Origin of the sequence: Streptomyces sp. NPDC047525 (genome assembly GCF_040643025.1) — a bacterium.
GTDB classification, from domain to species: Bacteria; Actinomycetota; Actinomycetes; order Streptomycetales; family Streptomycetaceae; genus Streptomyces; species Streptomyces durmitorensis.
This window is the reverse complement of sequence record NZ_JBEYTL010000004.1, coordinates 226,753-284,423: the sequence shown is the minus strand read 5'-3', so window position 1 is coordinate 284,423 and position 57,671 is coordinate 226,753. Positions and strand designations below refer to the sequence as shown.

The window sequence follows — 57,671 nt, the reverse complement described above, 5'->3', positions numbered from 1 at the left end:
GCTCATCCCCAGCCCCCGGTCGTCGTCCCCGCCGCAGGGGCGGGGCCCGTGCTCGCCCGCAGATGGTCCGCCTGGCGCCACAGGTCCACCAGGGCGACTCCAGGAGGCACCGCCACGGCCGTCCAGCCCGCCTCGCGCAGCATCCGGACCCGCTCGTCGCCGGGGCCCGAGGGAGCGCCGCCGGGGCCCTGGGCCCAGGCCGTGCTGTCCAGGACGAAGGCGACCGCGGCTCCGCTGCGCTGGCGCATCTTGGCGGCCACCGTCGCCTGCTCCTCGTCGAGGTCGCCGAGGAAGGCGATCAGCAGGCCTTCGTTGCCCCCGCGCAGCACGTCGTACGCGGGTGAGAGCCCCGCGCCGTCCGAGTGGTCGATCACCGCGAGGGTGTCCATCATCAGTCCCGCCGCGTCCGCCGACTCCTGGCTGGCGCCCGCGAAACCGTCCGAGCCCTCGCCCGGCACCGAGTTTCCGGTGTCGGTCAACAGCCGTACCGAAAAGCCCCGTTCGAGCATGTGCACCAGAGCGGACGCCGTGCCCGACACCGCCCACTCGAAGGCCGAGTCGGGCCCCGCACCCCGGAAGGCGTGCGCCCGGGTGTCCAGGAGCACCGTGCAGCGGGCCCGCTGCGGCTGCTCCTCGCGGCGCACCATCAGCTCTCCGTAGCGAGCCGTGGAGCGCCAGTGGACGCGGCGCAGGTCGTCGCCGTGGCGGTAGCCCCGCGGGATCACGTCGTCCTCGCCCGCGAGGGCCAGCGAGCGGTGCCGCCCGTCGCCGTACCCCTTGGCCTCGCCGGTGAGGCGTACCGGAGGCAGCGCCTCCACGCGCGGGATGACCGTCAAGGTGTCGTACGTCGAGAAGGAGCGGGTCAGTTCGCACATCCCGAACGGGTCCGTCAGACGCAGCTGCAGCGGCCCCAGCGGATAGCGCCCCCGCAGATCCGAACGGACGCGGTAGGACACCTCACGGCGGCCTCCCGCCTCCACCCGGTCGAGCACGAACCGGGGCCGCGGCCCCAGGACGTAGGGCACCCGGTCCTGGAGCATGAGCAGGCCCGTGGGCAGCCGCGAGACGTTGTCCATCCGCAGATGGACGCGGGCCTCCGAACTGGCGGGCACGCGCGCGGGGGAGAGCCTGCGGCTTCCCGCGACGCGGTAGCGGGTGCGGTAGAGCACCGTCGCGCACACCAGCGGCAGGACGGCGAGCAGCAGCCCGACCCGGAGCAGATCACTCTGGCCCAGGACGTACGCGCAGACGGCGGCGGCGATCCCGGCCGCGAGGAACGAACGCCCGCGCGTGGTCAGTCCCGCGAGCGCGGTCCGCAGTCCGCCCTTGCCCTCCTCGGCCTGCGCCGGCTGCGGCCCCCCGGCCGCCATCACAGCCTCCGCGCGCCGGGCGGCTGCTGATTGAAGTAACCGCTGTTCGGCTGGACGGCGGCGGGTACGGGCGTGCGCTGGAGGATCTCCAGGACGACCGACTCGGCCGTACGCCGGTTCAACTGGGCCTGTGCCGTGGGCAGCAGCCGGTGCGCGAGCACCGCCACGGCGAGGGCCTGGACGTCGTCCGGCAGGGCGAACTCCCGGCCGCTGAGCGCCGCGGACGCCTTGGCCGCCCGCAGCAGGTGCAGCGTCGCGCGCGGGGAGGCCCCGAGTCTCAGGTCCGGGTGGTTGCGGGTGGCCCCGACCAGTTCCACGGCGTACCGCCGCACGGCGTCGGCGACGTGGACCGTGCGGACCGCGTCGATGAGCTTCACGATGTCGTGCGCGTGCGCCACCGGCTGGAGGTCGTCGAGCGGCGAGACGCCGCCGTGCACGTCCAGCATCTGCAGCTCGGCCTCCGGGTTCGGATAGCCGATCGAGACGCGCGCCATGAAGCGGTCGCGCTGCGCCTCGGGCAGGGGATAGGTCCCCTCCATCTCGACGGGGTTCTGCGTCGCCACCACCATGAAGGGGCTCGGCAGCTCATAGGTCTGCCCGTCGATGGTGACCTGGCGCTCCTCCATGGACTCCAGGAGCGCGGACTGCGTCTTGGGAGACGCGCGGTTGATCTCGTCGCCGATCACGATCTGCGCGAAGATCGCGCCGGGCTTGAACTCGAAGTCCCGGCGCTGCTGGTCGAAAATGGACACACCAGTGATGTCCGACGGCAGCAGGTCAGGCGTGAACTGGATGCGCCGCACCGAGCAGTCGATGGACCGCGCCAGTGCCTTGGCGAGCATGGTCTTGCCCACGCCCGGTACATCCTCGATCAGCAAGTGCCCCTCGGCGAGGAGCACGGTCAGCGAAAGCCGTACGACCTCTGGCTTGCCCTCGATCACACCCTCCACCGACCTGCGGACACGCTCCGCTGTGGCGGTCAGATCTGTGAGGCTCGCTCGATCGTCATAGGTCGTCACCCGGCCCTCCTCGGACACGTTCTCCGGGCCGACGCTGTGTGTGCGGCCCGGCCCACCCCGAATCACGGACACCGCGCCTGAATGGTTCAGCGCGATGCCCACCCCGCATTCTTGTTGGGCATACCGGGTTGTGTCACTCGCCCGCGGATAACTGGCGGCGGTATGTCGGCTCTTGCGGCCTTTTGAGCGCCTAGCCGGTCCGGAAAGGTCCGGTCAGGGCCGGTCACTCAGGGTCGATCTCCCGCAGCAGACCCGTGGTGACATCGAAGACGAATCCCCGCACATCGTCGGTGTGCAGAAGGAACGGCGAGGTCCGCACGCGCTGCATCGACTGCCGTACGTCCTGATCGACGTCGCGGAAGGCCTCCACCGCCCAGGCGGGCCGCTGGCCGACCTCGAGCTCGAGCTCGTGCCGGAACTCCTCGGTGAGGCTCTCCAGGCCGCAGCTGGTGTGGTGGATCAGTACGACACTGCGTGTGCCGAGAGCGCGCTGGCTGATCGTCAGGGAACGGATGACGTCGTCGGTGACGACGCCGCCCGCGTTGCGGATGGTGTGGCAGTCGCCCAGTTCGAGGCCGAGCGCGTCGTGGAGGTCGAGGCGGGCGTCCATGCAGGCGACGACGGCCACGCCCAGGACGGGGCGTGCGTCCATGCCGGGGTCGGTGAAGCCGGAGGCGTACCGGTGGTTCGCCTCGACGAGACGGTCCGTGACCGTGCCGGCGGTGGCTATGTCTGCGGGGACGCCGGGGGTACGGCCCGTAGGAGATGCGGAAGTCGACATGACTATGACGGTAGTCGGCACTGATCGCTCGGGCCCGCTGTGAGAAGGGACAAAGAACGTCAATGACTCTTGTTGTGAGGCAACCCACAGGAGTGGCCCGCGTGCGGCCGAACGGGTGACGGAGCCCGATCCGCGGCTCCCGTGACGACCCGTCCGCGACGCGCAGGCCAGTTGATTGACCGGGCGACACGGTGGACTAAAGTGACGCGAAGTGGGAGCCGTGACCCTGCTCCCCGCTGGACTGTTCACCCGGGGATTCCCTGAATCCCCCCACGTGCGCGGCGCGTACGTACGGCTCGGCCTCCTCCCGCTCCCGGTCGGCTGACGCCACTTCCCCGGCGCCAGCAGGCCGTTCCCCTTCCCGAGCGGGCGGGGACCCGGCCGTGCGCACGGCCACCGCGCCGGATCTGAGAGGGCCCTTTGAGCCAGACCCGACACGTCCCGGTGATGCTCCAGCGATGCCTGGACCTGTTGGCCCCCGCGCTGGCCCAGCCGGGCGCGGTCGTCGTCGACTGCACCCTCGGGCTCGGCGGCCACAGCGAGGCGCTCCTGTCCACCTTCCCGTCGGCCCGCCTCATCGGCCTGGACCGCGACAAGGAAGCGCTGCGGCTCTCCGGGGAGCGGCTCGCCCCCTTCGGCGACCGGGCCGAACTGGTGCACGCGGTCTACGACGAACTCCCCGACGTGCTCGACCGGCTCGGCATCGCGAAGGTCCAGGGCGTCCTGTTCGACCTCGGCGTCTCCTCCATGCAACTCGACGAGGCGGACCGAGGGTTCGCCTACGCCCAGGACGCGCCCCTGGACATGCGCATGGACCAGACGACCGGCGTCAGCGCGGCCGAGGTCCTCAACACGTACGCACCGGGCGAGTTGGTGCGGATCCTGCGTCAGTACGGCGAGGAGAAGCAGGCCAAGCGGATCGTGGGCGCCGTCGTGCGCGAACGCGAGAAGGAGCCGTTCAGCAACAGCGCGCGGCTCGTCGAGCTGATCCGCGACTCCCTGCCGCAGGCCGCCAAGCGCACCGGCGGCAATCCCGCCAAGCGCACCTTCCAGGCCCTGCGCATCGAGGTCAACGGCGAGCTGAGCGTCCTGGAGGCCGCCATCCCGGCAGCCGTGAAGACGCTCGCCGTCGGCGGCCGCATCGCCGTCCTCTCGTACCACTCGCTGGAGGACCGCCTGGTCAAGCAGGTCTTCGCGGCCGGCGCCGCGACGACAGCGCCGCCCGGCCTGCCCGTCGTCCCCGAGCGCTACCAGCCCCGGCTCAAGCTGCTCACGCGCGGCGCGGAACTGCCCACCGAGGAAGAAGTCGCCGAGAACCGCCGGGCCGCCCCGGCACGGCTGCGGGGTGCGCAGCGCATCCGCGAGGAGACTCTGTGAAGTGCTCCCGCCAGGAGGACGTGTGAACGGCGTCCCTGAGGAGGCCCCATGAGCAAGAAGCCCGAGCTGCGCGGGAGGGCCGCCAGGCTCGCGCGGCTCCTTCCGTCGGGGCCGAGCCAGGCCGCGCGCACGCCTTTCGTGCTGCTGGTCGTGCTGCTGCTCGGCGGCGGTCTGATCACCCTGCTCATCCTGAACTCCTCGCTCAACGAAGGCTCGTTCCAGCTGAGCGAGCTGAAGAAGGAGACGACGGAGCTCACCGACCAGGAGCAGGAGCTCCAGCGGGACGTGGACGCCTACGCCGCTCCCGACGCCCTCCAGCGCCGGGCCCGTGAGCTCGGCATGGTGCCGGGCGGCGACCCGGCCTTCCTGAACCCGGACGGCACCGTGCGCGGCGTTCCCGGCGCCGCCGAGCAGTCCGCGCTGCAGACCGACCCGCGCCCGCAGGAGGTCGCGTCTCCGGCGCCCTCGGTCTCGATCCCGGTGTCGGCCCCGCCCCCGGCGCCGCAGGCCTCCCCGGCGCCCGCCGCCACACCCGCCGTTCCTTCAGAAGCCCCGCCCACGCCCACCCTCTCCGCGAAGCCCGGCCCCACGACCTCCGGCAGGTGACGTAAGTGACGGACCGCCAACCCCCGCGACGCAGGGTCCCGGGCCCCGCGCGGCCCTCGCGCCCCGCACGCCCCGGCCAGCAGCGCCGCACAGGAGGGGGGGCCGGGCCCGCCCGCCGCCCGCGCCCGGCCGCCTCCAAGGCCCGCACCATCCGGCTCGGCAGCCCGCGGCCCCGCCTTCGCATGGTGAGCCTCGGTCTGACCCTGGTGATGCTGGCCTTTGTCGTACGCCTCCTCCAGGTGCAGGCGGTCGACGCGAGCGTGTACACCACCAAGGCCGAGAAGAACCGCTACTTCAGCCACATCCTGGCCGCCGAGCGCGGCGGCATCACCGACCGCAGCGGCGTCGAGCTGGCCGCCAGCGTGGACGCGTACGACATCACGGCCGACCCCACGATGTTCACGGCGAAGGAGATGGGCATCAAGGACGCGCCCGAACAGGCCGCGGCCCTCCTCGCCCCGATCCTCGACAAGGACGTCGACCGGCTCACCGAGCAGCTCAAGACCCCCAAGACGCGCTACGTCCTGCTCGCCCGTCGGCAGACCCCGCAGGTCTGGAAGCAGATCAAGGACCTGCGCGGCGCGCTCGCCGACAAGCAGCGTGCCGACGAGAAGAGCGCCAACGTCCTCGCGGGCGTCTTCCAGGACCCCAGCAGCAAGCGCGTGTACCCGAACGACACCCTGGGCGCCGGGATACTGGGCTGGGTCAACGCCGAGGGCAAGGGCGCGGGCGGCCTGGAGCAGCAGCTCGACAAGGAGCTCGCGGGCAAGGACGGCAAGATCAGGTATGCCCAGTCCGGCGGCCACCAGGTGCCGACCGCGGGCAGCACGGAGACGCCCGCCGTGCCCGGCTCGGACGTCGAGCTCACCATCGACCGCGACATCCAGTGGGCCGCGCAGAACGCCATCACCGAGCAGGTGGAGAAGTCCAGGGCGGACCGCGGCTACGTGATAGTGCAGGACAACAAGACCGGCGAGATCCTCGCGATGGCCAACTCCCCGGGCTTCGACCCGAACGACCTCTCGCAGGCCGACGGCACGGCCCTGGGCAACGCCTCGCTCCAGGACGCCTTCGAGCCGGGATCGACCGCCAAGGTCATGTCCATGGCCGCCGTCCTGGAGGAGAACGCGGCCACGCCCGGCACCCACGTGACGGTCCCCAACCGGCTGCACCGCGGCGACCGGCTCTTCAAGGACGACATCGACCACCCGACCTGGCACCTCACGCTCAACGGCGTGCTCGCCAAGTCCAGCAACATCGGCACGATCCTGGCCACCGGCGAGCTGGGCAAGACCCAGCGGGAGGCCAACCGGTCGCTCTACTCGTACCTGCGCAAGTTCGGCATCGGCAGGGAGACCGGGCTCGGCTTCCCCGGCGAGACGTCCGGCATCTTCGCGCCCGCCGACAAGTGGTCCACCTCGCAGCAGTACACGATCCCGTTCGGCCAGGGCTTCTCGATCAACGCGATGCAGGCGGCCTCCGTCTACTCGACCATCGCCAACGACGGCGTGCGCATCGAGCCCACGCTGGTGCGCGGCACCAAGGGGCCCGACGGCCGCTTCACACCCGCGCCCAAGCCCAAGAAGACCCGTGTGGTGAGCGAGAAGACCGCCAAGACGGTGTCGCACATGCTTGAGTCGGTCGTCGACGACGAAGAGGGCACCGGCACCAAGGCCCGCATCCCCGGCTACCGGATCGCGGGCAAGACCGGTACGGCCAACCGGGTCGACCCGGAAACCGGCCGGTACAAGGGCTACACCTCGTCGTTCGCCGGGTTCGCGCCCGCCGACAAGCCGCGCGTCACCGTCTACTGCGCGATCCAGAACGCCACCAAGGGCAGCTACTTCGGCGGCCAGATCTGCGGCCCCATCTACAAGGAAGTCATGCAGTTCGCCCTCAAGACGCTCCAGGTCCCGCCCACAGGCAAGGGCGCGGCCAGGCTCCCCGTCACCTTCGAACCCTGAGCCCTACCAGGACAAACCCGTGACAACGATCACCCCGCGGCCGGGGAACCAGCCCCCGCCACACCGCCCGCTTCGCCCAACAGCCGGTGCGCCCGGTACGCTCACCGCCGTGCCACACGCCGATCAGTCCCAAACCACCCAGAAGGGCGTTCCCGTGACATATCCGGGACCGCCGCGGCCGGTCCAGGTCTCCGCGACGCCGCTCGCCAGGATCGCCGATCAGCTGGGCGTCGCCGCCCCGGGCACGGGGGAGGTCAGCGGCATCACGCACGACTCCCGCGCGGTCCGGCCCGGCGACATCTACGCCGCGCTGCCCGGCGCCCGGCTGCACGGCGCCGACTTCGTCGCCCAGGCCGCCGACCTCGGCGCCGCCGCGATCCTCACCGACCCGACGGGCGCCGACCGCGCGGCCGTCACGGGCCTGCCGGTCCTGGTCGTCGCCGACCCGCGCGGCTCCATGGGGGAGCTCGCGGCCACGGTGTACGGCCATCCGGGGCGCGATCTGCTCCAGATCGGCATCACCGGTACGTCCGGCAAGACCACGACGGCCTACCTCGTCGAGGGCGGCCTCAAGGGCGTGAAGTCGACCGGCCTCATCGGCACGGTCGAGATGCGCATCGGCGACGAGCGGATCAAGTCCGAACGCACGACCCCCGAGGCGACCGACCTCCAGGCGCTGTTCGCGGTGATGCGCGAGCGCGGCGTCGAGGCCGTCGCCATGGAGGTCTCCTCCCATGCCCTCGTGCTCGGCCGGGTGGACGGCTGCATCTTCGACGTCGCCGTCTTCAACAACCTCAGCCCGGAGCACATGGAGTTCCACTCCGACATGGAGGACTACTTCCAGGCCAAGGCGCAGCTGTTCACCAAACAGCGCTCCCGGGTCGGAGTGGTCAACTTCGACGACGAGTACGGACGCCGGCTCATCACCGAGTCCGAGGTCCCCGTCACCACCTTCTCCGCCGAGGGGCACCCCGACGCCGACTGGCGCGCGGAAGACGTCGAGGTCACGCCGTTCGACTCCACGTTCGTCGTGGTCGGCCCGAACGGGGAGCGGATCACCGCGAAGTCCCCGCTGGCCGGACCGTTCAACGTCGCCAACACGCTCTCCGCGATCGTCTCGCTCGCCGTCGCCGGGATCGACCCCCAGCAGGCCGCCGACGGCGTCGCGGCGGTGCCGGGCGTCCCCGGCCGCCTGGAGCGCATCGACGCGGGCCAGCCCTACCTCGCGGTCGTCGACTACGCCCACAAGACGGACGCCGTCGAATCGGTCCTGCGCGCCCTGCGCAAGGTCACCGAGAACAAGCTGCACATCGTCCTCGGCTGCGGCGGCGACCGGGACAAGACCAAGCGGATGCCGATGGGCGCCGCGGCGGCCAGGCTCGCCGACACCGCCGTGCTGACCGCCGACAACCCCCGCGGCGAGGACCCCCTGGCGATCCTCGCCACGATGCTCGCGGGCGCCGCCGACGTGCCGTCCCACGAGCGCGGCGACGTCGCCGTGTTCGAGGACCGTGCCGCCGCCATCCGCGCCGCCGTCGCCCGGGCCCAGCCGGGCGACACGGTGCTCGTCGCGGGCAAGGGCCACGAGCAGGGGCAGGACATCGCCGGGGTGGTGCGCCCCTTCGACGACCGCCAGGTACTTCGCGAAGCTATCCAGCAAACCCAGGGATGAATCTGTGATCGCCCTCTCCCTCGCCGAGATCGCCACTGTCGTCGGCGGGCAGACGTACGACATACCGGATCCGTCCGTCCAGGTCACCGGACCGGTCGTCAGGGACTCCCGTGAAGTGGAGCCCGGCAGCCTCTTCGTCGCCTTCGCCGGCGAACGCGTCGACGGCCACGACTACGCGTCCGCGGTGGTCGAAGCGGGCGCCGCCGCCGTCCTGGCCTCGCGCCCCGTCGGCGTACCGGCCATCGTCGTGGACGACGTACAGGCGGCGCTCGGCGCCCTTGCGCGGCACGTCGTGGAGCGGCTCGGCGCGACGCTCGTCGCGCTCACCGGCTCCGTCGGCAAGACCAGCTCCAAGGACCTGCTCGCCCAGGTCCTGCGGAGCAAGGCGCCCACTGTCTTCACGCCGGGCTCGCTCAACAACGAGATCGGCCTGCCGCTCACCGCCCTCAGCGCCACCGACGAGACACAGTTCCTCGTCCTGGAGATGGGCGCGCGCGGCATCGGCCACATCCGCTACCTCACCGGCCTCACCCCGCCGAAGATCGGCCTCGTGCTCAACGTCGGAACTGCCCACATCGGTGAGTTCGGCGGACGCGAGCAGATCGCACAGGCGAAGGGTGAACTCGTCGAGAGCCTCCCCGCCGACGGCACCGCCGTCCTGAACGCCGACGACCCGCTGGTGCGCGCCATGGCTTCGCGCACGAAGGCGCGCGTCCTCTTCTTCGGAGAGCGCGCCGACGCCGACGTACGTGCCGAGAATGTCCGGCTCACGGAGATCGGACAGCCTGCCTTTACGCTGTACACACCCTCCGGGTGCAGCGACGTGACCTTGCGGCTGTACGGTGAGCACCACGTGTCGAACGCGCTTGCCGCGGCCGCCGTCGCCCATGAGCTGGGCATGTCCGCAGACGAGATCGCCCGCGCGCTCTCCGACGCGGGCACGCTGTCCCGCTGGCGGATGGAGGTCACCGAGCGCCCGGACGGCGTGACGGTCGTCAACGACGCCTACAACGCGAACCCCGAGTCCATGCGAGCCGCCCTGCGCGCGCTCGCGGCCATGGCCAAGGGACGTCGTACGTGGGCGGTGCTCGGTCACATGGCCGAGCTCGGTGACGAGGGGCTCGCCGAACACGACGCGGTCGGACGGCTCGCTGTCCGACTGAACGTGAGCAAGCTCGTGGCAGTCGGGGGCAGGGAAGCGTCCTGGCTCCAACTGGGCGCATACAACGAGGGTTCGTGGGGTGAGGAGTCGGTGCACGTGTCCGACGCACAGGCGGCGATCGACCTGCTGCGCAGCGAGCTGCGCCCGGGAGACGTCGTGCTGGTGAAGGCTTCCAGATCGGTCGGTCTCGAGCGGGTCGCCACGGCGCTGCTCGATGACTCCGCGTCGTCCGAGGGGCAGGTCGCCGGCCGATGAGGCAGATCCTCTTCGCGGGTGTGATCGGGCTCTTTCTGACCCTGGTCGGAACCCCGCTCCTTATCAAGTTCCTGGCCCGCAAGGGCTATGGCCAGTTCATCCGGGACGACGGCCCGCGCGAGCACCACAGCAAGCGCGGTACGCCGACCATGGGTGGCATCGCCTTCATCCTCGCCACGCTCATCGCGTACTTCCTCACGAAGATCATCACGGGGACGGAGACCACGCTCTCCGGTCTCCTCGTGCTCTTCCTGATGGCGGGCATGGGCCTCGTCGGGTTCCTCGACGACTACATCAAGATCGTCAAGCAGCGCTCGCTCGGCCTGCGCGCCAAGGCGAAGATGGCGGGCCAGCTGATCGTCGGCATCGGCTTCGCCGTGCTCGCGCTGAACTGGCCGGACAGCCGCAACCAGACCCCGGCCTCCACCAAGCTGTCGTTCGTCACGGACTTCGGCTGGTCGATCGGCCCGGTGCTCTTCGTGGTCTGGGCGCTGTTCATGATCCTCGCGATGTCGAACGGCGTGAACCTCACCGACGGCCTCGACGGCCTGGCCACCGGCGCCTCCGTGATGGTCTTCGGCGCGTACACCTTCATCGGTGTCTGGCAGTACCAGGAGTCCTGCGCCAACGCCGTCACGCTGACCAACCCGCAGGCGTGTTTCGAGGTCAGAGACCCACTCGACCTGGCCGTGGTGGCCTCCGCGCTGATGGGTGCCTGCTTCGGCTTCCTGTGGTGGAACACCTCGCCCGCCAAGATCTTCATGGGTGACACCGGCTCGCTGGCCCTCGGCGGCGCGCTCGCCGGACTCGCGATCTGCTCCCGCACGGAGCTGCTCATCGCGCTCCTCGGCGGCCTGTTCGTCCTGATCACCATGTCCGTCGTGATCCAGGTCGGCTCCTTCAAGATGACCGGCAAGCGGGTCTTCAAGATGGCGCCACTTCAGCACCACTTCGAACTCAAGGGGTGGTCCGAAGTCCTTGTGGTGGTCCGCTTCTGGATCATCCAGGGCATGTGCGTGATCGTCGGACTCGGCCTCTTCTACGCAGGATGGGCAGCCAAGAAGTGACCAGCTGGCAGGGGAAGAACGTCACCGTCGCCGGACTCGGCGTCTCCGGGATCCCGGCGGCCCGCGTGCTGCACGGCCTGGGCGCCGTCGTCACGGTCGTCAACGACGGCGACGACGAGCGCTCCCGTACGCACGCCGAGGAGCTGACGGCAGAGGGCATCACCGTCCGCCTCGGCGACGGGGCCACCCTGCCCGAAGGCACCGAACTCATCGTCACCACGCCCGGCTGGCAGCCGGACAAGCCGCTCTTCGCGGCCGCCGCGGCTGCCGGCGTCGAGGTGTGGGGCGACGTGGAGCTGGCCTGGCGCCTGCGCGGCCCCGATGCCGCGCCGTGGCTCGCGGTCACCGGCACGAACGGCAAGACGACGACCGTCCGGATGCTGGCCTCGATCCTGGAGGCGGCCGGTCTGCGGACCGCGGCCGTCGGCAACATCGGGGTCTCGCTGCTCGACGTCGTCACCGGCGACGAGACGTACGACGTGCTCGCCGTCGAGCTCTCCAGCTACCAGCTGCACTGGGCGCCCTCGCTGCGCGCCCACTCCGCGACCGTCCTGAACCTCGCCCCCGACCACCTGGACTGGCACGGCTCCATGGAGGCGTACGCCGCCGACAAGGGCCGCGTCTACGAGGGCAATCAGGTCGCCTGCGTCTACAACGTCGCGGACAAGGCCACCGAGGACCTGGTCCGCGGTGCCGACGTCGAAGAGGGCTGCCGCGCCATCGGTTTTACGCTGAACGCGCCCGCGCCCTCGCAACTGGGCGTCGTGGACGGCATTCTGGTCGACCGTGCCTTCGTGCCGGACCGCCAGAAGCAGGCGCAGGAGCTCGCAGAGATCTCCGACGTACGGCCGCCTGCCCCGCACAACATCGCCAACGCCCTGGCCGCGGCCGCTCTCGCGCGCGCCTACGGCGTGCCGCCGACGGCCGTGCGCGACGGTCTGCGCGCCTTCCGTCCCGACGCCCACCGCATCGAACACGTCGCCGACGTGGCCGAAGTGGCGTACGTCGACGACTCCAAGGCCACCAACACCCACGCCGCGGAAGCCTCGTTGGCCGCGTACGAATCGATCGTCTGGATCGCGGGCGGGCTCGCCAAGGGCGCCACCTTCGACGAGCTGGTCGCCAAGTCGGCGAAGCGGCTGCGGGCCGTCGTCCTGATCGGCGCCGACCGCGCGCTGATCCGCGAAGCCCTCGCGCGACACGCGCCCGAGGTCCCGGTCGTCGACCTCGACCGGACCGACACTGGGGCGATGTCCGAGGCGGTACGACAGGCTGCACGGCTCGCCGAGCCGGGGGACACCGTACTGATGGCCCCGGCCTGTGCGTCGATGGACATGTTCACCAACTACAACAAGCGTGGTGACGCGTTCGCGGACGCGGTCCGCGAACTCGGCGCGAGCGCCTGACGCGGGCCCCTTGGTCCGGGGGCGCCCGGCACCCTTAGGAGGGCACGTGGCAGCGTCGTGGTGGCCGTTCGGGGGTCTCGATGGCAGGCAGTAGCGGGCGCGCGCCCACGCGCCTCGCCAGGAGGCCCGCGCCGGTCCGTTCCGCGGGCGCACCCCGCCCGCCGCGGGAGAACGCGGTACGGCGGTTCTACACCCGTGCCAAGCGGGCCTGGGACCGGCCGCTGACCGCGTACTACCTCATCTTCGGCAGCAGCCTGCTGATCACCGTGCTCGGCCTGGTGATGGTCTACTCGGCGTCGATGATCCAGGCGCTGCAGCTCGACCTGCCCGCCGCGTACTTCTTCCGCAAGCAGTTCGTCGCCGCCGTACTGGGTTCGATCCTGCTGCTGGTGGCCATGCGCATGCCCATCAAGCTGCACCGGGCGCTCGCCTACCCCATTCTCGCCGTGACCGTCTTCCTGATGGTGCTCGTGCAGGTCCCCGGGATAGGGCGCAGCGTCAACGGAAACCAGAACTGGATCTATCTGGGCGGCCCGTTCCAGCTCCAGCCCAGCGAGTTCGCCAAGCTCGCCCTCGTCCTGTGGGGCGCGGACCTGCTCGCCCGCAAGCAGGACAAGCGCCTGCTCACCCAGTGGAAGCACATGCTGGTGCCGCTCGTGCCGGTCGCCTTCATGCTGCTCGGACTGATCATGCTGGGCGGCGACATGGGCACAGCGATCATTCTCACGGCGATCCTTTTCGGCCTGCTCTGGCTCGCGGGGGCGCCGACGCGGCTCTTCGCGGGGGTGCTCTCGATCGCGGCCCTGCTCGGCGTGATCCTCATCAAGACCAGCCCCAACCGCATGGCGAGGCTCGCCTGCATCGGTGCCACGGATCCCGGCCCCGGCGACCAGTGCTGGCAGGCCGTGCACGGGATCTACGCCCTGGCCTCCGGCGGATTCTTCGGTTCCGGCCTCGGCGCGAGTGTGGAAAAATGGGGTCAACTGCCGGAACCGCACACCGACTTCATCTTCGCCATCACGGGGGAGGAACTCGGCCTGGCAGGGACACTGTCGGTGCTCGCTCTGTTCGCGGCTCTAGGCTATGCGGGTATCCGCGTGGCCGGACGCACGGAGGACCCCTTCGTGAGGTATGCCGCGGGAGGCGTGACCACCTGGATCACGGCGCAGGCCGTGATCAACGTCGGTGCGGTGCTCGGTCTGCTGCCGATCGCCGGTGTCCCGCTCCCGCTGTTCTCCTACGGGGGCTCAGCCCTGCTGCCGACCATGTTCGCCATCGGACTCCTCATCGCCTTCGCGCGGGAGGACCCGGCGGCAAAGGCGGCCCTGGCCATGCGGCAACCTCGGGTGAGATGGAACACGATGAGACGGCGCGTCAAGGCGCGTTCGTCCGGAGAGCGGTGAATTTCGGTGCATGTCGTACTCGCCGGTGGGGGGACCGCCGGCCACATCGAGCCCGCGCTCGCCCTCGCGGACGCCCTGCGGAGGCAGGACCCGACCGTGGGCATCACGGCCCTGGGCACGGAGCGTGGACTCGAGACCCGGCTCGTACCGGAGCGGGGCTACGAACTCGCGCTGATCCCGGCCGTTCCGCTGCCGCGCAAGCCCACCCCTGAGCTGATCACCGTCCCGGGGCGGCTGCGCGGCACGATCAAGGCGGCCGAGCAGATCCTGGAGCGGACGAAGGCGGACTGCGTGGTCGGCTTCGGCGGCTATGTCGCGCTGCCGGGGTACCTCGCGGCCAAGCGGACCGGGACGCCGATCGTCGTGCACGAGGCCAACGCGCGTCCCGGCCTCGCCAACAAGATCGGTTCGCGGTACGCCCACGGAGTGGCCGTCGCCACGCCGGACAGCAAGCTGCGCAACTCCCGGTACATCGGCATCCCGCTGCGTCACACCATCGCCACGCTCGACCGGGCCCGGGTCCGCCCGGAGGCGCGCGCCGCCTTCGGCCTCGACCCGAACCTGCCGACGCTCCTGGTCTCCGGTGGCTCGCAGGGCGCCCGGCGGCTCAACGAGGTCGTCCAGCAGGTCGCTCCGGTGCTCCAGCGCGCCGGGATCCAGATCCTGCACGCGGTCGGCCCGAAGAACGAAATGCCGTACGTCGAGAACATGCCCGGTATGCCGCCCTACATCCCGGTACCGTACGTGGACCGGATGGACCTCGCGTACGCCGCGGCGGACATGATGCTCTGCCGCGCGGGCGCGATGACCGTCGCCGAACTCTCGGCCGTCGGGCTTCCGGCCGCCTACGTCCCGCTGCCCATCGGCAACGGCGAACAGCGGCTGAACGCCCAGCCGGTGGTCAAGGCGGGCGGTGGACTCCTGGTGGACGACGCCGAACTGACGCCCGAGTGGGTGCAGGGCAACGTGCTCCCGGTGCTCGCCGATCCGCACCGGCTGTACGAGATGTCCCGCGCCGCATCGGAGTTCGGCCGCAGGGATGCCGACGACCTGCTCGTCGGCATGGTGTACGAGGCGATCGCGTCGCGCCGCAACGGGTGAGCCGGCGCTAGACGGCAACAGCACAAGAAGGCAGGGGACCGTGGCCGGACCGACCACCGCCGAACGGCAGAAGCTCGACTCCGGCCCGCCCCGCCCACCGCGCTCCCGCCCGCGCATCCCGCGGCCGCGCACCCTGATCCTCTCGCTGATCGCGCTCGTGCTGCTCGGCGCGGGAGGCGTCTGGCTGTTCTACGGCTCGCAGTGGCTGCGCGTGGAGCGCGTGACGACGTCCGGCACCCGGATCCTGACGCCCGAAGAGGTGCGCGAAGCCGCCGCGGCGCCGGTGGGGGCGCCACTGATTTCGGTCGACACCGAGGCTCTTGAGGACCGGCTGCGCAAGAAACTGCGGCGTATCGACTCGGTCGACGTGGTCCGTTCCTGGCCGCACGGAATCGGTCTGAAAGTGACCGAACGCAAGCCGGTTCTGCTTATCGAAAAGGGCGGAAAGTTCGTCGAAGTGGACGCGAAGGGCGTGCGATTCGCCACGGTCGGACACGCGCCGAAGGGCGTTCCGCTCTTGGAATTGAGGCCGGATCAGGAGAACGCGGCGGCGAGCCTGCGCCGTTTCGACTCCCACCGCCTGCGCCGTGAGTCGGTACGGGTCGCGGGGGCGCTTCCGGCCGTCGTGGCCCGCGATACCCGGGTCGTCAAGGTCCGTTCGTACGACTCGATCTCGCTGGAGTTGAGCGGCGGACGCACCGTAGCGTGGGGCAGCAGCGAGAAGGGCCGGACGAAGGCAAGCACACTCACCGCGCTGATGAAAGCCGCCCCCAAGGCACGGCACTTCGATGTGAGTGTCCCCACCGCCCCTGCTTCATCGGCGAGTTGACGCATATCGTCGCAGGCCAGCACCCTGGTTCGGCAGCGCTACGGCTGATCACATAGGGTGAAAAGAAAAACGGGAGGTTCGGCGTGTTCGTTGAACGTGCGCCACTTGTCGACTTAGTGTCCTGTTCGGAAGAGTCCAAGGAACAGACACACTGGTAACCCTAAACTTCAGCGTTAGGGTTCGGGTCGGCGTTCGGACCGTCCCATTCGGCATCAGTCGTCGCGGCGCGATCCCGCGAGGCGGCGACACGTAACTCGAGGCGAGAGGCCTTCGACGTGGCAGCACCGCAGAACTACCTCGCAGTCATCAAAGTCATCGGTGTCGGCGGCGGTGGTGTCAATGCCATCAACCGGATGATCGAGGTCGGTCTCAAGGGCGTCGAGTTCATCGCCATCAACACCGACGCGCAAGCCCTGTTGATGAGCGACGCCGACGTCAAGCTCGACGTCGGCCGTGAACTCACCCGTGGCCTCGGCGCCGGAGCCAACCCGGCAGTCGGCCGCAAGGCGGCAGAAGACCACCGCGAGGAGATCGAGGAGGTCCTCAAGGGGGCCGACATGGTCTTCGTCACCGCCGGCGAAGGCGGTGGCACCGGCACGGGCGGCGCACCTGTCGTCGCCAACATCGCTCGCTCCCTGGGCGCCCTGACCATCGGCGTCGTCACCCGGCCGTTCACCTTCGAGGGCCGTCGTCGCGCCAATCAGGCCGAGGACGGGATCGCGGAGCTGCGCGAAGAGGTCGACACCCTCATCGTCATCCCCAACGACCGGCTCCTGTCCATCTCGGACCGGCAGGTCAGCGTTCTGGACGCCTTCAAGTCGGCGGACCAGGTCCTGCTCTCCGGTGTCCAGGGCATCACCGACCTCATCACGACCCCCGGTCTGATCAACCTCGACTTCGCCGACGTCAAGTCGGTCATGTCCGAGGCGGGTTCGGCCCTCATGGGCATCGGCTCGGCGCGCGGCGACGACCGCGCGGTGGCCGCCGCCGAGATGGCGATCTCCTCGCCCCTGCTCGAGGCGTCCATCGACGGAGCGCGGGGAGTCCTGCTCTCCATCTCCGGCGGCTCCGACCTCGGCCTCTTCGAGATCAACGAAGCGGCCCAACTGGTCAGCGAGGCGGCCCACCCCGAGGCCAACATCATCTTCGGCGCCGTCATTGACGACGCCCTGGGAGACGAGGTCCGGGTCACCGTCATCGCGGCGGGCTTCGACGGTGGCCAGCCACCGTCCAAGCGGGACACCGTCCTCGGCTCGGCGTCGTCGACCAAGCAGCGTGACGAGCAGCCGGCGGCCACGAGCCGTCCGGCCGAGTCCCGTTCGCCCTACGGCGGCCTCGGCAGCGTCACGTCGCACGACGAGCCCTCGTCCCCGGAGCCCGTCGAGGCGCCCGCGGTCAACGAAGCCCCGTCCGCGCCCGTGGCCCCGCCGCAGGTTCCGCCGGCCCGTCCGTACCAGGACAGCCAGGCCGAAGAGCTGGACGTGCCGGACTTCCTGAAGTGATAAGCCAGCACAGCACTGCGAGCGGCGCGCACTTCGCCTTCACCGACAGGTGGGGCGGGGTGAGCGCCGTTCCGTACGAAGAGCTCAACCTCGGCGGTGCGGTCGGCGACGACCCGCAGGCCGTGCGCACGAACCGCGGGCTCGCCGCCACGGCCCTTGGCATCGATCCGGCGCGGGTCGTCTGGATGAACCAGGTCCACGGCCCCGATGTCGTCGTGGTCGACGGACCCTGGGGCAGCGATGCCGAGATCCCGGCGGTCGACGCCGTGGTGACCGCTCGCCGGGGCCTCGCCCTGGCGGTCCTCACCGCGGACTGCACGCCCGTCCTGCTCGCCGACCCGGTCGCCAAGGTCGCGGCGGCGGCACACGCGGGGCGGCCGGGCATGCTGGCGGGGGTCGTCCCCGCCGCCGTCGAGGCGATGATGAAGCTGGGCGCCGACCCGGCCCGCGTCATCGCCCGCACCGGACCCGCCGTCTGCGGCCGCTGCTACGAAGTGCCGAAGGAGATGCGCGCCGATGCCGCCGCGATCGAGCCCGCGGCGTACGCCGAGACGAGCTGGGGCACTCCGGCGGTCGACGTGACCGCGGGGGTGCACGCCCAGCTGGAGCGGCTCGGGGTGCGCGACCGGGAGCAGTCGCCGGTGTGCACCCTGGAATCCGGTGACCACTTCTCGTACCGCCGCGACCGGACCACCGGTCGTCTCGCGGGCTATGTCTGGCTGGACTGATAGGGCATGACGGACCGTAAGTCTCAACTCACCGCAAATCTGGCGGAGGTCGAAGAGCGCATCGCCGCGGCGTGCGCGGCGGCCGGGCGCAAGCGGGAGGAGGTGACCCTGATCGTGGTCACCAAGACCTACCCCGCGAGCGATGTGCGGATCCTCTCGGAGCTCGGCGTGCGACACGTCGCCGAGAACCGCGACCAGGACGCGGCCCCCAAGGCCGCCGACTGCACGGATCTTCCCCTTGCTTGGCACTTTGTCGGTCAATTGCAGACCAACAAGGTCCGTTCTGTGGTCAGTTATGCCGATGTGGTCCAGTCCGTGGACCGCCCCAAGCTCGTGACGGCCCTCTCGGCGGGAGCCGTGCGCGCGGAGCGGGAACTCGGCTGCCTGATCCAGGTCGCCCTCGACGCCGAGGAGAACGGGCGGGGCGAGCGCGGGGGCGTGGGTCCCGGCGGAATCGAGGAGTTGGCCGGACTCGTGGCACAGGCTCCGGGGCTGCGGCTCGACGGTCTGATGACCGTGGCGCCGCTCACCGGTCCGTACGCGGGGCGGCAACAGGCGGCGTTCGAGCGGCTGATGGAATTCTCAACCCTTATGCGCGCGGCTCATCCTGCTGCGAACATGGTGTCGGCAGGGATGAGTGCGGACCTCGAACAGGCCGTGGCGGCCGGGGCGACACATGTGCGCGTCGGTACGGCGGTACTCGGAGTCCGACCCGGGCTCGGGTAACGTCGCCAAGAAGTCGGACCACAGCAGAAAATATGGTCATTCTCGCTGTTGGGCGGGGAGGCCTCGTGGATCGCGGGCAGTTGGTGACGACAGCCGATCCACCACAGAGCGGAGGACTCAGAGCATGGCCGGCGCGATGCGCAAGATGGCGGTCTACCTCGGCCTCGTGGAGGACGATGGGTACGACGGTCCGGGGTTCGACCCCGATGACGAGTTCGAACCCGAGCCGGAGCCCGAGCGGGACCGCAGGCGGCATGAACCGCCACACCAGTCGCACCAGTCCCGTCAGGCGCACGTGTCTGAAAGGGACGAATCGGTACGAGTGGTGCAGCCCCCCGCACAGCGTGAGCCGGTCGCCCATTCCGCTTCGCTAGCCGCGGAATCAGGACGTCCGGCGCGAATCGCCCCCGTGGCATCCATCACACCTGAACGCCAGAGCCTGGAGAAGAACGCACCGGTGATCATGCCCAAGGTTGTGTCCGAGCGGGAGCCCTACCGCATCACCACGCTGCACCCCCGGACCTACAACGAGGCCCGTACCATCGGGGAACACTTCCGCGAAGGCACTCCGGTGATCATGAATCTGACCGAGATGGACGACACGGATGCGAAGCGACTTGTCGACTTTGCCGCCGGTCTCGTCTTCGGCCTCCATGGCAGCATTGAGCGAGTGACGCAGAAGGTGTTCCTGTTGTCGCCTGCTAACGTCGATGTAACGGCGGAGGACAAGGCTCGCATCGCAGAGGGCGGGTTCTTCAACCAGAGCTGAGACGTAAGTGACGCAGTAACGCAGAACCGGCAAACGCAGCACGAGTAACAGGGGAGAGGGAACCGCGAACATGAGCGTGGTCTTGCAGGTGCTTTACATCGCGCTGATGTGCTTCCTCATCGTGTTGATCTTCCGGTTGGTCATGGACTACGTCTTCCAGTTCGCCCGCTCATGGCAACCCGGCAAGGCGATGGTGGTCGTTCTGGAGGCCACCTACACTGTCACTGATCCACCGCTCAAGCTTCTGCGGCGGTTCATTCCGCCGCTGCGTCTCGGGGGCGTGGCGCTCGACCTGTCCTTCTTCGTACTGATGATCATCGTCTACATCCTGATCACCGTCGTGAGCGGCTTGTGAACGATACGGTCTTGCCGAATGCCGACGACTACGTTGAGGTGAAGAGATGCCGTTGACCCCCGAGGACGTGCGGAACAAGCAGTTCACGACCGTCCGCCTCCGAGAAGGCTATGACGAGGACGAGGTCGATGCCTTCCTCGATGAGGTCGAAGCCGAACTGACTCGCTTGCTCCGCGAGAACGAAGACCTGCGCGCCAAACTGGCAGCAGCGACCCGCGCCGCTGCGCAGAACCAGCAGCAGGGCGGGATGCGCAAGCCTCCGGAACCGCAGGACCAGCGCGGTCCTGGCGCCCCTGTGCCCGCCGCAATATCGGGTCCGCAGCCGGTGCCGCCGCAGCAGCAGCACCCGCAGCAGCATCCGCAGCACCAGCAGATGGGCGGTCCGCCGCAGCTGCCCGGTGGCGCGCCGCAGCTGCCCGCAGGGCCCAGTGGGCACGGCCCGCAGGGTGGTCCGCAGGGCCCCGGCCCGATGGGCCAGGGCGGCCCGATGGGCGGCCCCATGGGTGGTCCCATGGGCGGCCACGGTCCGCAGATGCCCCAGCCCGGCCAGGGCCCCGGTGGCGACAGCGCCGCTCGCGTGCTCTCCCTTGCTCAGCAGACCGCTGACCAGGCGATCGCGGAGGCCCGTTCCGAGGCCAACAAGATCGTCGGCGAGGCTCGCTCGCGCGCCGAGGGCCTCGAGCGTGACGCCCGTGCCAAGGCCGACGCCCTGGAGCGGGACGCGCAGGAGAAGCACCGCGTGGCGATGGGCTCCCTGGAGTCCGCTCGCGCCACGCTGGAGCGCAAGGTCGAGGACCTGCGCGGCTTCGAGCGCGAGTACCGCACGCGTCTGAAGTCCTACCTGGAGTCGCAGCTCCGTCAGCTGGAGACCCAGGCCGACGACTCGCTGGCCCCGCCGCGGACCCCGGCGACGGCTTCCCTTCCGCCGTCCCCGGCGCCTTCCATGGCACCGGCCGGCGCGGGCGCCCCGTCGTACGGCGGTCAGCAGTCGATGGGCGGCAACCAGCCCACCGCAGGTCCGTCCTACGGCGGCCAGCAGCAGATGTCGCCGGCGATGACCCAGCCGATGGCGCCGGTGCGGCCGCAGGCCCCGCAGCCCATGCAGCAGGCCCCGTCGCCGATGCGTGGCTTCCTCATCGACGAGGACGACAACTGACGGCCGTTTCCACGCCTTAGGCGTCGGCAGCGTTCAGGGCGAGGCCCCCAGTTCTTCTGGGGGCCTCGCCCTTTTGCGTGCCCGCTCGCCTGAGGGTGCGGAGAGGGTGCAGAAACGTTCATCTGTGCGTGGGACGCAACGCCGAAGGCCCGGTCCCGCCAAGATCTTTGGAGGGACCGGGCCTTCGGTGACTCCCGGTGGTTACGCCTTGCGGAGGCGGAACGTCAGGGACAGGGACTCGTCCGTGAACGTCTCGCCGTACGCCTCGTCGGCCTCGCCCTGGGCGAAGTCCGTGGCGAGGACCTCGTCCCCGATGAGGTCGGCGTGGTCGGACAGGGCCGTGATCACGGCCGGGTCCGTGGAGGTCCAGCGCAGGGCGATCCGGTCCGCGACGTCCAGGCCGCTGTTCTTGCGGGCCTCCTGGATCAGGCGGATCGCGTCACGGGCGAGGCCCGCCCGGCGCAGCTCCTCGGTGATCTCCAGGTCGAGGGCGACCGTGGCACCGGAGTCGGACGCCACCGACCAGCCTTCGCGCGGGGTCTCCGTGATGATGACCTCGTCCGGGGCCAGCGTGATCTTCTCGCCGTCGACCTCGACCGACGCCGTGCCCTCGCGCAGGGCCAGGGACAGCGCGGCGGCGTCCGCGTCGGCGACGGCCTTGGCGACCGCCTGGACGCCCTTGCCGAACCGCTTGCCCAGGGCGCGGAAATTGGCCTTGGCGGTCGTGTCGACCAGTGAGCCGCCGACTTCGGAGAGCGACGCAAGGGAGGAGACGTTGAGCTCCTCGGTGATCTGGGCGTGCAGCTCCGGGTTGAGCGACTCGAAGCCGGTGGCCGCGACCAGGGCGCGGGACAGCGGCTGGCGGGTCTTGACGCCCGACTCAGCGCGTGTGGCGCGGCCCAGCTCCACCAGGCGACGCACGAGCACCATCTGCCGCGACAGGTCCGGGTCGATCGCCGACAGGTCGGCCTCGGGCCAGGACGTCAGGTGGACCGACTCCGGGGCGTCCGGGGTGACGGACACCACCAGGTCCTGCCAGACGCGCTCCGCGATGAACGGAGTCAGCGGGGCGATGAGGCGGGTGACCGTCTCCAGGACCTCGTGCAGGGTGCGCAGGGCCGCCTTGTCGCCCTGCCAGAAGCGGCGCCGGGAGCGGCGTACGTACCAGTTGGAGAGGTTGTCGACGAACGTGGACAGGAGCTTGCCCGCGCGCTGGGTGTCGTAGCCCTCCAGGGCCTGCGTGACCTGGTCGGTGAGCGCGTGCAGCTCGCTGAGCAGCCAGCGGTCCAGGAGCGGGCGCTCCGCGGGCGCCGGGTCGGCGTCGCTGGGGGCCCACTTCGATGTACGGGCGTACAGCGCCTGGAAGGCGACCGTGTTCCAGTACGTCAGGAGCGTCTTGCGGACGACCTCCTGGATCGTGCCGTGGCCCACGCGGCGTGCCGCCCACGGGGAGCCGCCGGCCGCCATGAACCAGCGCACGGCGTCGGCGCCGTGCTGGTCCATCAGCGGGATCGGGTCCAGGGTGTTGCCCAGGTGCTTGGACATCTTGCGGCCGTCCTCGGCGAGGATGTGGCCGAGGCAGACCACGTTCTCGTAGGACGACTTGTCGAAGACGAGCGTGCCGACCGCCATCAGCGTGTAGAACCAGCCGCGGGTCTGGTCGATGGCCTCCGAGATGAACTGCGCCGGGTACCGGCTCTCGAAGAGCTCCTTGTTCTTGTGCGGGTAGCCCCACTGCGCGAACGGCATCGAACCGGAGTCGTACCAGGCGTCGATGACCTCGGGGACGCGCGTCGCGGTCTCCTGGCAGGTCGGGCAGGGGAAGGTCACCGCGTCGATGTACGGGCGGTGCGGGTCGAGCTCCGACTGGTCGGTGCCCGTCAGGTCGGAGAGCTCGGCGCGCGAGCCCACGCACGTCAAGTGGCCTTCCTCGCAGCGCCAGATGGGCAGCGGGGTGCCCCAGTAGCGGTTGCGGGACAGGGCCCAGTCGACGTTGTTGGTCAGCCAGTCGCCGAAGCGGCCGTGCTTGACCGAGTCGGGGAACCAGTTGGTCTTCTCGTTCTCCTGGAGGAGGCGGTCCTTGATGGCCGTCGTGCGGATGTACCAGGACGGCTGCGCGTAGTAGAGGAGCGCGGTGTGGCAGCGCCAGCAGTGCGGATAGCTGTGCTCGTACGGGATGTGCTTGAACAGCAGACCGCGGTCCTGGAGGTCCTCGGTGAGCTTTTCGTCGGCCTTCTTGAAGAAGACACCGCCCACGAGCGGTACGTCCTCCTCGAAGGTGCCGTCGGGACGCACCGGGTTCACGACCGGGAGGCCGTACGCGCGGCAGACCTTGAGGTCGTCCTCACCGAAGGCGGGGGACTGGTGGACCAGACCGGTGCCGTCCTCGGTGGTCACGTAGTCGGCGTTGACCACGTAGTGGGCCGGAGCCGGGAACTCCACGAGCTCGAAGGGGCGCTGGTAGTTCCAGCGCTCCATCTCGGCGCCGGTGAAGGTCTTGCCGGTGACCTCCCAGCCCTCACCGAGGGCCTTCTCGACGAGCGGCTCGGCGACCACGAGCTTCTCTTCGCCGTTCGTCGCGACGACGTACGTGACGTCCGGGTGCGCGGCGACCGCGGTGTTCGAGACAAGGGTCCACGGAGTGGTCGTCCACACCAGGAGGGCCGCCTCGCCCGCGAGGGGGCCGGAGGTGAGCGGGAAGCGCACGAAGACGGAGGGGTCGACGACCGTTTCGTAGCCCTGTGCCAGCTCGTGGTCGGAGAGGCCGGTGCCGCAGCGCGGACACCAGGGGGCGACGCGGTGGTCCTGGACCAGGAGGTCCTTGTTGAAGATCTCCTTCAGGGACCACCAGACGGAGTCGACGTACTCGGGGTTCATGGTGCGGTACGCGTCGTCGAGGTCGACCCAGTAGCCCATGCGGGTCGTGAGGTCGGCGAAGGCGTCGGTGTGCCGGGTCACGGACTCGCGGCACTTGGCGTTGAACTCGGCGATGCCGTACGCCTCGATGTCCTTCTTGCCGTTGAACCCGAGCTCCTTCTCGACCGCGAGCTCGACCGGCAGGCCGTGGCAGTCCCAGCCGGCCTTGCGGGCGACGTGGTAGCCCCGCATGGTGCGGAAGCGCGGGAAGACGTCCTTGAAGACGCGGGCCTCGATGTGATGGGCGCCCGGCATGCCGTTGGCGGTGGGCGGGCCCTCGTAGAAGACCCACTCGGGGCGGCCCTCGGACTGCTCCAGGCTCTTGGTGAAGATCTTCTGCTCGCGCCAGAAGTCGAGCACGGCGTGCTCAAGGGCGGGCAGGTCGACCTGGGCGGGCACCTGGCGGTACTGCGGCTGCGTGTTCAACGCGCTTCCTCCGGCGGACGATTCCGTTCCGTCGGAGGGACGAGAGCCGCTTGTCGCGCTCCCGCGGTACCACCCTCCTTGGCCTTCCAGGCGTGTGTGACGCCCGGGAAAGCCCCCTCATTGGGGTCGCGATGCCGGGTCTACTGGCCTGCGGCGGGCCCGGGGGTCCACTGCCGGTGGTTCTTCCGGCGGCTCAGGGGTGATCTTCGCGTCGCGCCTGCCCCCGGGCTCACACCGTCCCCGGGTCGCTCTTGGCCGCTTACGCCGCTACTCGTCCCCATCCACGCTTCTCGCTCCGCCCAGTGTACGGGGCCGGGGTGTACGGGGCCGACCGGATTTCGGGCGGCCGTCTCAGGCGTGCTGAGGGACCTCGTCCCGGAGGGAGTCGCGGACCATCTTCCGCAGCTCCGGGCTGTCGGTGTGCCCGTGGACGGACACGGCGTGCTCGCTGGCGGCGCGGACCACTTCCTCCTCTTCGCCGGAGATGGCGAGGGTGCAGTTGGTCTCGCTGGGGAATTCGCGGCAGTCGGCTGTCTTGCGCATGACGCACCTTCTCTTGTCATGTCCCATTTTATGCCTGATTTCCGTCTCGAAGCGGCCTCGGAGCCGCCTTGGATCCCACGCCGCCTGGGCCGGGGGACTGACCCGAATGGCGACACGTGGAGGGTTCGGATCCTGGCCCGTCGTACCGGCCGGATTACCCGGCTGGGAGCTGGGCACAACGCATGCATGCTCGCCGCGCTGCACCCGTGGGGCGGGCGTATCGAGCGGCGTGCCCCGTTGCCGCGGGCCTTGAGTCGATTTATCGTCCCAGCACGATTGCGCGAGCAAGATCACAAAATGTGAAGGGGCCGCGGCCATGGTGGCGAAGAAGACCGCCGTACAGCATCCGGCGTCGGGCAGATCCACGGGCGCGGCCACACAGGGAGCAGGCGGAACGCACGGTTCCCACGGCACGCACGAGGCCGCGAAGCCCGTCGGCGAGAAGGCCGCGGCCAAGAAGACCGCAGCCAAGAAGACCACGAAGAAGGCGGCCGCCAAGAAGGCCGTCGCCAAGAAGGCGGTCGTCAAGGTCGCCGATGCCGGCAAGAAGACGGCAGCCGGGGAGGGCCCCGCCAAGGAGGCCGCCGCGGCCAAGAAGGCTCCCGCCGCCAAGAAGGCTCCGCCGGCGAAGAAGACAGCTGCCAAGAAGAGCACCGCCAAGAAGAGCACAGCCAAGAAGACGGCCGCGACAGCGGCCGAGGGTGCGGCTCAGGCCGCGGAGACGACGGGAGCCACGACAGTGGTCACGAAGAAGACTCCGGGCACGGCGACGGCAGCGAAGAAGCCGACGGCGGTGCCCAAGGCGCGTGTCGCCGCCGCGGAGCCCGGTGAGCTGGCGGTCCGGCCCGGCGAGGACCCCTGGACCCCGGACGAGGTCGAGGAGGCCCGCGCGGAGCTCCAGAGCGAGGCACTGCGGCTCGGAGCCGAGATCTCCTCCTCCGAGGACGCCCTCGCGGGCCTGATGCGTGACTCCGGGGACGGCGCGGGCGACGACGACGCGGACACCGGCACGAAGAACATCACGCGGGAACACGAGATGTCGCTGGCCGCCAATGCGCGCGAGATGCTCGAACAGACCGAGCGCGCCCTGGAGCGCCTCGACGCCGGGACGTACGGCATCTGCGAGAACTGCGGCAATCCCATCGGCAAGGCGCGGATGCAGGCCTTCCCCCGCGCGACCCTGTGCATGGACTGCAAGCAGAAGCAGGAGAGGCGCTACTGAAGACCGGAGCCACCGAACGCGGCCTGACCACCTGATGCCGTACGTGTGTGCCGTACCCTCGTCCCCAGTCAGGTACCTAGGTTGAGGGACTCACGTGGCAGAGGCGGAGCGCATCATCGGTACGCCGGACATCCCTGAGGCGGCTGGGACCGAGCCGGAGCAGTCCGCCTCGGGCTCCGGCGAGGCGACGGGGCAGAGCGAGCAAGGCGCCAAGGACGAGCAGACCTCGTCGGAGGAGCAGCGCCCCAAGGGCAAGCGCAAGATCCTCGTCCTGTTCGCGGTGGCCGTGCTGGCGTATGCCCTGGACCTCGTCAGCAAGATGATCGTCGTCGCGAAGCTCGAGCACCACGAGCCGATCGAGATCATCGGCGACTGGCTGCAGTTCAACGCCATCCGGAACGCGGGCGCCGCCTTCGGGATCGGCGAGGCCTTCACCGTGATCTTCACCTGCATCGCGGCGGCCGTGATCGTCGTGATCGCCCGCCTGGCCCGCAAGCTCTACAGCCTGCCGTGGGCGATCGCTCTCGGCATGCTGCTCGGCGGCGCCCTGGGCAACCTCACCGATCGGATCTTCCGCGCCCCCGGCGTGTTCGAGGGAGCGGTGGTCGACTTCATCGCGCCGAAGGGCTTCGCGGTGTTCAACCTCGCGGACTCGGCGATCGTGTGCGGCGGCTTCCTGATCGTGATTCTGTCCTTCCGCGGCCTCGACCCGGACGGGACCGTCCACAAGGACTGAGCGGGCCGCCCGGCGGGACGCGTGGTGCGGGAGTGTCGGTGGCCTCCTGCATACTCAATGGGTGAGCACGATTCCCGAGATCCGTACCCTGCCCGTGCCGGACGGCCTGGAGGGCGAGCGCGTAGACGCCGCCATCTCTCGCATGTTCGGTTTTTCCCGCACGAAGGCCGCCGAGCTGGCGGCGGCAGGCAAGGTGATGGTCGACGGCAGCGTGGTCGGCAAGTCCGAGCGTGTGCACGGCGGCGCCTGGCTGGAGGTGGAGATGCCGCAGGCGCCCGCTCCGGTGCAGATCGTCGCCGAGCCCGTCGAGGGCATGGAGATCATCCATGACGACGACGACATCCTCGTGATCGTCAAGCCGGTGGGCGTGGCCGCGCACCCGAGCCCCGGCTGGACCGGCACCACGGTGATCGGCGGCCTCGCGGCCGCCGGGTATCGCATCTCGACCTCGGGCGCCGCGGAGCGCCAGGGCATCGTGCACCGCCTCGACGTGGGCACGTCCGGTCTGATGGCGGTCGCCAAGTCGGAGCGCGCGTACACCTCCCTGAAGCGCCAGTTCAAGGAGCGCACGGTCGACAAGCGCTACAACGCGCTGGTGCAGGGCCACCCCGACCCGATGAGCGGCACGATCGACGCCCCCATCGGGCGCCACCCGAACCACGACTACAAGTGGGCGGTCACGGCCGAGGGCAAGCCCTCCGTCACGCACTACGACCTCATCGAGGCGTTCCGCGCGGCCTCCCTGCTCGACATCAAGCTGGAGACGGGGCGCACGCACCAGATCCGCGTGCACATGGCGGCCCACCGGCACCCGTGCGTGGGCGACCTGACGTACGGCGCCGACCCCACGCTCGCCAAGCGGCTCGGCCTCACGCGCCAGTGGCTGCACGCGGTGCGGCTCGGCTTCGAGCACCCCGGTGACGGGCAGTGGGTGGAGTTCGAGAGCACCTATCCGGACGACCTCCAGCAGGCGCTCGACCGGGTGCGAGCCGAGAGCTCATGAGTACCGGGGTCACCTGCCGCGTCGCGGTCGAGGCCGACGACCTGGAGGCCTGCTTCGCGGTCCGCAAGGAAGTCTTCGTCGCCGAGCAGCAGGTCCCCGAGGACCTTGAGTACGACGCGTACGATGCCGGGGCGGTGCATGTCCTCGCGGTCCGTGAGGACGGCCTGCCGCTGGGCACGGGACGCCTGCTCTTCGGAGCGGCGGCCGCGGCCAAGAACGGCGGAGATCCCGAGGTGGGCGCGCTCGGCCGCCTCGCGGTGACGCGGGCCGCGCGCGGACTCGGTGTCGGTGCGGCCCTGGTGCGGGCGATCGAGGAAGCGGCACGCGCGCGTGGCCTCACCGCGATCGACCTGCACGCGCAGACGCATGCGCTGGGGTTCTACGAACGACTGGGGTACGTGGTCTACGGCCCCGAGTTCCCGGACGCGGGGATCCCGCACCGGGCGATGCGCAAGCCGCTGGACTGAACCGCGGGTCCTCGCCGGGCGAGGGTGCCGGAGGGGCAAAGTCCCGGTTCGCGGGGGATGCGTGGCAGGGTTGAGGTCTTGATCGTCTGAGCCCCGAACCGCCTCGAAACCGCCGGAGGGCGCACCGTGGACCAACTGGCGCTGCTGCTCGTTCTGTTGCTCGGCGCCGTGGTGACGGTGCCCCTGGGGGAGCGGCTCGGGCTGCCAGCGCCCGTTCTCATGACGCTGGCCGGGATCGTTCTCGCCTTCGCCCCCTGGGTCCCGAACGTCGAGATCCCGCCCGACTACATCCTTCCGCTGGTCCTCCCGCCCTTGCTGTACGCGGCTGTCCAGCGCACCTCGTGGCGGCAGTTCGCGGCCAACAGACGCCCCATCTTCCTGCTCGCCGTGGCCCTGGTCTTCGTGACGACGGCGGCGGTCGCCGCGGTCGCGGGCTCGGTCGTTCCCGGGCTGCCGATCGCCGCCGCCGTGGCGCTCGGCGCGCTCGTGGCGCCGCCCGACCCGGTCGCCGCGACAGCCGTCGCCGGGTCGCTCGGACTGCCGCGGCGGCTCGTGTCGATCCTGGAGGGGGAGGGCCTCTTCAACGACGTCACGGCCATCGTGCTCTACCACGTGGCGATCGCGGCGGCGGTGAGCGGGACGTTCTCGTGGCCGGAGGCGGTGGGGCAGCTTGCGCTCTCCGCGGTGGTCGCCGTCGCCGTGGGGTTCGCGCTCGGCTGGCTCACCAACAAGCTCATGGGGCTGCTCGGTGAGGCCACCCTGCAGACCGGCCTGACGCTGCTCGTGCCCTTCGTGAGCTATGTCCTCGCCGAGGAGCTGATGGGCTCCGGCGTGCTCGCCGTGCTGACCACCGCGCTCTACCTCGCGGAGCACGCCGCCGACGCCGACGACGTGCTCGGGCGGATCACCGGGCAGACGTTCTGGCAGATCGTCGACACCCTGGTCACCGGCGTCGCCTTCGGGCTCATCGGGCTCGAACTGCACAACGTCTTCGGCACGGCGAGCGGCCGGGAGCTGCAGATGCTCGGCTGGGGAGCGGCCGTCGTCGCGGTCGTCGTCGGCGTACGCCTGATGTGGCTGCTGCCCGCGACCTGGCTCGCCAAGCGCCTGCACAAGCTGCGGGACGTCGACGAGGAGATCCCGACGACCTGGCGCGAGACCGTCGTCATGTGGTGGTCGGGGATGCGCGGCGTGGCCTCGGTGGCCCTCGCCCTCGCCATTCCGCTGAAGACGGACAGCGGGGATCCTTTCCCGGCCCGGGACGAGATCATCTTCATCGCCTTCTGCGTCATCATGGCGACCCTCGTCGTCCAGGGGCTCACGCTGCCCTGGCTCGTGAAGAAGCTCGGCGTGCGCGCGGACACCGACGTCGAGCGGGCCATCGAGCGGGATCTCGCCATCCGGGCGGCCAAGGCGGCCAAGCGGCGCCTCAAGGAGATCGAAGAGGTCGAGGAGCTGCCGGAGGACCTCTCGGAGCGGCTGCTGCGCGGTGCGTTCGACATCGGCGCGAGGATCAGCCCCGACATCGTCGACGACGAACGGCGCGAGCGGTACTCCAAGCGCGCCGACCGCCTCAAGGCGGTCCAGCGCATCCAGCGCGACATGATGTCGGCCGCCCGCCACGAGATCCTCGCGGCGCGCAGCGAACCCGGAGCCGATCCCGAGATCGTCGACCGGGTCCTGCACCACCTCGACGTACGCAGCCTGCGGTCCTGACGCGGGCGCGGGCCGCGGACCCGGGTGCGGCTCAGCCGCGGCCCGTGCGCGGCACGATCGGCGGGGGCGGATGCGGGTGGTCGTCCTCCGGCGGCAGCTCGGCCCAGGCCGTGTTGACCCGCGGCAGCGCGTACGCGTGGTGCTCGGTCAGCCAGCGGACGAGGTGCTCGCGCACCGTGACCCGCACCGTCCAGATGTCGTCGGCGTCCTTGGCCGTGACCAGGGCGCGGACCTGGATCGTGTTCGGCGTCGTGTCCGTGACCGCCAGGCCCCAGTCCCGGCCGTCCCAGGCGGCGCACTCGCGCAGGATGTCCTGGAGCTGCTCGCGCATCTCGGTGATGGGCGCCGTGTGGTCCAGCTGGAAGAAGACCGTGCCGGTCATCTGGGAGCCGCCGCGCGACCAGTTCTCGAAGGGCTTCGACACGAAGTACGACACCGGCATCGTGATCCGGCGCTCGTCCCAGGTCCGCACGGCGAGGAAGGTCAGCGTGATCTCGTCGATCGTGCCCCACTCGCCGTCCACGACGACCGTGTCGCCGATCCGCACCATGTCGCCGAAGGCGATCTGCAGCCCCGCGAAGAGATTGGCGAGCGTGGACTGGGCCGCGACGCCCGCGACGATGCCCAGAACGCCCGCCGACGCCAGCAGCGACGTCCCGGCCGCCTGCATGGCGGGGAAGGTCAGCAGCATCGCTCCGACGGCTACGACACCGACGATCGCGGTGACCACCCGCTGGATGAGGGTGACCTGCGTACGCACCCGGCGGACGCGCGCCGGGTCGCGGTGGGCGCCCGCGTAGCGCGCGTAGGTGGCCTCGACGACGGCCGTCGCGATGCGGACGAGGAGCCAGGCCACCGAACCGATGAGCACCAGGGTCAGGGTCTGCGCGATGCCCGCCGAGTGGTCCTCGGCGATCTTCGCCTGTTCGAAGGAGCCGCGCAGCAGGGCGGCGCACAGGGCAAGTTGGAGCGGCAGTCGGCAGCGACGCAGCAGACCCCACAGCGGATTGTCGGGGTGGCGGTCGTCGGCCCGGCGCAGCAGCACGTCGGCCAGCCAAACCACGGCCAGCGTGAGCACGACCGAGCCGCCGACCACGATCAACGGACGCAGTACGTTCTCCATGCCCCCGAGGGTAAGTGGCACGATGGCCCCATGAACATCATGCTTTTCCACTCGACGTACGGGCTGCGGCCCGCGGTGCACGCGGCGGCCGACCGGCTGCGCGCCGAGGGGCACGAGGTGACGACGCCCGATCTGTTCGAGGGGCGCACCTTCGACACCGTCGAGGAAGGCATGGCCTTCAGGGACGAGCTCGGCAAGGAGGAGCTCCTGAAGAGGGCGATCCTGGCCGCCGCGCCCTACTCCGAGCGGGGTCTCGTCTACGCCGGGTTCTCGTTCGGCGCGGCCACCGCGCAGACCCTCGCCCTCGGCGACGCCAAGGCGCGCGGGCTGCTGCTCCTGCACGGCACGTCCGACATCGCGGAGAACGCGACGGTGGACGAGCTGCCGGTGCAGCTGCACGTCGCCGAGCCGGACCCGTTCGAGACGGACGACTGGCTGAGCGCGTGGTACCTGCAGATGGGGCGGGCCGGAGCCGACGTCGAGGTCTACCGCTACGCCGGAGCCGGTCACATCTACACCGACCCCGACCTTGACGACTACGACGCCGAGGCGGCGGAGGCGACGTGGCGGACGGCGATCGGCTTCCTGGAGACGCTCTAGCCGCTGCGCGGGGCCGTGCAGCTCAAGCGCGCGTGCAGCGTCCCACCGGGGCGCTCACGGGCGGCTTGCACTGGAGGTCGTAGTCCCCGCCGCTGGAGCTGAGATACCGCCCGACGCATTCGTCCCCTGCGGTCCTGCCGCGCTCGGCGCAGAACCGCAGGGCGGCCCGGCCGTCCGCGAAGGGCCCTGGGGCGTAGATCACCCAGAAACCGGGCCGCAGCGACGCGTAGTCGTCGCTGCGCACGTACTCCGCCTCCGGCACGTCCTTGCGCACGGCCGCGAGCCGGCGGTCGCGGGCGTCCGCGCCCGACCTGACCGGCTCGGAGAAGAGCTGGGCGACCCAACTGCCCGATGCGGGCGGGGCGCCGGGGGAGGAGGACTCCGGTGACGTGGTCGGGTCGGGGCTCTCGCCGCGGTCCGGGCTCTTGGACGCCTTCGTGGGTTCCGGTGACGCCTGGGAGGAAGCGGAGGAGCTCCCGCCGCCCTTGTCCTCCTCCCCGCCCGTGCCGTCCCCGCCCCGCAGCGCGAGGACCAGCGCGGCACCGCCCACCAGGGCGAGCGCCACGGCGACCACCGCGGCGATCACCGGTGTACGCCTGCGGGGCTCGGTGGGCAGCTGCCCCACCGTGACCGGAGGGCGCTCCGAGGTCTCCGTCGGCTGCCAGGCGATCCCGTGCGCCACCGCGGCGAGCATCGCGTCCAGGCGCTCCGCGTCCGGGCGCAGCGCGGGATCCCGTACGAGCAGGGCGCTCAGGACCGGCGCGAGCGGCCCGGAGCGCACCGGCGGCGGCACGGGGTCGTCGAGCACGGCGGCGAGCGTGGCCAGCGTCGTGGCGCGGCGCAGCGGGCTGACGCCCTCCACGGCGAGGTAGAGCACGAGGCCGAGCGACCAGAGGTCGGCCGCCGGGCCCTGGTCCGTGCCGCGGATGCGCTCGGGCGCCATGTACTCCGGCGAACCGATCAGGTCGCCGGTCGCGGTGAGCTGCGTGGAGCCATGCAGCGTTGCGATGCCGAAGTCCGTGAGGACCACGGAGGGGCCTGCGCTGCCGGGAGTCTCGCCCCGCAGCAGGATGTTGGCGGGCTTCACGTCCCGGTGCAGGATGCCCGCCGCGTGGGCGACGCGCAGCGCCGAGAGCAGCTCGCGGCCGATGCGGGCCGCCTCGTGCGGCGGCAACGTGCCCTGCTCCAGGAGATCCTGGAGCGTGCGCCCCGGCAGCAGTTCCATCACGAGCCAGGGGTGCGGGCCCGTGTCCACGATGTGATGGATCGTCACCACATGCGGGTGGTTGATCCGGGCCAGCGCCCTGGCCTCGCGCAGCACGCGCTCCCGCAGGACGCGCGACTGCTCGCCCGTCAGCTCCCGCTCGGTGGGCCGGACCTCCTTGATGGCCACCTCGCGGTGCAGCACGGTGTCGCGCGCCCGCCACACCGTGCCCATGCCCCCGCTGCCGAGCCGCTCCAGCAGCTCGAAGCGCCCGTCCACCACGTCCCCCTGGCCACTCATGACGCAAGAGTAAGGGGCGCCGGAGACGCGCGTGACCCGGGTCAGCGCACCGGGGAGTACGCCCGCTCGACCCTCTGTGTGCCGCTGAGGGTGCGGTACGAACGGGCCCACGAGGAGGTCGCCCCGGGGTCCTTGCGGTCGGACAGGACGTAGTAGTCCATTTGGGACCGCTCGGCGGTGACGTCGAGGATGCCGTAGCCGTGCGAGTCCATGTCCAGCCACTTCACATGGCGGTTGGCCGCCTTCACCGCGCCCACCGCGACCAGCGAGAGGGTGTGCGGGGCGACGTGCAGCATGTCGTCCACGTTGTCGGAGGTCACGGAGGTGACCACGAACTCCGTGGCCGCGGAGGGCGATGCGGGGTAGGTGGCGGCCCTGACCGGCACGTCGTTCGCCCAGGCCATGTGGATGTCACCGGTGAGGAAGACCGTGTTCCGGATGGCCTTGTCGACCAGGTGGGAGATGAGCTCCTTGCGGTCGTCGGTGTAGCCGTCCCACTGGTCGCCGTTGATCGCGAGGCCCTCCTTGGGCAGGCCGAGCAACTCCGCGATGGGTTCGAGCAGATGGGCCGGCACGGAACCGAAGGCGACCGGCGAGATCATCACCGAGGTGCCGACCAGCTTCCAGGAGGCATCGGACGAGGCGAGGCCCGCCTTCAGCCAGTCGAGCTGGGCGCGCCCCGTGATCGTACGGTCCGGGTCGTCCACGTCGCCGCTGCCGAACCCCGCCTGCTCGGAGCGGAAGGAGCGCAGGTCGAGCAGGTGCAGATCGGCCAGCTTGCCGAAGCGCAGGCGGCGGTAGACGGTGCCCTCGGTGGAAGGGCGTACGGGCATCCACTCGAAGTACGCCTGCTTGGCGGCCGCCATGCGCTGCGCCCAGCCGCCCTCGGTCTGAGGGGAGTGGTTCACCGCGCCGCCCGACCAGGTGTTGTCGGCGAACTCGTGGTCGTCCCAGATCGCGATCAGCGGGTGCGTGGCGTGCATCGCCTGCGCGTCCGCGTCGGTCTTGTGGGCGCCGTGCCGGGTGCGGTAGTCGGCGAGGCTGACGATCTCGTGCCGCGGCTCGTGCAGGCGCACCCCGTACTCGGCGGCCGGGTACTCGCCGCTCTGGTACTCGTAGATGTAGTCGCCGATGTGCAGGACCGCGTCGAGTTCGGTGCGGGCCGCGAGATGTCGGTACGCGGAGAAGTAGCCGGCCTCCCAGTTGGCGCAGGACACCACGCCGAAGCGGACTCCGGGGGCCGCGGCCTCGTGCGCGGGGGTGGTGCGGGTGCGGCCGACGGGGGAGTGCACCGGGGTGCCGTCGCCCCCCGAGTCGCCCGCGGAGAAGCGGAAGTAATAGGTGGTGGCAGGGCTCAAGCCCCTTACGTCGGCTTTGACCGTGTGGTCGGCCGCGGCTCGGGCGGTCGTGCTGCCGTGGCCGACGACCTGGGTGAAGCCCTTGTCCTTGGCTATCTCCCATCTCACTTCGGTGTCCGGCCCTCTGCCGGAGCCCGGTGAGGCCTCCGGGGTCGGCGTCACCCGGGTCCAGAGCAGGACTCCGTCGGGCAGCGGGTCACCCGAGGCGATTCCGTGGTGGAAGGCGGGCCCTTCGGCGGCGTGCGCGAGGGGAGCGGCGGCGAGGGGCGCGAGGGCCGCGGTGGCGGCAGCGGCCTTCACGACCGTACGGCGGCTCGGGGCCGCGGAGTTGAGCGAACTGGGGGCGCTGTTTCGACTGGTCACGGGCGATTACCTTACTGATCAGTAATCGCCAAGAGCGGGCGAACTCCGAAACGTTCGCCCGCTCTTCCGCTCTCTGCCGCTCAGCGTGCGGCTCTGCGGTCGGTTCAGCCCTTGAGCGCCGCGTCGATGGCCGTCTTGTAATCCTCGACCGTCGAGGGCGCGTTCTTCTTGTCGGAGCCGGTCAGCTTCTTGCCGTCCATGACGAAGGAGGGGGTGCCGTCGACGCCGTCCTTGTTGTCGTCGAACTTCTTCGACATCTCCAGGGCCCAGCGGTCGTACGTGCCGTTCTTGACGTCCTTCGCGAAGGTCTTGCTCTTCTTGAGCTCGGGGACCTGGTTCGCGATCTTGGTCAGGACCGCGTCGTCCTTGAACTTGTCCTCGGTCTCGGAGGGGTGGTTCTCCTTGGAGAACATCGCCTTCTTGTAGTCGAGGAAGGCCTGGTCGCTCACGTTCAGGGCGGCGCCAAGCGCGCTGAGCGCGTTCTTGGAGCCCTCACCGGTGAGGTTGCGGTCGAGGAACGAGGCGCCGATGAACTGGATCTTGTACTTGCCGTCCTTCAGGTCCTTCTCGACCGTCGGGCCGACCGTCTGCTCGAAGCTGGCGCAGACCGGGCAGCGCGGGTCCTCGTAGACCTTGAGGGTCTTCTTGGCGCTGTCCTTGCCGATGACGACGGTCGTGCCGTCCGTGCCCGTGGAGTTCGCCGGCTTGACCAGCTTCTCGTCCTTGGCGGCTTCCCAGTGACCGGGCTTGTTGGACTGCATGACGGCGTACCCGACGCCGCCCGCGATCGCGAGGACCGCGACGACGGAGACGCCGACGATCAGCGACCGCTTCCGCTTCTCCCGCTTGCGCTCGGCTTCCTGCTGGGCGCGGATCCGCTCGCGGGCCGCCGACTTGGCCGCCTGGCTGTTGCGCTTGCTCATGATGATGTTCTCCGTAGGGGTGACGTGCGTGGGGACGGTGGTGCTCAGGCGAAGACGGCCGAGCACGGCGGTCCACGCCGTCCCACGAAGTGCACGAGAAGCCGCGTACGAGCGGTCCGGACCCGGCGGGCGGGCCGCGCGGCGCGGCGCGGCGGCCGAAGGCGGATGCCCGCGGCGGCGACCGCGACGAGCAGCGGCCGGAAGGTGGACGCGGCCACCGCGCGCAGGACCTGGGCCAGGGCGCGCTCGCCGCGCCGCAGCCAGAGTGCCGCGAGCAGGCCGACCCCGATGTGCGCGCCGAGCAGCAGCCAGGCGGCGCCCGGATCGGCGTCGGCGAGCAGCACGGCGGCGGCACGGTGTCCGTCGCCGCCGGTCATCTGGGCCAGCGGGGTGCCGACGTTCGTACCGCCGCACAGCACGTCGAAGCCGACGGAGCGCAGCGGGCCCGCGACGGGACCGCCCGCCTGGCCGTAACAGACGTGCTGCCCCGTGGTGAACACCGTGTCGGCGGCCAGTTCCAGCGGGATCAGGAGGGCTGCGATGCGGCCGTAGCCACGCTCGCGCCCCGCCAGGGCGTACGCGATGACGAAGACCGCGGCGGCGATCACCGCGACGGTGGTCAGCGGCAGCGGGGCGCGGGACAGCAGGACGTGCGACGCGGCGGAGAGCGTCACGACGAGCGTCGTGAAGAGCGCCGCGCGCACGGCTCTGAGCTGGGTCCCGGATATGTCCATCGCGCAGCCGAGTGTGCCATGTGCGCGCGTAAGGCAGCCCTAAAGGGTGGCTATGAGTTACGCGGCGTCCTCTTCGTGCCTACAGACCCGGAATCCGACCGTTACGGAACAGGTCGACGAAGATCTGGTGGTCCCTGCGGGCCGTTGCGCCGTACTCGTGCGCGAAGTCCACGAGGAGGTCGCCGAAGCTCTCTTCGTCCGCCGCGATGGCTGCGTCGATCGCGCGCTCCGTGGAGAACGGCACCAGGTCCGAGTGGCCGCTCTCGTCGTCCGCGGCGGAGTGCATCGTGGCCGTGGCGCGGCCCAGGTCGGCGATGACCGCGGCGATCTCGTCCCAGTCGTCGATGTCCGACCAGTCCAGGTCCACCGCGTACGGAGAGACCTCGGCGACCAGCTGACCCGCGCCGTCCAGCTCGGTCCAGCCGAGCCACGGGTCGGCGTGCGCCTGGAGCGCGCGCTGCGAGATGACCGTGCGGTGGCCCTCGTGCTGGAAGTAGTCACGGACCGCGCCGTCGGTGATGTGGCGCGAGACGGCCGGGGTCTGGGCCTGCTTGAGGTAGATCACGACGTCGTTCTCCAACGCGTCGCTGTTGCCCTCCAGGAGGATGTTGTACGAGGGCAGGCCCGCGGAGCCGATGCCGATGCCGCGGCGTCCGACGACGTCCTTCACGCGGTACGAGTCGGGGCGGGTGAGCGAGGACTCGGGCAGCGTCTCCAGATAGCCGTCGAAGGCGGCGAGCACCTTGTAGCGTGTGGCCGCGTCGAGCTCGATGGAACCGCCGCCCGGGGCGAAGCGGCGCTCGAAGTCGCGGATCTCCGTCATCGACTCCAGGAGCCCGAAGCGGGTCAGCGAGCGCGCGTCGCGCAGGGCGTCGAGGAGCGGGCCCTGGGCGGTGTCCAGGGTGAAGGGCGGCACCTCGTCGCTCTTGGCGCCGGTGGCCAGGTCGTGGATCCGCTCGCGGTACGCGGCGGCGTAGATCCGCACCAGGTCGGTGATCTGCTCGTCGCTGAGCGCCTTCGTGTACCCGATCAGGGCCACGGAGGCGGCGAAGCGCTTCAGGTCCCAGGTGAAGGGGCCGACGTACGCCTCGTCGAAGTCGTTCACGTTGAAGATCAGGCGGCCCTGGGCGTCCATGTACGTGCCGAAGTTCTCCGCGTGCAGGTCGCCGTGGATCCACACCCGTCCCGTGCGCTCGTCCAGGTAGGGACCGCCGTGCTGCTCGCGCTCCAGGTCCCCGTAGAAGAGGCAGGCCGTGCCGCGGTAGAACGCGAAGGCGGAGGCGGCCATCTTCCGGAACTTCACCCGGAACGCGGCGGGGTCCGCGGCGAGCAGCTCGCCGAACGCGGTGTCGAAGACGGAGAGGATCTGCTCGCCGCGCTGCTCAGCGGTGGGCTGCGGTTCCGACATCGCGGGGTGCCTCCAGGTAACAGGTGGTGCCAGGTCGTGCATGACATTTGGGACAGGTGTTCCGACCTGTCCAACGCACGACGGTACCCCCGAGTGCCCGTCGCTTGTCAGTGCCGCGGATTAGACTTCCACGCTGTCCCCCCAGACTGCCCGCAGCCTGTCACCATTCGTTCTCCGGAGGCCTTCCGCCGTGACCAAGCCGCCCTTTACGCACCTCCACGTCCACACCCAGTACTCGCTGCTGGACGGTGCCGCGCGGCTCAAGGACATGTTCAATGCCGCCAATGAGATGGGCATGACGCACATCGCCATGTCCGACCACGGCAATCTGCACGGGGCGTACGACTTCTTCCACTCGGCGCAGAAGGCGGGCGTCACGCCGATCATCGGCATCGAGGCGTATGTGGCGCCGGAGTCCCGCCGCGACAAGCGGAAGATCAAGTGGGGCCAGCCGCACCAGAAGCGCGACGACGTGTCCGGTTCGGGTGGTTACACCCACAAGACGATCTGGGCGGCGAACAGCACCGGCCTGCACAACCTCTTCCGGCTGTCCTCGGACGCGTATGCCGAGGGCTGGCTGCAGAAGTGGCCGCGCATGGACAAGGAGACGATCTCCCAGTGGTCGGAGGGGCTCATCGCCTCCACCGGCTGCCCCTCCGGAGAGCTCCAGACCCGTCTTCGCCTCGGCCAGTTCGACGAGGCGGTGAAGGCCGCCGCCGAGTACCAGGACATCTTCGGCAAGGACCGGTACTTCCTGGAGCTGATGGACCACGGCATCGACATCGAGCGCCGGGTCCGCGACGACCTGCTCCGGGTCGGCAAGAAGCTCGGCATCCCGCCGCTGGTGACGAACGACTCGCACTACACGTACGCGCACGAGTCCGTCGCGCACGACGCCCTGCTCTGCATCCAGACCGGCAAGAACCTCTCCGACCCCGACCGCTTCCGCTTCGACGGCACCGGCTATTACCTCAAGTCGACCGACGAGATGTACGCCATCGACTCCTCGGACGCCTGGCAGGAGGGGTGCCGGAACACGCTCCTTGTGGCGGAGCAGATCGACACCACCGGGATGTTCGAGAAGCGCGACCTCATGCCGAAGTTCGAGATCCCGGACGGCTTCACCGAAGTCACCTGGTTCCAGGAGGAGGTCCGGGTCGGCATGGGCCGCCGATACCCGGGCGGTGTCCCCGAGGACCGGCAGAAGCAGGCCGAGTACGAGATGGACATCATCATCCAGATGGGCTTCCCGGGGTACTTCCTCGTGGTCGCCGACTTCATCATGTGGGCCAAGAACAACGGCATCGCGGTGGGCCCCGGGCGTGGCTCCGCGGCCGGCTCGATCGTCGCGTACGCCATGGGCATCACCGACCTCGACCCCATCACGCACGGCCTGATCTTCGAGCGGTTCCTCAACCCCGAGCGCGTTTCCATGCCCGATGTCGACATCGACTTCGACGAGCGCAGGCGCGTCGAAGTGATCCGGTACGTGACCGAGAAGTACGGCGCCGACAAGGTCGCCATGATCGGCACGTACGGAAAGATCAAGGCGAAGAACGCCATCAAGGACTCCGCGCGCGTGCTCGGATATCCGTACGCGATGGGCGACCGCCTCACCAAGGCGATGCCCGCCGACGTCCTGGGCAAGGGCATCGACCTCTCCGGCATCACGGACACCAAGCACCCGCGCTACAGCGAGGCGGGCGAGATCCGGGGGATGTACGAGAACGAACCGGACGTGAAGAAGGTCATCGACACCGCCAAGGGTGTGGAGGGCCTGGTCCGGCAGATGGGCGTGCACGCGGCCGGCGTCATCATGTCCAGCGAGCCGATCGTGGACCACGCGCCGATCTGGGTGCGGCACACGGACGGCGTGACGATCACGCAGTGGGACTACCCCCAGTGCGAGTCGCTCGGTCTGCTCAAGATGGACTTCCTTGGCCTGCGCAACCTCACCATCATGGACGACGCCGTCAAGATGGTGCGCAACGACAAGGGCATCGACCTGGAGATGCTCTCGCTCCCGCTCGACGACCCCAAGACCTTCGAACTGCTCTGCCGCGGTGACACGCTCGGTGTCTTCCAGTTCGACGGCGGCCCGATGCGTTCGCTGCTGCGCCAGATGCAGCCCGACAACTTCGAGGACATTTCCGCCGTCTCGGCCCTGTACCGGCCGGGCCCGATGGGCATGAACTCGCACATCAACTACGCGGAGCGCAAGAACGGCCGCCAGGAGATCACGCCGATCCACCCGGAGCTCGAAGAGCCCCTGAAGGAGACGCTCGGCCTGACCTACGGCCTCATCGTGTACCAGGAGCAGGTGCAGAAGGCCGCGCAGATCATCGCCGGGTACTCCCTCGGTGAAGCCGACATCCTGCGCCGCGTGATGGGCAAGAAGAAGCCCGACGAGCTGGCGAAGAACTTCGTCCTCTTCCAGGAGGGAGCGAAGAAGAACGGCTTCTCGGACGCCGCGATCCAGGCCCTGTGGGACGTCCTGGTGCCCTTCGCCGGATACGCGTTCAACAAGGCGCACTCATCGGCGTACGGCCTGGTCACGTACTGGACCGCCTACCTCAAGGCGAACTACCCCGCCGAGTACATGGCGGCGCTGCTCACCTCGGTGAAGGACGACAAGGACAAGTCGGCCGTCTATCTGAACGAGTGCCGGCGCATGGGCATCAAGGTCCTGCCCCCGAACGTGAACGAGTCCGTGCACAACTTCGCCGCGCAGGGCGACGACGTGATCCTCTTCGGCCTGGAGGCGGTCCGCAACGTCGGTACGAACGTGGTGGATTCGATCATCCGGTCGCGCAAGGCGAAGGGGAAGTTCGCCTCCTTCCCCGACTACCTCGACAAGGTCGAGGCCGCCGCCTGCAACAAGCGGACCACGGAGTCGCTGATCAAGGCGGGCGCCTTCGACACCATGGGGCACACCCGCAAGGGTCTGACCGCGCAGTACGAGCCGATGATCGACAACGTCGTGCAGGTCAAGCGCAAGGAAGCGGAAGGGCAGTTCGACCTCTTCGGGGCGATGGGCGACGAGGGCGCCGGGGACGAGCCGGGCTTCGGGCTCGACGTCGAGTTCTCCACCGACGAGTGGGAGAAGACGTATCTGCTCGCCCAGGAGCGGGAGATGCTCGGTCTCTACGTCTCCGACCACCCCCTCTTCGGCCTGGAGCATGTCCTGTCCGACAAGGCCGACGCGGGCATCGGGCAGCTCACCGGCGGTGACTACTCGGACGGCTCGATCGTCACCATCGGCGGCATCATCTCCGGCCTCCAGCGCAAGATGACCAAGCAGGGCAACGCCTGGGCCATCGCCACGGTCGAGGACCTCGCGGGTTCCATCGAGTGCATGTTCTTCCCGGCGACCTACCAGTTGGTGTCCACCCAACTCGTCGAGGACGCCGTGGTGTTCGTCAAGGGCCGCCTCGACAAGCGTGAGGACGTGCCGCGCCTCGTCGCGATGGAGATGCAGGTTCCCGACCTGTCGAACGCGGGCACCAACGCGCCCGTCCTCATCACCATCCCGACGGTGCGGGTGACCCCGCCGATGGTCAGCCGCCTCGGCGAGATCCTCAGCCACCACCGGGGCAACAGCGAGGTGCGGATCAAGCTCCAGGGGGCGCAGAAGACCACGGTGCTGCGGCTCGACCGCCACCGGGTACAGCCGGACGCGGCGCTCTTCGGCGATCTGAAGGTGCTGCTCGGAGCGTCCTGTCTGGCCGGATAGCTCATAGAAGAAGCAAGAAGAAGGGGCGCACCCGGAAGTCCGGGTGCGCCCCTTCGCGCATATACGCCTGCGTGTACGTCAGTTGTGGCCGAAGCGACGCTGGTGCTTGCGGGCGACCTCGGCCGGGCTGCCCTGCGACTGCACGGCGTCCTTCATCCTCGACTCGGCCTGCTCCGCGGACGACTTGGCCTGCTCCTGTGCCTGCTCCGCGGCCGAAGCGCGGTTGTGATCGTCGCCCTGCTTGCGGTTCTTGTTCTTGGCCATGGTGATCTTCCTCCTGAAGGGGATCTGGGGGCCAGGACGCGACCAGATTCACATATGGCGACAAGCTGCGCATTTCAGAGAATTACCGTGCGTAATAAGCCCTGTCGGAGAGTGAAGTCGGGATACGCCACGCCGAAGATCGAGTTCCGGCCGTTAACCTCCCGCTGGTCGGGCAGACTCGAAGGAAACCCGAACCATTGCTTCCAGGGAATCTCCAGGGAAAGAGGGTGGATCGCGTGGACCGCTGCATCGTCCTGGTGGACGCCGGGTATCTGCTGGGTGCCGCCGCGAGTCTCCTCGCGGGCGAGCCCTCCCGGTCCCGGATCACCGTCGATCACACCGCCCTGATCCAGGGCATCCGTGAGCGCGCCGAATCCGACACCGAGCGCCCCCTGCTCCGGATCTACTGGTTCGACGGCGCCCCCGACCGCGTACCGCAGCCCGAGCACCGAAGGCTGCGGGTCATGCCGCGCGTGACGGTCCGGCTCGGCGCCCTGACCCGCAGCGACGGGCGGTGGGCCCAGAAGGGCGTCGACGCCGCCATGCACGCCGAGCTGACGGAGCTGGCCCGCAACCGCGCCTGCTCGGACATCGTGCTCGTCACCGGTGACGGGGACCTGCTGCCCGGCATGATGGCCGCCAAGGAGCACGGTGTCGCCGTCCACCTGTGGGCCGTGCAGGCCGCCGACGGGGACTACAACCAGTCCGAGGACCTCGTCGCCGAGGCCGACGAGCGCCGCGTCCTCGACCGTGCCTGGATCACCAAGGCCGTACGCCCCAAGGAGCTCACCGGCGTCTGCGCGCCCTCTCCCGTCCCGCGCCCCGAGATCGCCGCGATCCTCTCCGCGCCCCTGCCGGAGTCCGCGCTCGCGGCCAGCGCCCAGCGGGCCGCCGACGAGGCCGCCGGGGTGCACCCCGGTCCGCACGGTCAGCACGGTCAGCACGCCGAAGCCGGGGCCAACGGCGACAGCGGCGCCACCCACCACCCGCCGGGCAAGGGCGTGCCGACCCCCAAGGACCTGGCCGCCCTGCGCGGCCCCGGCACCCAGCCCGCCGCCCCGCACCCCACGAACGCGACGCTGCGCTGGTCCTCCGACAAGGGCTGGGTCGAGCGCCCCGGCGGCGCCGCCGAGAGCCCGGAGGCCGCGGCCCTGCCGACGCTCGCCCAGCTGACGACGGCCGAGCAGCGCTGGGCCGACCGCGAGGAGGACATCACCACCGTCGGCGGTGATCCTTTCGAGGTCGGGCAGGTGTTCGCGCGCCGCTGGATGGCCCGCCTGCCGGAACAGCACAACCTGCAGAAGCTCTCGACGATGTATCCGCGCATCCCGCACCGCGTCGACGGCGAGCTCCTGCGGTACGCGGCCCGCTTCGGTCTGCTCGCCCACAAGGACGACCAGATCGACGAGCACGACCGGTACGCGATCCGGGCGGGCTTCTGGCGCGAGATCGACGTCCACACCGCGGTCGAGCACGCACCGGTGGGCGACCGCTCCGGCGAGTGACCGAACAGGTACGCGAACGGATGAGGGGACACGTCCCGCAGATGACTGATACGGGGCGTACGGGGCGCCCCGGGCGTCGCAGCGGGCACGGGACCCCGTACCCTCGTCCTTCGTGAGTACGCGCTCGGCACAGGCAGTCCGACAGGGGCTCCGACAGGGTCACGGCAGCGATGCCGTCTGCGCGGTGCGCGACCTCGTCAAGACGTATCCCGCCGCCCGTGGCAGGCGCGGCACGCCCGCGACGCCCGAGGTGCGCGCCACCGACGGCATCAGCCTGGAGGTCAGGCGCGGCGAGATCTTCGGCCTTCTCGGGCCCAACGGCGCCGGCAAGTCCACCCTCGTACGCCAGCTGACCGGCCTGATGCGGCCCGACAGCGGGAGCGTCGAGATCCTCGGGCACGACATCCTGCGCCACCCCGAGCGGGCCGCGCGGATCCTCGCGTACCTGGGGCAGGAGTCCACCGCGCTCGACGAGCTGACCGTCTCGCTCGCCGTCGAGACGACCGCGCGGCTGCGCGGCCTCGATGTGCGCGCGGCGCGGGCCGAGCGGGACGCCGTACTCGAAGAACTCGCGCTCACCCCGCTCGCGTCGCGCCCCCTGAAGAAGCTCTCCGGCGGGCAGCGCAGGCTCGCCTGCTTCGCCACCGCGCTGGTGGGGGAGCGGCCGCTCCTCGTCCTCGACGAGCCGACGACCGGCATGGACCCCATCGCGCGGCGCGCGGTGTGGGGCGCGGTCGACCGGCGCAGGGCCGAGCGCGGCACGACGGTGCTGCTCGTCACCCACAACGTCATCGAGGCCGAGACGGTCCTTGACCGCGTCGCCGTCCTCGACCACGGCAAGGTCATCGCCTGCGACAGCCCCCTGGGGCTGAAGGAGCAGGTCGCGGGAGAGGTGCGGGTGGAGCTCGTCTGGCGGGAGCGGGCGCCGCTGGACGTCCCCGAGGTCGCCGCGCTGCGCTCGTCCGCGGTGGAGTCCGGGCGGCGGTGGTCCCTGCGGCTCGCCCCCGACGAGGCGCGGGCCGCGGTCGCGGCGGTCACCGGCGGGGCCGCCTTCGCCGCCCTGGACGATTTCACCTTGGCCACACCGAGCCTGGAGGATGTGTATCTCGCCCTGGGCGGGAACGGGGAAGGGCTGGTGAAGGGGTGACCTTCGCCGGGCGGATGAACTGCAACAGGAGGGCCGTTCGGTGAGTGCCGTTCCCCTGGAAGCGGCCGTACGGGCCGACGAGCGCGAGCGGCAGAGCGACGTCGCCGCCCCTCTGGGGCCCCGTGCGCGGCTGTTTCCCGCGCTCGCGGCCGTCTACCGGGCGCAGCTGTCCCGGGCGCGGGTCGCGCGGATCCCGCTGCTCTTCGTGGCGACCTTCCAGTCCGTCGGGATCATGATCCTGATGCGGGGCGTCGTCGACGGGGGCGGCGAGGCGCGTGCCGTCGTCGCCGGGTCCTCCGTGCTCGTCGTCGCGTTCGTCGCGCTCAACCTGCTCGCGCAGTACTTCGGGCAGCTGCGGGCCGACGGCGGACTCGACCACTACGCGACGCTGCCCGTGCCGCCCGCGTCGGTGGTCCTGGGGGCGGCTGCCGCCTACGCGTCGTTCACCGTGCCGGGCACCCTCGTCACCGCGGTCGTCGGATGCGGCCTCTTCGGGCTGCCGCTGGCGAACCTGTGGGTGCTCGCCGCGGTGATCCCGCTGGCCGGTGCCGCGCTCGCCGGTCTCGGAGCCGCCCTGGGGCTGCTCGCGCCCCGGCCCGAACTGGCCACGCTGCTCGGCCAGTTGGGCATGTCGGCGGCGCTGCTCCTCGGTGTGCTCCCGGCCGAGCGGATGCCCGGCTTCCTGCAGTACGCCCGTGACCTGCTGCCCTCGACGTACGGAGTCGAGGCGTTCGCCCACACCTTCGGGCCGCATCCGGACTGGGCGGCCGTCGCCCTCGATCTCGCGGTCTGCGCGGGGGTCGGCGTCGCCTCGCTGGCGATCGCCACCTGGGCCTACCGCCGTGCGGCTGTGCGGTGACGCGGTCCTCAGGAAGGACTGGCACCATGTGTGGGTGACTGCACCGCTGACGCCCTCCCAGCCGCCCCATGACCGGCCCCCGCACGACCCCTGGCAGCAAGCCGCTCAGCCGTCCGGAGCCGTTCCCGCGCCGGTCCATGAGGAGGACGGTCCTGGCATGAAGACCGAAGTGCGGCAGGCCGCAGTGATCATGGTCGCGGTTGCTGTCTGTGGCGTACTGCTCGGCCTCCTGTGGCTGTGGCTCGCGCCACGGGTCCCGCTGGTGGCCGACAGCGACGCGGTGTACCTCAAGGACACCGAGGGCGAGCAGGCGATCGGGGTCGACGGAACGTTCACTCTGCTCGGGCTCGCGTTCGGCGCCGTGACCGGGGCCGTGGTGTTCCTGCTGCGCAAGCGGGGCGGGATCCCGCTGGTCGTCGGGCTCACGGCCGGCGGGCTGCTCGCCGCGGTGATCGGCTGGCGGCTCGGGATCTTCCTGGGCCCCGAGACCGACGTCGTCGCCCACGCGAAGTCCGTGGGCAAGGGCGTCGCGTTCGACGCGCCCCTGGAGCTCAAGGCCAAGGGCGCGCTGCTTGCCTGGCCCGTGGCGGCGCTCCTTGTCCACCTCGGTCTCACCGGGCTCTTCGGGCCGCGGGACCCCGAGCCGTACCCCCTGCCCTACGGGGACCCCGACCGGGCCGAGGGCAGCCCTGGCCCGACCGGGGCGTGAGGACGCCGCGGAAGCCGCCCCGCGCCCGTCCGGCGTCAGGCGGGGCGCCTCCCGTGGTTGGCCTTGCCCTTGCGCACCCGCCACTTCCTCTTGCGCGTCTTCTTCGACATGAGGGTGGTACTAGTCGAGCCGAGGCCCTCCGTCGAGGGCCTATTCACGCCCGATCGGAGCCAGTACCGCGCCCGTGAGCCGCGCCAGGTCGCCGGGGGCCAGTTCCACCTCAAGGCCCCTGCGGCCCGCCGACACACAGATCGTCGCGTGCGACGGGGCCGAGTCGTCCAGGACCGTGCGGAGCTTCTTGCGCTGGCCCAGGGGCGAGATGCCGCCCCGTACGTAACCCGTGGTGCGTTCGGCCGCCGCCGGGTCGGCCATCACCGCGCGCTTGCCGGAGACCGCCGTGGCCAGGGCCTTGAGGTTCAGGGTGCCCGCCACGGGGACCACGGCCACCGTCAGCTCGCCGTCGACCTCCGCCACCAGGGTCTTGAAGACCCGGTCGGGGGAGACGCCCATGGCCTGGGCCGCCTCCTCGCCGTACGAGGGGTGCGCGGGGTCGTGTTCGTAGGCGTGGACCGTGTACGTCGCGCCCGCCGCGGTGAGGGCCACCGTCGCCGGGGTGCCGCCCGCGCCCGACTGCTGTTTCTTCTGCTTCTTCGCCAAAGCGCTCGCGCCTTACGTCAGTTGAGGCTTGTGGTGCCGCGCGTCAGGTCCGTCGCGGGCAACGACGGCAGATTACGGATGATGGCGGTCTCCGCGCGAAGGAGTTTCAGCTCGTCGTGCAGGCGCGACGCCGTGTCGGGCGCCTCCAGGAGCCGCTGCTTGGTCGGGGTGTCCAGGACGGCCGCGGCCGCGACCAGATACGACACCACGGACGGGTCGTCCGGCAGTTCGGCGCCCGTGGACAGGGACCGCTCACGCGCCCCCGCGAGGCGCTTCTGGTAGGCGCGGAACGCCCGCAGGACGCCCGCGGCCAGCGCGCCCGCCTCCTCGCCCGGCTCCTCGGGCAGCTCCTCGACCTCCGCGGTCAAGAAGGCGCCCGAGGTGTCGATCGAGTGCAGGCGCACGCGCGAGGTGCCGGTGGCGAGGACCTCGAAGCCGCCGTCGGCGCGCTCCCTGATCGTCGCCGCGTCCGCCACGCAGCCCACCGCGTGGAAGGCCTTGAGCGGGTCGTCGCCGAAGCCGGCGGTCGGCCCCTGCTCGGGCTGCGCGGTGGGGTCGGGGAGGCCCGGGGCGCTCGGCGCCACCTCGAGGCCGTCGCGGATCGCGACGACCGCGAAGAGGCGCTGCTCCTCGTCGGAAGTCTTGAGCAGGTCGCGCGTCATGGCGCGATAACGCTCCTCGAACACGTTCAGCGGGAGCACGAGTCCCGGGAACAGCACCGAGTTGAGCGGGAAGAGCGGAAGCCGGACGGTGGTCACGAGCCTCAAGCCTAATGGTCGTCTGGGCGCGGACGTCCGCCGCCGGTGCGCAGCGGGGTCTCGGAGGCCACCTCGATGCGTATGCCGTCGCGCAGTTCCAGGAACTGACCCAGTGGGTCGTCGGCCATGCGGTCCCAGGGAAAGGACGTCGCATGGGGCCCGATGAGGCGCAGTTGTTCGAGGGCGTCGCTCCACCGCTCCAGGCGTACGAGGACGTACGTGAGGAGGTTGCGGACCTCGGCCGGCCAGGGATCCCCGGCCTCGTACTCCGCGGACACGGCGATCCCGAGGTCGGCCGCGGCGTCCAGGCGCTCGCGCGGCACGCTCCCGGACGAACTGGTGAGGTAGGCGAACGCGGCCCGCGCGGGCAGCGCCTGGATCAGCGAGCCGGGCAGCGCGTCCCGCGCGGCGCGCTCGGCGAAGTCGAAGCACTGCCGGTGCGAGCCGTACCAGGAGGCCGAGAGGTACTGCAGGGCCGAGGCGTGGCAGCCGTAGTGGTGCGAGGAGCGGTGCACCGCCTCGGCCCAGAGCTCGTCGAAGACCGAGTGCGGGGCGTGGGTGCCGCGCGCGTGGTCCAGGGCGATCCGCCAGGGCACGGGGTCGCGCGGGTCGGCCTCGGCGGCCGCGGTGAGCAGGGGCGCCGTCTCGCGCAGGAGCTCGGCGCGGGCGGGCGACTCCCAGCCGCGGACGACCGCGAGCTCGGCCTTGACGAGCAGCGCGTCCGGGTCGTGCGGCGCGGCGGACTGCCAGTCGTCGAACCACTCGGAGCGGGAGCGGGCGAAGGCGGCGAGGCGTGTCGTGTAGCGGTCGCGGTTCTCCCACTCGTTGCCCTCGCGGGTCATGGCGAGCAGCTTGGCCGCGGGGTCGTAGTCGCCACGGCCCGCGGCGACCAGGGCGGGGCCGAGCCGGTCGTCGGGCGCGTCGAGGAGCACCTCGTCGTCGGGGGTCAGACCGGCGGCCAGGAGAGGGGTGTTCCTGACCATGCGTGCGGTGCGGATCAGGGCGCGCAGGAGTGCCATCGTGTGGGTATTGAAAACCGCAGGTGGGGGTAGGGCCAGGGGGTAGCCGGTGAAGCTTTTGCATCGGTCGTTCGGTTGCCTGACACATGGTCAAGGGCAGGTAAAATATCTGCCCTCCGGCAGTCCTCCGTCAGTCCTCGCTCAGCCCCCCCCCCACGGGCCCCTCAGTTCCTGCGCAGCAGTCGCGTCGCCCCCGCCGCGACCGTCGTCGCGAGCACCCAGCCGAGCAGGATCAGGATCGCCGCGAACCACTGCCAGCCGCCGCGCAGCTGCCAGTAGCTGTCCTGGCCGAGGTTGATGACCGGGAGCAGCAGGTCGAGGGAGAAGAGCGCGGGGTTCCAGTTCGGGTGCTCGCCCGGTTTGATCGCCGGGTGGTCGGCGCGCGTGAAGGCCACCGCGCTCACCGCCCAGAGCACCGCCATCCACAGGGCGGCCCGGCCGGGCCGGTAGCCGTAGGCCACCGTCCAGTCCTGGGCGAAGCCCCAGAGCTTGGCGGCGAGTGGCAGGGTCTCGCGGCGCCGTCGCTGCTTGGCGAGCAGGACCTCGCGGGCGTCGGCGTCCTCGCCGCCGTTGCGCAGGACGGTGGCCAGCTTCTCGTACGGCTCCGGGTTGTACTCGGCGGTCGCGGCCGCCACCCAGCTCAGCCGCCGGGAGAGCGGGAAGCTGCCGAGCGGGACGAGGTTCTCGTAGCTGAAGCCGCCCATCTGGAGGCCGCCGGGGCCCGGCCAGCTGGTCGACTTGTCGATGAGGTTGACGACCTTGGCGCCGGACAGAATGATCTTGCCGCGCTGCGGGGCCTCGCCGAGGAAGCGCAGCTCGGGGGTCTGGACGCGGCGCAGCGACACCTCCTGGTCGTTCTCCAGGGTGAAGCGCGCCTGGGCCAGGTCGACGGCGTCGCCGAAGCGCCCGTCGTCGAGCCGTATGCCGCCCGCGCACTCGAAGCGCTGGATGCGGGTGCCGCGCGGGGGAGTCGTGCCGCTGGTCATGGGGGGATCGCCGAGCGCGGCGGGCGTCATGTAGAGCGTGCGCTCCACGGTCATCTGCGGGGCGTTGAGCGCCCGCTGGCCGTACGGATTGGCGAGCTTGCTGCCGCGCAGGCTGAAGGAGACGCCGACCTTCGCGCCGCGCAGGCTCAGCTGGCCGTGCGACTCCATCATCTCGGCCTGCAGGTCCTGCCCGACCGAGAGCCCGTCGCCCATGATCGAGTTGCCGCGCCGGTCGCGGTAGATCACGGCCTGGTTGATCAGCAGGTCGGTGCCGATCTGGGCGTCCGTGAGCCGCATGCCGTTGTGGATCCGGCAGCGCGGCAGATGCAGGTCGCCCTCCGTGTGGACGCGGGCCGCCTCCACGCGCGGGATCGAGCAGTTGACCAGGCGCAGCGTGGTGAACTTGGCCTCGGGGACGAGGACTTCCTTCTCGAAGCGGCAGTGCTTCAGCTCCGCGTAGGGAAGGACCTCGCCGCCCGCAAGATCGAGTACGTCGGTGATCTGGAGCCCCGAGAGCTTCAGTGACGAGACCCGGCCCGAGAGCGCGGGCGGCCCCTCCAGGAGCAGCCAGCACACGATGCGCGCGCGCACACTGCGTTCCGGACCCCAGGGGTGGCCGCCGTGCGGATCGTCCGCCATCGGGTCCCCCGACCGGAGGTCATAGACGCTGCCGTTGCGGAAGGCCTGCCACATGCCGATCTCGGCCGCGGTCAGTCCGTCCGGCGGGTCACCGATGCCGGTGTCGTCGACCACTGCTGTTGTCCTCCCCGTACCGCGATCCCGTACGCGTTCTCGTACTGCGATGCGCCTGTGTCTCGTACACCTGTTTCATGCCCGCTCAGTGACGGGCTGAACGCTAGTGGTGAACGTGGTCTTACGAAAAGCGAGGGGCAGCGCGAAGCGCTTCAGGTAGGGCGGCGGTGGGTGACGGGCGGGTCTATATCAGCCAGTGATACGGGGTCGGGCGCGGAATCCGGGTCTGAGAGAATTGGCCACGTGATCTCCCGAATCGATCTGCGCGGCGACGCCCTCCCCGAGGGTCCCGCCCTGCGCGCCCTGCTGCCCCGTGCCGACTTCGACGTCGCGGCCGCCCTGGAGAAGGTGCGGCCCATCTGCGAGGACGTGCATCATCGTGGCGACGCGGCACTGATCGAGTACGCGGAGAAGTTCGACGGCGTGGGGTTGACGCAGGTCCGCGTTCCCGCGGCCGCCATCGCCGAAGCCCTGACCGGCCTCGACCCGGCCGTGCGCGAGGCGCTGGAGGAGTCGATCCGGCGCGCCCGCATCGTCCACCGCGAGCAGCGCCGCGCCCCGCACACCACGCAGGTCGTGCCCGGCGGCACGGTCACCGAGAAGTGGGTGCCGGTCGAGCGCGTCGGGCTCTACGCGCCCGGTGGCCGCTCGGTCTACCCGTCCTCCGTGATCATGAACGCCGTCCCGGCCCAGGAGGCGGGCGTCGAGTCGATGGCGCTCGCGTCCCCGCCGCAGGCCGACTTCGGCGGCCTTCCGCACCCGACGATCCTCGCCGCCTGCGCCCTCCTCGGCATCGACGAGGTGTACGCGGTCGGCGGCGCCCAGGCCGTCGCGATGTTCGCGTACGGCACCGAGACCTGCGCCCCGGCCAACATGGTCACCGGGCCCGGCAACATCTGGGTCGCCGCGGCCAAGCGCTACTTCACCGGCCGCATCGGCATCGACACCGAAGCGGGCCCCACCGAGATCGCGGTCCTCGCCGACGACACGGCCGACGCCGTGCACGTCGCCTCCGACCTGATCAGCCAGGCCGAGCACGACCCGCTCGCCGCCGCCGTCCTGGTCACCGACTCCGTGGCGCTGGCCGACGCGGTCGCCAAGGAGCTGGAGCCGCAGGTCGCGGCCACCAAGCACGTCGAGGACCGGATCGTCCCCGCCTTGGAGGGCAGGCAGTCCGCGATCGTCCTGGTCGACGGCCTGGAGGAGGGCCTGCGGGTCGTCGACGCGTACGGCGCCGAGCACCTGGAGATCCAGACCGCGGACGCCGCCGCCGTCGCGGAGCGCGTGAAGAACGCGGGCGCGATCTTCGTCGGCCCCTGGGCCCCGGTCTCCCTCGGCGACTACTGCGCGGGCTCCAACCACGTCCTGCCGACGGGCGGCTGCGCCTGCCACTCCTCGGGGCTCAGCGTCCAGTCGTTCCTGCGCGGCATCCACATCGTCGACTACACCCGCGAGGCGCTCGCCGATGTGGCCCACCACGTGGTGACGCTCGCCGAGGCCGAGGACCTGCCGGCGCACGGCGCGGCCGTCAAGGCCCGCTTCGGATGGAAGGTGCCGGAGAAGAAGTGACCACCATCGACGATCTCCCCGTACGCGACGAACTGCGCGGCAAGTCCCCCTACGGCGCGCCCCAGCTCGACGTACCCGTACGCCTGAACACGAACGAGAACCCCTACCCGCTCCCCGAGCCGCTCGTCGAGCGCATCGCCGAGCGCGTCCGCGAGGCGGCCCGCGACCTCAACCGCTACCCCGACCGCGACGCGGTCGAGCTGCGCACCGAGCTCGCCCGCTACCTCACGGACACCGGCGGCCACGAGGTCACCCTGGCGAACGTCTGGGCGGCCAACGGCTCGAACGAAGTCATCCAGCAGCTCCTGCAGACCTTCGGCGGGCCCGGACGCACCGCCATCGGCTTCGAGCCCTCGTACTCGATGCACGGCCTCATCGCGCGCGGTACCGGCACCGGCTGGATCTCGGGCCCGCGCGGCGACGACTTCACGATCGACGTCGAGGCGGCGTCGAAGGCCATCGCCGAGAACCAGCCGGACGTCGTCTTCATCACCACGCCCAACAACCCCACGGGCAACGCCGTCTCGGCCGACACGGTCCTCGCGCTCTACGAAGCCGCGCAGGCAGCCAAGCCCTCGATGGTCGTGATCGACGAGGCGTACGTCGAGTTCAGCCACGGCGACTCGCTGCTCCCGCTGCTCGCGGGACGGCCGAATCTCGTCGTGTCGCGCACCATGTCCAAGGCCTTCGGCGCGGCCGGGCTGCGCCTCGGCTACCTCGCCGCCGACCCGGCGGTCGTCGACGCCGTACAGCTCGTACGCCTGCCGTACCACCTGTCGGCCGTCACGCAGGCCACCGCGCTCGCCGCCCTGGAGCACACCGACACGCTCCTGAAGTACGTCGAGCAGCTGAAGCGCGAGCGCGACCGTCTGGTGAGCGAGCTGCGGGCGATCGGCTATGAAGTGACCGACTCCGACGCCAACTTCGTCCAGTTCGGGCGGTTCGAGGGCGAAGGGGCCGCCCACGCGGTCTGGCAGCGGATCCTCGACCGGGGCGTCCTGGTCCGGGACAACGGAGTGCCGGGATGGCTGCGGGTCAGCGCAGGAACCCCGGAAGAGAACGACGCGTTCCTCGATGCGGTACGCGAACTCAAGAAGGAGCAGCAGGCATGAGCCGCGTTGGACGGGTCGAACGGACCACGAAGGAGACGTCGGTCCTCGTCGAGATCGATCTCGACGGCACCGGCAAGGTCGAGGTGTCGACGGGTGTCGGTTTCTACGACCACATGCTCGACCAGCTCGGCCGCCACGGCCTCTTCGACCTCACGGTCAAGACCGAGGGCGACCTGCACATCGACACGCACCACACCATCGAGGACACCGCCCTCGCCCTGGGCGCCGCCTTCAAGCAGGCGCTCGGCGACAAGGTCGGCATCTACCGCTTCGGCAACTGCACGGTCCCGCTCGACGAGTCGCTCGCCCAGGTGACCGTCGACCTGAGCGGCCGCCCGTACCTCGTGCACACCGAGCCCGAGACCATGGCGCCGATGATCGGCACGTACGACACGACGATGACCCGGCACATCCTGGAGTCCTTCGTCGCGCAGGCCCAGATCGCCCTGCACGTGCACGTGCCCTACGGCCGCAACGCCCACCACATCGTGGAGTGCCAGTTCAAGGCCCTCGCCCGCGCGCTGCGCTACGCATCGGAGCGCGACCCGCGCGCCGTCGGGATCCTCCCCTCCACGAAGGGCGCGCTGTAAAGCCATGACCGGCCTCAACACCATCCTCATCGTCGTCGGCCTCTTCCTGATCGGCGGCATCATCTCCTTCGTCAAGCAGGGGATGCCCAAGAGCCTCATCACGCTGCTCTCCATCGGCGCGGCCATGTGCCTCGTCGCGGGGATCATGCGGCTCGACTACTGGAACTGAGGGGCGTACGCGAGATGAGCACTCCCCAGAAGAAGGTCGTCGTCTTCGACTACGGCTTCGGGAACGTCCGTTCCGCCGAGCGCGCCCTCGCGCGCGCGGGCGCGGAGGTCGAGATAACCCGTGACTACGACACGGCCATGAACGCCGACGGACTCCTCGTCCCCGGTGTCGGCGCCTTCGCCGCCTGCATGCAGGGGCTCAAGGAGGCGCGCGGCGACTGGATCGTGGGCCGCAGGCTCGCGGGCGGCCGTCCCGTGATGGGCATCTGCGTCGGCATGCAGATCCTCTTCGCGCGCGGCATCGAGCACGACGTGGAGGCCGAGGGCCTCGACGAGTGGCCCGGCACCGTCGAGCCGCTGAAGGCCGACATCGTCCCGCACATGGGCTGGAACACGGTCGAGGCACCGGAGGGCTCGCAGCTGTTCGCGGGCCTGGACGCCGAGGCCCGCTACTACTTCGTGCACTCGTACGCCGTGCACCACTGGGACTTCGAGGCGGGCAACCCCGCCTTCCGCGCACCCAAGGTCGCCTGGACCACGCACGGCGAGCCCTTCGTGGCCGCCGTCGAGAACGGCGCGCTGTGGGCCACGCAGTTCCACCCCGAGAAGTCCGGCGACGCCGGCGCCCAGCTCCTCACCAACTGGATCGGAACCCTCTAGGGATGTCAGGGAATTCTGTGAGCAAGCTCGAACTCCTCCCGGCCGTCGACGTCCGCGACGGCCAGGCCGTGCGCCTCGTCCACGGCGAGTCCGGATCGGAGACCTCCTACGGCTCCCCGCTGGAGGCCGCCCTCTCCTGGCAGCGGTCGGGCGCCGAGTGGCTGCACCTGGTCGACCTGGACGCCGCGTTCGGCACCGGCGACAACCGCGCGCTCATCGCTGAGGTCGCGGGCGCCATGGACATCAAGGTCGAGCTGTCCGGCGGCATCCGTGACGACGAGACGCTCGCCGCCGCCCTGGCCACCGGCTGCACCCGCGTGAACCTCGGCACCGCCGCCCTGGAGACCCCGGAGTGGGTCGCCAAGGTCATCGCCGAGCACGGCGACAAGATCGCGGTGGGCCTCGACGTACGCGGCACGACCCTGCGCGGCCGCGGCTGGACCCGCGACGGCGGCGACCTCTACGAAACCCTGGAGCGCCTCAACTCCGAGGGCTGCGCGCGCTACGTCGTCACCGACATCGCCAAGGACGGCACGCTGCAGGGCCCGAACCTGGAGCTCCTGCGCAACGTCTGCGCGGCCACGGACCGCCCGGTGGTCGCCTCCGGCGGCGTCTCCTCCCTGGACGACCTGCGCGCGATCGCCGAGCTCGTCCCGCAGGGCGTCGAGGGCTCCATCGTCGGCAAGGCGCTGTACGCGAAGGCCTTCACGCTCGAAGAGGCCCTGGCCGCGGTGGCCTCGTCATGAGTGACGTCGTGCGCCGGGTGAGCTCGGGCGGACCGTGGGAGGAGGCCATCGGCTACTCCCGCGCCGTCGAGCTGCCCAACGGCCTTGTCCTGGTGTCGGGTTGCACGTCGGTGGTGAACGGCGTCATAGACGCCGGGACCCCCTACGAGCAGGCGGCCAACGCCTTCCACACCGCCGTCGAGGCGCTCAAGCAGCTGGGCCTCGGTCGTGAGCACGTCGTGCGCACCCGCATGTATCTGACCCACGCGCGGGACGTGGAGGAGGTCGGCCGGGCCCACAAGGAGCTCTTCGACGACGTCCGCCCCGCCGCATCGATGATCATCGTCTCCGGCTTCATCGACCCGAGCCTGGTCGTCGAGGTCGAGGTCGAGGCGTACCGGGGAGACCGGGGAGACCGGGGAGCTGAGACGTCATGACCCTCGCCGTACGCGTGATCCCCTGCCTGGACGTGGACAACGGCCGGGTCGTCAAGGGCGTCAACTTCCAGAACCTGCGCGACGCGGGTGACCCCGTCGAGATGGCCAAGGTGTACGACGCCGAGGGCGCCGACGAGCTCACCTTCCTGGACATCACCGCCTCCTCCGGCAACCGCGAGACGACGTACGACGTGGTCCGCCGCACCGCCGAGCAGGTCTTCATCCCGCTCACGGTGGGCGGCGGCGTCCGCACCGCCGAGGACGTCGACAAGCTGCTGCGCGCCGGCGCGGACAAGGTGGGCGTGAACACGGCCGCCATCGCACGGCCCGAGCTGATCCGCGAGATCGCGGAGCGGTTCGGCCGTCAGGTGCTTGTCCTTTCGGTGGACGCCCGCAGGACTGCCTCCGGGAGCTTCGAGGTGACGACCCACGGCGGCCGCAAGTCCGCCGGGATCGACGCCGTCGAATGGGCACACCAGGCCGCCGAGCTCGGCGCGGGAGAGATCCTGCTCAACTCGATGGACGCGGACGGCACGAAGGACGGCTACGACATCGAGATGATCGCGGCGGTACGCCGTCACGTCACCGTCCCGGTGATCGCGTCCGGGGGAGCGGGCCGCCTCGACCACTTCCCGCCCGCGATCGCGGCGGGCGCGGACGCGGTGCTCGCCGCGTCGGTCTTCCACTTCGGTGATCTGCGGATCGGCGAGGTCAAGGACACTCTTCGGGAGGCGGGCCACCCGGTCCGCTGAGCAGCTCCTGCGCGTAAGCCCTGGTCACCCTGGCTGTGGTGGCCGGGGCTTTCTGCTGCCAGGATGCGAAGGGAAAGTTGCGCAATTTATATTGCGCAAGCTTTCTTTCGTATCTACGGTGAAAGCATGAACGCCAACCAGCCCGAGTCCCGCGAACCCGGTGAATCCCGCGAGCTCCGCCGCATCACCGACGTCGGCACGCTCAAGGCCTTCGGGCACCCCCTGCGCCTGAAGATCTACAGCACGCTGCGGGTGGCGGGCCCCTCGACCGCGTCGCAGCTGGCGGGGCAGGTCGACGAGGCGGTCTCGCTGGTCAGCTACCACCTGCGCAAGCTCGCCGAGCACGGACTCATCGAGGAGGCCCAGACGCAGAGCGAGGACGCGCGGGAGCGGTGGTGGCAGGCCGCGCAGGAGACCTTGAGCTTCCGGCACGAGGATTTCAAGGACACACCGGAGGGCGCCGCCGCGCACACGGCCGTCGTCCGCACGCTGATCGCCCAGCGCGAGGAGCAGTACGAGACCTACCTCGCTCAGCAGGAGGCCTGGGGCGCCGAGTGGCGCAAGGCAGCCGACCAGTCGGACTTCCTCGCCCGCCTGAACCCCGCCGAACTCACCCGGCTCAACGCCGAGATCCACGCCCTGATCAAGACGTACGAGGCGCAGGGCAAGGCCGCCGAGGCGGCGGGCGACACCGAGGGGCGCGAGAACGTCGCCGTGCACTTGGCCAGCTTTCCGTTCCGGATCTGAGAGGGCTGACCCACGTGACCACCACCGGCATACGCACGGCCCCGCCCACCGGGAAACCCGCGCACCGGGACGGCAACGTCCTGCGCTGGCTGAGCGCCTACACCGCCTCGATGATCGGCGACAGCGTCTACTTCGTCGCGCTCTCCTGGGCCGCGGCCCGCAGCGGCAGCCCCGCGCAGGCCGGCCTCGTCCTCGCCGTCGGCTCCGTGCCGCGCGCCGTGCTCATGCTGG

The 57,671-nt window shown here is 70.4% G+C and carries 53 protein-coding genes (1 of these 53 running past the window's edge); 37 read left to right on the top strand and 16 right to left on the bottom strand.

Going from position 1 to position 57,671, the window contains the following annotated elements:
* Positions 1-2: 2 nt before the first annotated feature.
* The 3 genes from ABZ833_RS13680 to ABZ833_RS13670 form a co-directional block, all read right to left on the bottom strand.
* Entirely contained in the window at positions 3-1,370 is a 1,368-nt protein-coding gene (locus tag ABZ833_RS13680) for a DUF58 domain-containing protein (RefSeq protein WP_361045490.1), read from the bottom strand.
* Positions 1,370-2,389, bottom strand: a complete 1,020-nt coding sequence (locus tag ABZ833_RS13675; RefSeq protein WP_361045487.1) for a MoxR family ATPase — start codon at positions 2,387-2,389, stop codon at positions 1,370-1,372. Before ABZ833_RS13675 ends, ABZ833_RS13680 begins: the two co-directional genes overlap by 1 nt.
* A 223-nt stretch (positions 2,390-2,612) precedes the next feature.
* Positions 2,613-3,170, bottom strand: coding sequence for a carbonic anhydrase (locus ABZ833_RS13670; protein WP_361045485.1), 558 nt, complete (start codon positions 3,168-3,170; stop codon positions 2,613-2,615).
* Between the two features lie 420 nt (positions 3,171-3,590).
* Between ABZ833_RS13670 and rsmH the strand changes: the two genes are divergently transcribed.
* The 16 genes from rsmH to ABZ833_RS13590 all read left to right on the top strand — a co-directional run bounded on the left by rsmH (position 3,591) and on the right by ABZ833_RS13590 (position 21,248).
* Positions 3,591-4,547 carry a 16S rRNA (cytosine(1402)-N(4))-methyltransferase RsmH gene (gene rsmH, locus ABZ833_RS13665; protein WP_361045482.1) on the top strand — a complete coding sequence of 319 codons (957 nt, stop codon included), beginning with the start codon at positions 3,591-3,593 and terminating at the stop codon, positions 4,545-4,547.
* Between the two features lie 48 nt (positions 4,548-4,595).
* Positions 4,596-5,153, top strand: coding sequence for a hypothetical protein (locus ABZ833_RS13660; RefSeq protein WP_361045480.1), 558 nt, complete (start codon positions 4,596-4,598; stop codon positions 5,151-5,153).
* Between the two features lie 5 nt (positions 5,154-5,158).
* Positions 5,159-7,117 carry a penicillin-binding protein 2 gene (locus ABZ833_RS13655; RefSeq protein WP_361045477.1) on the top strand — a complete coding sequence of 653 codons (1,959 nt, stop codon included), beginning with the start codon at positions 5,159-5,161 and terminating at the stop codon, positions 7,115-7,117.
* Between the two features lie 19 nt (positions 7,118-7,136).
* Positions 7,137-8,789, top strand: coding sequence for a UDP-N-acetylmuramoyl-L-alanyl-D-glutamate--2,6-diaminopimelate ligase (locus ABZ833_RS13650; RefSeq protein WP_361045475.1), 1,653 nt, complete (start codon positions 7,137-7,139; stop codon positions 8,787-8,789).
* A 4-nt stretch (positions 8,790-8,793) separates the two neighbouring features.
* Complete coding sequence (gene murF / locus ABZ833_RS13645) at positions 8,794-10,206, top strand: UDP-N-acetylmuramoyl-tripeptide--D-alanyl-D-alanine ligase (RefSeq protein ID WP_361045472.1); 1,413 nt, start codon at positions 8,794-8,796, stop codon at positions 10,204-10,206.
* Positions 10,203-11,273 (top strand): phospho-N-acetylmuramoyl-pentapeptide-transferase, encoded by a 1,071-nt coding sequence (gene mraY / locus ABZ833_RS13640; RefSeq protein ID WP_249590431.1) that lies wholly within the window; start codon positions 10,203-10,205, stop codon positions 11,271-11,273. The genes murF and mraY overlap by 4 nt, the downstream gene beginning before the upstream one ends.
* Complete coding sequence (gene murD / locus ABZ833_RS13635; protein WP_361045469.1) at positions 11,255-12,679, top strand: UDP-N-acetylmuramoyl-L-alanine--D-glutamate ligase; 1,425 nt, start codon at positions 11,255-11,257, stop codon at positions 12,677-12,679. Before mraY ends, murD begins: the two co-directional genes overlap by 19 nt.
* 80 nt (positions 12,680-12,759) lie before the next feature.
* Positions 12,760-14,082, top strand: coding sequence for a putative lipid II flippase FtsW (gene ftsW, locus ABZ833_RS13630; RefSeq protein WP_249590433.1), 1,323 nt, complete (start codon positions 12,760-12,762; stop codon positions 14,080-14,082).
* Between the two features lie 6 nt (positions 14,083-14,088).
* A complete protein-coding gene (murG, locus tag ABZ833_RS13625) occupies positions 14,089-15,183 on the top strand; it encodes an undecaprenyldiphospho-muramoylpentapeptide beta-N-acetylglucosaminyltransferase (protein ID WP_160504531.1) in 1,095 nt (364 codons plus the stop codon).
* Positions 15,184-15,223: 40 nt separating this feature from the next.
* Positions 15,224-16,012 (top strand): FtsQ-type POTRA domain-containing protein, encoded by a 789-nt coding sequence (locus tag ABZ833_RS13620; RefSeq protein ID WP_361045465.1) that lies wholly within the window; start codon positions 15,224-15,226, stop codon positions 16,010-16,012.
* A 275-nt stretch (positions 16,013-16,287) separates the two neighbouring features.
* Positions 16,288-17,514, top strand: coding sequence for a cell division protein FtsZ (gene ftsZ, locus ABZ833_RS13615; protein WP_361045463.1), 1,227 nt, complete (start codon positions 16,288-16,290; stop codon positions 17,512-17,514).
* Positions 17,511-18,242, top strand: a complete 732-nt coding sequence (gene pgeF, locus ABZ833_RS13610) for a peptidoglycan editing factor PgeF (protein ID WP_361045460.1) — start codon at positions 17,511-17,513, stop codon at positions 18,240-18,242. The genes ftsZ and pgeF overlap by 4 nt, the downstream gene beginning before the upstream one ends.
* 6 nt (positions 18,243-18,248) lie before the next feature.
* A complete protein-coding gene (locus ABZ833_RS13605) occupies positions 18,249-18,968 on the top strand; it encodes a YggS family pyridoxal phosphate-dependent enzyme (protein ID WP_361045458.1) in 720 nt (239 codons plus the stop codon).
* Positions 18,969-19,092: 124 nt separating this feature from the next.
* The gene (gene sepF, locus ABZ833_RS13600) at positions 19,093-19,737 is read left to right on the top strand and encodes a cell division protein SepF (RefSeq protein ID WP_249590438.1); all 645 of its coding nucleotides are present in this window, start codon (positions 19,093-19,095) and stop codon (positions 19,735-19,737) included.
* A 70-nt stretch (positions 19,738-19,807) separates the two neighbouring features.
* Complete coding sequence (locus tag ABZ833_RS13595) at positions 19,808-20,092, top strand: YggT family protein (protein ID WP_249590439.1); 285 nt, start codon at positions 19,808-19,810, stop codon at positions 20,090-20,092.
* A 46-nt stretch (positions 20,093-20,138) separates the two neighbouring features.
* The gene (locus tag ABZ833_RS13590; protein ID WP_361045454.1) at positions 20,139-21,248 is read left to right on the top strand and encodes a DivIVA domain-containing protein; all 1,110 of its coding nucleotides are present in this window, start codon (positions 20,139-20,141) and stop codon (positions 21,246-21,248) included.
* A 201-nt stretch (positions 21,249-21,449) separates the two neighbouring features.
* On the opposite strand, the gene ileS is transcribed toward ABZ833_RS13590, so the two are convergent.
* Together ileS and ABZ833_RS13580 are read right to left on the bottom strand one after the other, a co-directional pair.
* Positions 21,450-24,590 carry an isoleucine--tRNA ligase gene (ileS, locus tag ABZ833_RS13585; RefSeq protein ID WP_361045452.1) on the bottom strand — a complete coding sequence of 1,047 codons (3,141 nt, stop codon included), beginning with the start codon at positions 24,588-24,590 and terminating at the stop codon, positions 21,450-21,452.
* Between the two features lie 351 nt (positions 24,591-24,941).
* A complete protein-coding gene (locus ABZ833_RS13580) occupies positions 24,942-25,133 on the bottom strand; it encodes a DUF1059 domain-containing protein (protein WP_087883719.1) in 192 nt (63 codons plus the stop codon).
* A 316-nt stretch (positions 25,134-25,449) separates the two neighbouring features.
* On the opposite strand from ABZ833_RS13580, the gene ABZ833_RS13575 reads away from it, so the two are divergent.
* The 5 genes from ABZ833_RS13575 to ABZ833_RS13555 all read left to right on the top strand — a co-directional run bounded on the left by ABZ833_RS13575 (position 25,450) and on the right by ABZ833_RS13555 (position 30,277).
* Positions 25,450-26,355 (top strand): TraR/DksA family transcriptional regulator, encoded by a 906-nt coding sequence (locus ABZ833_RS13575; RefSeq protein ID WP_361045448.1) that lies wholly within the window; start codon positions 25,450-25,452, stop codon positions 26,353-26,355.
* Between the two features lie 94 nt (positions 26,356-26,449).
* The gene (lspA, locus tag ABZ833_RS13570) at positions 26,450-27,091 is read left to right on the top strand and encodes a signal peptidase II (protein ID WP_361045445.1); all 642 of its coding nucleotides are present in this window, start codon (positions 26,450-26,452) and stop codon (positions 27,089-27,091) included.
* A 61-nt stretch (positions 27,092-27,152) separates the two neighbouring features.
* Entirely contained in the window at positions 27,153-28,094 is a 942-nt protein-coding gene (locus ABZ833_RS13565) for an RluA family pseudouridine synthase (RefSeq protein WP_249590444.1), read from the top strand.
* A complete protein-coding gene (locus ABZ833_RS13560; protein ID WP_249590445.1) occupies positions 28,091-28,561 on the top strand; it encodes a GNAT family N-acetyltransferase in 471 nt (156 codons plus the stop codon). The genes ABZ833_RS13565 and ABZ833_RS13560 overlap by 4 nt, the downstream gene beginning before the upstream one ends.
* Positions 28,562-28,687: 126 nt before the next feature.
* The gene (locus ABZ833_RS13555) at positions 28,688-30,277 is read left to right on the top strand and encodes a Na+/H+ antiporter (RefSeq protein ID WP_361045440.1); all 1,590 of its coding nucleotides are present in this window, start codon (positions 28,688-28,690) and stop codon (positions 30,275-30,277) included.
* 31 nt (positions 30,278-30,308) lie between these two features.
* Here ABZ833_RS13555 and ABZ833_RS13550 read toward each other — a convergent pair whose 3' ends face one another.
* Positions 30,309-31,400, bottom strand: a complete 1,092-nt coding sequence (locus ABZ833_RS13550; protein WP_361045438.1) for a mechanosensitive ion channel domain-containing protein — start codon at positions 31,398-31,400, stop codon at positions 30,309-30,311.
* A gap of 30 nt (positions 31,401-31,430) precedes the next feature.
* On the opposite strand from ABZ833_RS13550, the gene ABZ833_RS13545 reads away from it, so the two are divergent.
* Positions 31,431-32,000, top strand: coding sequence for a dienelactone hydrolase family protein (locus ABZ833_RS13545; protein ID WP_361045436.1), 570 nt, complete (start codon positions 31,431-31,433; stop codon positions 31,998-32,000).
* 22 nt (positions 32,001-32,022) lie between these two features.
* On the opposite strand, the gene ABZ833_RS13540 is transcribed toward ABZ833_RS13545, so the two are convergent.
* The 5 genes from ABZ833_RS13540 to ABZ833_RS13520 all read right to left on the bottom strand — a co-directional run bounded on the left by ABZ833_RS13540 (position 32,023) and on the right by ABZ833_RS13520 (position 38,290).
* Complete coding sequence (locus ABZ833_RS13540; protein ID WP_361045434.1) at positions 32,023-33,504, bottom strand: serine/threonine-protein kinase; 1,482 nt, start codon at positions 33,502-33,504, stop codon at positions 32,023-32,025.
* 41 nt (positions 33,505-33,545) lie between these two features.
* Positions 33,546-35,225 carry an alkaline phosphatase D family protein gene (locus ABZ833_RS13535; RefSeq protein ID WP_361045431.1) on the bottom strand — a complete coding sequence of 560 codons (1,680 nt, stop codon included), beginning with the start codon at positions 35,223-35,225 and terminating at the stop codon, positions 33,546-33,548.
* 104 nt (positions 35,226-35,329) lie between these two features.
* Positions 35,330-36,148, bottom strand: a complete 819-nt coding sequence (locus tag ABZ833_RS13530; protein WP_361045429.1) for a thioredoxin domain-containing protein — start codon at positions 36,146-36,148, stop codon at positions 35,330-35,332.
* 44 nt (positions 36,149-36,192) lie between these two features.
* Positions 36,193-36,882 carry a hypothetical protein gene (locus ABZ833_RS13525; RefSeq protein ID WP_361045427.1) on the bottom strand — a complete coding sequence of 230 codons (690 nt, stop codon included), beginning with the start codon at positions 36,880-36,882 and terminating at the stop codon, positions 36,193-36,195.
* Between the two features lie 79 nt (positions 36,883-36,961).
* On the bottom strand, positions 36,962-38,290 hold the full coding sequence (locus ABZ833_RS13520; RefSeq protein ID WP_361045424.1) for a DUF2252 domain-containing protein: 1,329 nt from the start codon (positions 38,288-38,290) through the stop codon (positions 36,962-36,964).
* A 190-nt stretch (positions 38,291-38,480) separates the two neighbouring features.
* Between ABZ833_RS13520 and dnaE the strand changes: the two genes are divergently transcribed.
* Positions 38,481-42,023 (top strand): DNA polymerase III subunit alpha, encoded by a 3,543-nt coding sequence (gene dnaE / locus ABZ833_RS13515; RefSeq protein ID WP_361045421.1) that lies wholly within the window; start codon positions 38,481-38,483, stop codon positions 42,021-42,023.
* A gap of 78 nt (positions 42,024-42,101) precedes the next feature.
* Here the strand turns inward: dnaE and ABZ833_RS13510 are convergent, their stop codons facing one another.
* Positions 42,102-42,287: a hypothetical protein gene (locus ABZ833_RS13510; RefSeq protein ID WP_361045419.1), complete on the bottom strand. Its 186-nt coding sequence runs from the start codon at positions 42,285-42,287 to the stop codon at positions 42,102-42,104.
* A gap of 236 nt (positions 42,288-42,523) precedes the next feature.
* Between ABZ833_RS13510 and ABZ833_RS13505 the strand changes: the two genes are divergently transcribed.
* The 4 genes from ABZ833_RS13505 (at position 42,524) to ABZ833_RS13490 (ending at position 46,507) form a co-directional block, all read left to right on the top strand.
* Positions 42,524-43,792 carry an NYN domain-containing protein gene (locus ABZ833_RS13505; protein WP_361045417.1) on the top strand — a complete coding sequence of 423 codons (1,269 nt, stop codon included), beginning with the start codon at positions 42,524-42,526 and terminating at the stop codon, positions 43,790-43,792.
* A 184-nt stretch (positions 43,793-43,976) separates the two neighbouring features.
* A complete protein-coding gene (locus tag ABZ833_RS13500; RefSeq protein ID WP_249590457.1) occupies positions 43,977-44,939 on the top strand; it encodes an ABC transporter ATP-binding protein in 963 nt (320 codons plus the stop codon).
* 55 nt (positions 44,940-44,994) lie between these two features.
* Entirely contained in the window at positions 44,995-45,798 is an 804-nt protein-coding gene (locus ABZ833_RS13495; protein ID WP_361046296.1) for an ABC transporter permease, read from the top strand.
* 34 nt (positions 45,799-45,832) lie between these two features.
* Positions 45,833-46,507 (top strand): DUF2567 domain-containing protein, encoded by a 675-nt coding sequence (locus ABZ833_RS13490; RefSeq protein WP_361045414.1) that lies wholly within the window; start codon positions 45,833-45,835, stop codon positions 46,505-46,507.
* Between the two features lie 150 nt (positions 46,508-46,657).
* On the opposite strand, the gene ybaK is transcribed toward ABZ833_RS13490, so the two are convergent.
* From ybaK to ABZ833_RS13470, 4 genes are all read right to left on the bottom strand, one after another.
* Positions 46,658-47,164 (bottom strand): Cys-tRNA(Pro) deacylase, encoded by a 507-nt coding sequence (ybaK, locus tag ABZ833_RS13485; protein ID WP_361045412.1) that lies wholly within the window; start codon positions 47,162-47,164, stop codon positions 46,658-46,660.
* Positions 47,165-47,181: 17 nt separating this feature from the next.
* Positions 47,182-47,922 carry an LON peptidase substrate-binding domain-containing protein gene (locus ABZ833_RS13480; RefSeq protein ID WP_361045409.1) on the bottom strand — a complete coding sequence of 247 codons (741 nt, stop codon included), beginning with the start codon at positions 47,920-47,922 and terminating at the stop codon, positions 47,182-47,184.
* An 11-nt stretch (positions 47,923-47,933) separates the two neighbouring features.
* A complete protein-coding gene (locus ABZ833_RS13475) occupies positions 47,934-48,941 on the bottom strand; it encodes a hypothetical protein (RefSeq protein ID WP_361045406.1) in 1,008 nt (335 codons plus the stop codon).
* A gap of 164 nt (positions 48,942-49,105) precedes the next feature.
* A complete protein-coding gene (locus ABZ833_RS13470) occupies positions 49,106-50,680 on the bottom strand; it encodes an oxidoreductase (protein WP_361045403.1) in 1,575 nt (524 codons plus the stop codon).
* A 243-nt stretch (positions 50,681-50,923) separates the two neighbouring features.
* Between ABZ833_RS13470 and hisD the strand changes: the two genes are divergently transcribed.
* From hisD to ABZ833_RS13420, 10 genes are all read left to right on the top strand, one after another.
* Entirely contained in the window at positions 50,924-52,249 is a 1,326-nt protein-coding gene (gene hisD, locus ABZ833_RS13465; protein WP_361045400.1) for a histidinol dehydrogenase, read from the top strand.
* A complete protein-coding gene (locus ABZ833_RS13460) occupies positions 52,246-53,361 on the top strand; it encodes a histidinol-phosphate transaminase (RefSeq protein ID WP_361045397.1) in 1,116 nt (371 codons plus the stop codon). Before hisD ends, ABZ833_RS13460 begins: the two co-directional genes overlap by 4 nt.
* Positions 53,358-53,951: an imidazoleglycerol-phosphate dehydratase HisB gene (hisB, locus tag ABZ833_RS13455; RefSeq protein WP_361045394.1), complete on the top strand. Its 594-nt coding sequence runs from the start codon at positions 53,358-53,360 to the stop codon at positions 53,949-53,951. The genes ABZ833_RS13460 and hisB overlap by 4 nt, the downstream gene beginning before the upstream one ends.
* 4 nt (positions 53,952-53,955) lie before the next feature.
* Positions 53,956-54,120 carry a hypothetical protein gene (locus tag ABZ833_RS13450; RefSeq protein WP_249590466.1) on the top strand — a complete coding sequence of 55 codons (165 nt, stop codon included), beginning with the start codon at positions 53,956-53,958 and terminating at the stop codon, positions 54,118-54,120.
* Between the two features lie 14 nt (positions 54,121-54,134).
* Complete coding sequence (gene hisH, locus ABZ833_RS13445) at positions 54,135-54,779, top strand: imidazole glycerol phosphate synthase subunit HisH (protein ID WP_361045391.1); 645 nt, start codon at positions 54,135-54,137, stop codon at positions 54,777-54,779.
* A 17-nt stretch (positions 54,780-54,796) separates the two neighbouring features.
* Positions 54,797-55,525 carry a bifunctional 1-(5-phosphoribosyl)-5-((5-phosphoribosylamino)methylideneamino)imidazole-4-carboxamide isomerase/phosphoribosylanthranilate isomerase PriA gene (gene priA / locus ABZ833_RS13440; RefSeq protein ID WP_361046294.1) on the top strand — a complete coding sequence of 243 codons (729 nt, stop codon included), beginning with the start codon at positions 54,797-54,799 and terminating at the stop codon, positions 55,523-55,525.
* The gene (locus ABZ833_RS13435; RefSeq protein WP_361045388.1) at positions 55,522-55,941 is read left to right on the top strand and encodes a RidA family protein; all 420 of its coding nucleotides are present in this window, start codon (positions 55,522-55,524) and stop codon (positions 55,939-55,941) included. The genes priA and ABZ833_RS13435 overlap by 4 nt, the downstream gene beginning before the upstream one ends.
* Positions 55,938-56,693 carry an imidazole glycerol phosphate synthase subunit HisF gene (gene hisF / locus ABZ833_RS13430; RefSeq protein WP_249590469.1) on the top strand — a complete coding sequence of 252 codons (756 nt, stop codon included), beginning with the start codon at positions 55,938-55,940 and terminating at the stop codon, positions 56,691-56,693. The genes ABZ833_RS13435 and hisF overlap by 4 nt, the downstream gene beginning before the upstream one ends.
* Before the next feature lie 126 nt (positions 56,694-56,819).
* Entirely contained in the window at positions 56,820-57,440 is a 621-nt protein-coding gene (locus ABZ833_RS13425) for a helix-turn-helix domain-containing protein (RefSeq protein WP_361045383.1), read from the top strand.
* Between the two features lie 14 nt (positions 57,441-57,454).
* On the top strand, positions 57,455-57,671 hold the 5' portion of the coding sequence (locus tag ABZ833_RS13420; RefSeq protein WP_361045380.1) for an MFS transporter. Its footprint extends 1,031 nt past the window's final position; 217 of the gene's 1,248 nt are visible here — the first part of the coding sequence; its start codon is at positions 57,455-57,457; its stop codon lies beyond the right edge, outside the window.

Coding starts and splice junctions, on each gene's coding strand:
- ABZ833_RS13475 (WP_361045406.1), bottom strand. CDS start 48,941: ATGGCACTCCTGCGCGCCCTGATCCGCACCGCACGCATGGTCAGGAAC.
- ABZ833_RS13520 (WP_361045424.1), bottom strand. CDS start 38,290: ATGTCGGAACCGCAGCCCACCGCTGAGCAGCGCGGCGAGCAGATCCTC.
- ABZ833_RS13425 (WP_361045383.1), top strand. CDS start 56,820: ATGAACGCCAACCAGCCCGAGTCCCGCGAACCCGGTGAATCCCGCGAG.
- ABZ833_RS13590 (WP_361045454.1), top strand. CDS start 20,139: ATGCCGTTGACCCCCGAGGACGTGCGGAACAAGCAGTTCACGACCGTC.
- ABZ833_RS13550 (WP_361045438.1), bottom strand. CDS start 31,400: ATGGAGAACGTACTGCGTCCGTTGATCGTGGTCGGCGGCTCGGTCGTG.
- ABZ833_RS13595 (WP_249590439.1), top strand. CDS start 19,808: ATGAGCGTGGTCTTGCAGGTGCTTTACATCGCGCTGATGTGCTTCCTC.
- murD (WP_361045469.1), top strand. CDS start 11,255: ATGGGCAGCCAAGAAGTGACCAGCTGGCAGGGGAAGAACGTCACCGTC.
- mraY (WP_249590431.1), top strand. CDS start 10,203: ATGAGGCAGATCCTCTTCGCGGGTGTGATCGGGCTCTTTCTGACCCTG.
- ABZ833_RS13560 (WP_249590445.1), top strand. CDS start 28,091: ATGAGTACCGGGGTCACCTGCCGCGTCGCGGTCGAGGCCGACGACCTG.
- ABZ833_RS13510 (WP_361045419.1), bottom strand. CDS start 42,287: ATGGCCAAGAACAAGAACCGCAAGCAGGGCGACGATCACAACCGCGCT.
- ftsW (WP_249590433.1), top strand. CDS start 12,760: ATGGCAGGCAGTAGCGGGCGCGCGCCCACGCGCCTCGCCAGGAGGCCC.
- hisB (WP_361045394.1), top strand. CDS start 53,358: ATGAGCCGCGTTGGACGGGTCGAACGGACCACGAAGGAGACGTCGGTC.
- ABZ833_RS13435 (WP_361045388.1), top strand. CDS start 55,522: ATGAGTGACGTCGTGCGCCGGGTGAGCTCGGGCGGACCGTGGGAGGAG.
- hisF (WP_249590469.1), top strand. CDS start 55,938: ATGACCCTCGCCGTACGCGTGATCCCCTGCCTGGACGTGGACAACGGC.
- ABZ833_RS13660 (WP_361045480.1), top strand. CDS start 4,596: ATGAGCAAGAAGCCCGAGCTGCGCGGGAGGGCCGCCAGGCTCGCGCGG.
- ABZ833_RS13580 (WP_087883719.1), bottom strand. CDS start 25,133: ATGCGCAAGACAGCCGACTGCCGCGAATTCCCCAGCGAGACCAACTGC.
- hisH (WP_361045391.1), top strand. CDS start 54,135: ATGAGCACTCCCCAGAAGAAGGTCGTCGTCTTCGACTACGGCTTCGGG.
- ABZ833_RS13670 (WP_361045485.1), bottom strand. CDS start 3,170: ATGTCGACTTCCGCATCTCCTACGGGCCGTACCCCCGGCGTCCCCGCA.
- ABZ833_RS13605 (WP_361045458.1), top strand. CDS start 18,249: ATGACGGACCGTAAGTCTCAACTCACCGCAAATCTGGCGGAGGTCGAA.
- ABZ833_RS13575 (WP_361045448.1), top strand. CDS start 25,450: ATGGTGGCGAAGAAGACCGCCGTACAGCATCCGGCGTCGGGCAGATCC.
- ABZ833_RS13680 (WP_361045490.1), bottom strand. CDS start 1,370: ATGGCGGCCGGGGGGCCGCAGCCGGCGCAGGCCGAGGAGGGCAAGGGC.
- ABZ833_RS13525 (WP_361045427.1), bottom strand. CDS start 36,882: ATGGACATATCCGGGACCCAGCTCAGAGCCGTGCGCGCGGCGCTCTTC.
- sepF (WP_249590438.1), top strand. CDS start 19,093: ATGGCCGGCGCGATGCGCAAGATGGCGGTCTACCTCGGCCTCGTGGAG.
- ABZ833_RS13545 (WP_361045436.1), top strand. CDS start 31,431: ATGAACATCATGCTTTTCCACTCGACGTACGGGCTGCGGCCCGCGGTG.
- ABZ833_RS13530 (WP_361045429.1), bottom strand. CDS start 36,148: ATGAGCAAGCGCAACAGCCAGGCGGCCAAGTCGGCGGCCCGCGAGCGG.
- ABZ833_RS13450 (WP_249590466.1), top strand. CDS start 53,956: ATGACCGGCCTCAACACCATCCTCATCGTCGTCGGCCTCTTCCTGATC.
- ABZ833_RS13540 (WP_361045434.1), bottom strand. CDS start 33,504: ATGAGTGGCCAGGGGGACGTGGTGGACGGGCGCTTCGAGCTGCTGGAG.